Raw genomic sequence first — 57,671 nt, forward strand, 5'->3', positions numbered from 1 at the left:
TACTTAAGCCTTTTTTCTCTATTTCTTCTATGACAGCTCTCTTAAAGCAATCACTGTACCGAACTATCTCTGCTCGCCCTTTTGTCATATTTTTTTCCTATTTTAGTGTAAACCTATTTTAGGATATGACAGCTGAGAGGGCTGGGAGGGCGAGCCGCACCGGCGATTGTGGGACAGGGAGAGAATTTTGAATTGGGAGAACGGGTGCGACAAGTAGGACAGGTAGGACGGGGAGAGAATTTTGAATTGTGAATTGGACACGAGCTACAAGCTTGCGCCAGCGGGGCTAATTACATTATTTTTTGTAGTTTTGCTTTTTATTCGTAATTTTGCCGCATAATTATAAACCCTAAAAAATAACATTATGAAAGTCACTTATCTCGGGCACGCTTGCGTAAATATTGATATTGACGGCACTTTTTTCTTAGTAGACCCCTTTATCAGCCCTAATCCTCTGGCTAAACACATCGACATCAACTCTATTAAAGCTGATTATATACTTATCACTCACGCCCACGCTGACCATATAGCCGATGTAGAGGCTATTGCTAAACGCACTGGCGCTCAGCTGATTACTAACCCCGAAATACTCGCCCACTTTGAGGCACTAGGGCTTAGCGGACATAGTATGAACCTCGGAGGCTCTCACCGCTTTGTAGACGGCAAAGTGAAAATAAAGATGATTAAAGCCGAACACTCTTCTTCGTTCCCTAACGGTTCGTACGGTGGCAATCCGGCTGGCTTCCTCATCGATTATAACGATGAAACTATCTATATATCAGGCGATACCGCCCTTCACTACGATATGAAGATTATCCCCCACCAATACAAGGTCAATTTGGGTATTTTCCCTATCGGCAACAATTATACGATGGGTGTACGCGATGCCCTTACGGCTGCTCGTTTCGTACAAGTAGACAACGTATTAGGGGTGCATTACGACACTTTCCCTGTGATAAAAATTAATAAAGAATCGTCTAAACAAAAATTTAAAGATGACCATCGCCGCCTACACCTCATTGAAATAGGGGCAACCCTCGACCTTAAAGACCTTAATATCAGTACACTATAAAATCACTAATGAAAAAACTCCTTTTACTTGCCTACATTAGCTGCCACTTACTTGCTACCACCTATAGCCGTGCACAAGATTTCCAGCCTATAGTACCCCTAAATACTAAACCTCTATTGGCAGGGAACTTTGCCGAACTGCGCCCTAACCACTTCCACGGAGGCTTAGACCTCAAGACTGAAGGTAGAGAAGGACTACAGGTATTGGCAGCCCAAGACGGCTATGTATCGCGTATAATAGTAAGTCCGTATGGGTATGGCAAGATGCTGTACATCACCCACGCCGATGGCTATGTAACTACCTACGGACACCTACAGAAATACGCGCCTGCTATAGAGGCATATGTAAAGAAAAAACAATACGAAAAACAGACCTACGACATCGATATTACCCCTGCCGAAAACGAATTTGTAGTGAAAAAAGGCGAATGGGTAGGCGTAAGTGGCAATACCGGTGGTAGCCACGGGCCGCATCTGCACTTTGAGGTGCGCGATACGAGCAATAACGGCTGGAATCCGTTGCTTTTTGCTTTCCGAGAGATAGAAGACACTACTCCTCCTGAAATAACAGGGCTTTTTGCCTACGCTTTGGGCAATGATGCACAGGTAGCTCACACCCAGTTATCGCAGCAATTGCAAAAAAAACGATTGCCTGACGGCTCTTTCGTTACTGATACGCTTAGGGCTATCGGCACTATTGGCTTTGGTTTTCAAGCCTTTGACCGCCAAGATGGCACCTTGCACAAAAACGGTATCTACAAGGCTACCCTACTGCTCAATGGTGAGCCCCAGTTGCAATCCGCCTTCGACAAGGTGAATTTTGGCGATACTCGCTGTATCAATATTCTAACCGATTACGAGCGTTATTTGTCTGACAAAAGTTTTGTACAGCTGCTCTACAAGAAACCTGGTAACCGCTTAGAGATATACAAGATACTAAAGGAAAACAACGGCTATCTGACCATAGAAGAAGGGCAAACCTATACGGCTACGGTAGTGGTAGAAGATTTTAAGGGCAATGCTACTTCGGTACATATACCCATAAAAGGCGAGCGATTAGAGCTGAAGACCGAAAGACCTGAAAACAAGGGTAATAAGCAGCTAATAGCCAAGCGCGATAACTATTACGAACTCTCTAAAGGAAGTGTGTTTTTCCCCGAAAATACTTTCTACGAAGACCAGCTTATCAACATCAGCGAAGACAGCGATGGGCTGCTTATCGGCAATCGCCGCACGCCTGTAGATAAGTACTTTACCGTAACTATGAAAAACACTAATTTTGCAGAGGACGAAATCAGCAAGGTATTTATCTCGGCAGCAGGTGGTTTTGCTACTACTGTTTATAAAGATGGCGTATTTACCGCTCGTGCGCGCAATTTGGGCAGATATAGCCTGCGGAAAGACAGCACCCCTCCTACCCTTAAAGCATTGAATTTCAAAGATAAAGGAGTAGTAAAGGGCAACACCCTAAAAGTGACCGTAAGCGATAACCTCAGCGGTTTTGCCTCTTGTAGTGCTACCCTGAATGGGCAGTGGATACTCTTTGAGTACGAGCCTAAAAATCACACCCTTACCTTTAACTTTGACGATGTAGATACTACCGATACTACTAAATACGAATTGAACATTAATGCTTATGACAAGGTGGGCAACGTTGGTACGCTAAAAGCTACTTTCACTCGCCCCAACTCTTAAAAAACGGAAATTAAAAACCAATTTTATATGAAACAAGTCATTTTTACAGACAAAGCACCTGCTCCTATCGGGCCCTACACCCAAGCTATTTTGGCAGGTAACACCCTCTACGTATCAGGACAGATACCCGTAAACCCTGCAACAGGCGAAGTGGTAACAGGCATTGAAGCCGCTACTGAGCAAGTGATGGAAAACCTTAAAGCTATCCTCACAGAGGCAGGCACTACCTTTGAAAAAGTAGTAAAAACTACTATTTTCTTAGCCGATATGGGTCAGTTTGCACAAGTAAACGGTGTATATGCTCGTTATTTCGATGAAAAAACAGCGCCTGCCCGCGAAACCGTACAAGTAGCTAAACTACCTAAGGGGGTAGAGGTTGAAATTTCTTGTATAGCGGTGCTATAAAGCAATGAAAAATGGTTAATTATTAAAGGATTAATGATTAACCATTTTTCCTAATCAATTTAGGTATAAACTATAAGACACAACAAACTAAAGTTAATTATGAAAAATATACTCTTTTTAATCCTTTGCGGTGGAATGGTAGCTTGTGGGGCTCCTACTGAAACTCCTAAAAAAGAAGAAAAACAAGCTGTACCTGTTGAGCCTCCTGCCACCTCTTATACTACCTACGTAAACCCGCTGATGGGTACTGACTCTACATTCGAACTTTCTAACGGCAATACTTACCCTGCTATTGCGGTGCCTTGGGGTATGCACTTCTGGACGCCCCAAACAGGCAAGATGGGCGATGGTTGGGCTTATCAGTACCACGCTCAGAAGATAAGAGGCTTTAAGCAAACCCACCAGCCAAGTCCGTGGATAAACGATTATGGGGCTTTTGCCCTAATGCCTGTAGTAGGCAACTTGAAAATAAAAGAAGACGAGCGCGCCTCGTGGTTCTCGCACAAAACCGAAACAGCACAACCTCACTATTATAAAGTCTATTTAGCTGACTATGATACTACAGTAGAGATTACTCCTACTAACCGCGCGGCTCAGTTTCGCTTTACTTTCCCCGAAACTGACAAAGCCTATTTGTTATTAGATGCTTTTTTCAAAGGTTCGAAGGTACAAGTACTGCCCCAAGAACGCAAGATTATAGGCTATGCCCGCAATAGTAGCGGCGGTGTACCCGAAAACTTCCATAACTACTTCGTGATTACCTTTGATAAAGATTTTGAGAGCGTGCAAACGTGGGGCAATGGCTATAAACTGAGCAACAAACCCGAAAGTGAGGGCGAACACACTGGTGCTGTGATAGGCTTCCGCACCAAAAAAGGCGAACAGATAACTGCCAAAGTAGCTTCTTCTTTTATCTCGCCTGCACAAGCGTTATTGAACTTGCAAACGGAGCTCGGCAACGATACTTTCGAACAAACCCAACAGAAAGCACTTGCCCTTTGGGAGGCTGAACTCGGCAAGATACAAGTAGAAGACGAAAATATAGACCATTTGCGCACTTTCTACTCTTGTTTGTACCGCACGCTACTCTTCCCACGCACTTTCTACGAGTACGACAAAGAGGGAGAAATAGTGCATTACAGTCCGTATAACGGCAAGGTTGAAAAGGGCTATATGTTTACTGACAATGGTTTTTGGGATACTTTTCGCTCGGTATTCCCGCTGTTTAACCTATTGTATCCTGAAATGAACCAACAGATGATGAAAGGATTGGTGAACGCTTATAAAGAGTCTGGTTGGTTACCCGAATGGGCAAGCCCAGGGCATCGCGATTGTATGATAGGGTCTAACTCGGCTTCTATCATTGCTGATGCTTACCTGAAAGGAAATATAGAAGCTGCTGATGCCGAAATACTCTTAGAAGCGATGCTCAAAAACGCTACCCAAAGTGAGGGCAGACCTGTGAAGTCGGTAGGACGCGAGGGGGTAGATTACTACAATAGTTTAGGCTATGTGCCTTATGATGTGAAGATTAACGAGAACGTAGCCCGTACCCTTGAGTATGCCTATGCTGATTATTGCATTGCGCGTATGGCAGAAAAGATGGGTAAGGCAGATATAGCCAAACAGTATTACGAACAATCTAAGCGCTATAAAAATGTATTTGACCCCGAAACCAAATGGATGCGCGGCAAGAATAAGGACGGCAAGTTTCAATCGCCATTCAATCCGCTAAAATGGGGCGATGCGTTTACTGAAGGGAATAGTCTGCACTACACTTGGTCGGTATTTCAAGATTTTGAGGAACTCGTACAGCTGATGGGCGGCAAAGAGGCTTTCGAGAAAAAGATAGACGAAGTGTTTGAGATGCCCCCACTTTTTGACGATAGTTATTACGGATTTACCATACACGAAATACGCGAGATGCAGCTGGTAGGAATGGGCAATTACGCTCACGGCAACCAGCCTATACAGCATCTTATCTATCTCTACAATTACGCAGGCAAGCCCGAAAAAGCCCAAGCTAAACTACGCGAGGTAATGGACAGGCTTTACTCCCCTACCCCCGATGGTTATTGCGGCGATGAGGATAACGGGCAGACCTCTGCTTGGTATGTGTTCTCCGCTTTAGGCTTTTACCCCGTAACCCCTGCTAGCGATAGTTACTTATTGGGCACCCCTTTGTTTAAAACAGTAACTTTGCAATTGCCCGAAGGTAAAAAGTTTTTAATAAAGAATGTAAGTCGCAATCCTAACAGTCCTTTAGTAGAATACGTACAGCTAAACGGAAAGCCAATGGAAGGCTTCGAGATACCTTTTGCCGCATTTAGAGAGAATGGCACTTTGACGTTTTTTAAGTGACAAATTAATTATTTCGGCACACTAATTGTTATGTAGTAATTATAAAATAGATAATTACTATGAAACATTTTTTATCATCTGCTGCACTTTTACTTCCTTTTATCGCACTGTCGCAAAAAACAGCGCTACCCGAGGTGAAAGTAGTAAACCAACGTAATGCCAACCCTATGGAGCTACGAGAGCTCTCGGTAGACATTTTGGTAGTAGGGCAAACCGCCGTTACTACTATGGAAATGACCTTTTACAACCCTAACACCCGCGTAATGGAGGGCGAATTTCAGTTCCCTCTTGCCGATGGTCAGCAAGTATCGCGCTTTGCCCTCGACATCAATGGCAAGATGCGCGAAGGGGTTGTAGTCGATAAGGCTTTAGGGCGCAAAGCCTTTGAAGACATCGTACGGCGTGGCATAGACCCAGGTCTACTCGAAAAGACTGAGGGCAATAACTTCAAAGCCCGCGTATACCCTATGCCTGCACAAGGTTCTCGGCGCGTGCTTATCGCCTTCGAGCAGGAGCTACGTCAGAAAAACGGACAAGATTTCTACTTCTTGCCTATCGCCTCTGCACTCCAGCTACAGAAGTTTAAACTGCGTACCGAAGTAGTATCGCGCCTTGTGAAAGCTGATATTGAAAACAGTCTTGAGCTCGACTTCAAACAGACGCGCAATAGCTATATTAGCGAGCTGAGCAAAGACAATTACTCCCTTAACAAGAACATAGCTCTTACTTTCCCTAAGGTAGAAAAGCCCCAAGTGCTAACGGCTACCAAAGGTAGTAGCAGCTATCTGTACGGTACTATGGCGTTGGGCAATACCCCTCAACAGCCTAAAAACGCCCCTAAAAAATTAGGTATCCTGTGGGACGTGTCGCACTCAGCCGTCCAAGCCGACAAAGAAAAAGCATTTGCTTTCTTAAACGACTATTTCTCTCATATTCAGAACACCGAGGTAACCCTTAGCACCTTCAGCATACGCACTTCCGAAGCCGTTAATTTTGAGGTAAAAAATGGTAATTGGCAACCCCTAAAAGCCTATCTACAAACCTTAAAATACGATGGGGCTACCGATGGTAATGCGATGAGCTTCAGCCCTAAGTGCGATGAATATTTGCTCTTCACCGATGGTATTTTCAACTTTGGCGCTAAGGACTTTTCAGTAACCGAAGCGGTAAAACAGATTAAAACTCCTATAACTGTTATCAATAATAGCACAATAGCCAACACTGCCAAAATGCAGTATTTAGCAGGGGCAACTGGCGGTAACTTTATCGATTTGACCACTCTTAGCACTCCCGAAGCCGTAAAAGCAGCCTGTTATACCCCTTTTCAGCTCTTAGGCTATGAAGTGAAAAAAGGCAAAGTAAAAGACCTTTATCCAGAAAAAGGCACAGCCCTCAGCGGCGAGACTTTTACCTTTGCTGGCAAACTCCTCTCTGACGAAGCGACTATAGTAGTATCAGTGGGCTACCCTAATAAGGTAGTGGCACAACAAGAAATCAGTTTTAGCAAGGATAATGCAACTAGCCAAAGCGAATACGCTCTCTTGCGCCGTGTATGGGCTGAAAAGCAAATCGCTCACTTGCAACGCATTGGGGCTGACCAAAAGCAAATAGACGCTGTAGGGCGCGAGTATGGCATCGTAACCGAGGGCAACTCGCTAATAGTCTTAGAAACTGTAAGCGACTATCTGCGCTATCGTATCACTCCGCCTAAAGAGTTGCTACAAGAGTATCAAAAGTATCTACAACAAGAAGAGAAAGATAAAAAAGAGTCCGTTAAAGAATCCTTAGAAGAGGTCATTGGGCAATCAGCCGACCAGACTAAGTGGTGGCAAACTTCCTACCCTAAGAAAGTTAAAAATACTAAACCGGTTATAGAAGTCGAAGCTGAGGAAACTGAGGCTGTAAGCTTAGCTGAGGCTACCCCTGTGGCACACAAAGAAGAAAGAGTAACAGTTGTAGAAAACCTCTCTGATAAGGACGCCGACCAACTTGAAGAAGTAGTAGTGATGATGGACAATGCCCCACAAAGAAAGACCACTATGGTAGGTGCTATTTCTTCTAATGCAGCAATGAAGAGAAGCGAAAGCTACTCAGAAGACGCTCCTGAAGCCCCTACCGGTAGCATTGCCCTCAATGCCTACAACCCCGATACGCCTTACCTAAAAGTAATGGAGTACGCCGATGAAGCCAAAGCTGTAGAAACTTACTACAAACTCAAAGAAGAGTATGGTAGCACCCCTTCTTTCTATGCCGATGTAGCTGACTATTTCTTCAAAAAAGGCAATAAAGAACAAGCTATTTTAGTAATCTCTAACTTAGCCGAGTTAGGCTTAGACGACCCTCAACTGTTGCGTATGCTAGGTTACAAACTCAGCAGCTACAGAGCTAAAAAAGAAGCCGTACAAGTGTTCCGCAAGGTAGCCGAACTACGCGAAGAAGAACCGCAATCTTTCCGCGATTTAGGCTTAGCCTTAGCCGATGACGCTCAGTACAACGAGGCTGTCAAAACCCTTTATAAAGTAGTAACAGGTGTGTGGAGCAGTCGTTTTGGCGATGTACAACTCGTAACGATGAACGACATCAATAGCCTAATAGCGCGCCATAAAGGCATAAACACCAGCTATATCGATAAACGCTTGCTAAAGAAAGAACCAGTTGATGTACGCGTAGTGCTCAGTTGGGATACCGACAACTGCGATATGGACTTATGGGTAACCGACCCTAAAAACGAGAAGTGCTATTACAGCAATAAGCTTACTTATTTAGGCGGTAAAATCTCTGAAGATGTTACTCAAGGCTATGGTCCTGAAGAGTTTATGCTCAAGAAAGCCGTAAAAGGCAAGTACAAAGTACAAGTAGATTACTTTGGTACCAGTTCGCAAAAGCAACTAATGCCGGTTAGCTTGCGCATTATCTTCTACACCCACTACGGTACCCCTCAACAAAAACAACAAGAGACCACCGTACGGCTAAGCAACGCCAAAGAGGTCATAGAAGTAGGCACTTTCGAGTTTTAATAGTTTAAAAATATGATAAGCAAATAAAAAAAGCGGTTCAGCACGTGCTGAACCGCTTTTTTTATTTGTATTTTTTGTTGTTCGATTTAGGTATATTGTGCCATTATGATGCTCGTGTATGAGCTCCCCCTTTGAAGGGGGCTGGGGGGATGTTTATATATCGAACTAACATTATTTTAATTATTAGGATATACCATATGTCCAAAACGAAGCCCTACGAAGAAGTTAAGCTCGTGAGCACTTTTGGTTATAACATTGCTGATAACAGAACTTGAACCTACAGTAAGAGGCCCTAAACGCAATCCAAAACCTATGTTAGTCTTAGCTATTTCGTTGTATGAAATAGGCAAATAAGCTCCAAAAGCACTAGTATCAAAGCGTGGTGTAAAAGAGAATGTATTAGCGTAATAAGCGTTATACACATCTGTTTTGCTCTTAGAAGTAAGATTCACAAGCCCTGAAGCATTAACGTACAAACCTCCAAATATGCGGTAGTCAGCACTTAGGTTCAGCGTTGTAGGAAGTGATGATTTCACTGTCTTTTGTGCTATTTTTTTAAAGTTCCCTATACCATAAGCTTCTTGTAGTTTCTCTTCACTAATATCATCCATTTGTATAGTTACAGTACCTGTAGACGGCATTCTATAGCGATAAGATTCTGAATTAGTTTTATAGCTTACAGTACCTATATCCATAATCGAGAAGCCTATACGTAGGTCGTGAGGCTTGTTATGGCAGGTCTGACAAGCATCTACACGGTATTCGTAAGTAGCCCCAAGGTCAAAACCTATAGTAGAGGCTTCTTTACCCATTAGCGAATTAGCCGTGAAATTATTGAGAAAATCTGTTCCTCCGTTTATTATATCAAATGTCCCGTTAGTAGAATTAATAGCCAAGGTTGTTTTTCGGCTAACAGGGTCAGTAGTAAGGCTCGCAGTACCGTTGAAGTCGCGGAAGCCTGCATATAAATTACCCGCACCCATTATGTACTTAACGCTTGCCCCTGCTTTGATGGCATTACGCCCATCAAAATACAATTCTCCTGCCCAAGAAAATCCTACTTCAGAAAAACCGTGTACTACCACCTCTTGGTCGTTTAGGTTTAGACTGTAGTTATCACGCAATTCTAACTTATCATAGTCTGAAATGTATGATTGAATCATTTTTGCGTCAAAGTTGTTGATATTGCCTAAAGCACGTACACGCGTAAAAATCCCTACAGCGTGTTTATTATTCAGCTTTACAAATACTGAAGGACCTAATACATCTACATTAAAACGCGCATTGATGTCATTATTCTTCGCCAGCGGATTAGAAGCATCTAAGCGTGCAAACTCATTAATACTCTTGTTGATATCTGTATCGAGCTTGATAGCGTCATTGCTTATGCCCACATTTAGCATAAATAGGTTAGCGTCCCAAGAGCGCTTGCTGCTAATCATATAAGCAGGGTTAGTTGTAGCTTGTAGCACCCCTGTATACGGACTCTCCCTAAAGCCTGAAAACGATTGCTGAGCTTCCATTGCCATCGTGCTCAACACTAATGCTGATAAAAACACTTTTTTCATTGTATAGAACATTAAAATTTAGGGTACAAATGTACAAATAATTTGTCAATTAGCAAATTTGCCAATTTTGAAGAAAAAAATTCCTCCTCACTTTCCCCTTACTTCAGATATACTTACAGCGAACGATGAGCGAAGGATAAGCGAAGGAAAGTCGGCGAGCTGGCGCAGCCGAGTATGTGACGAACGAAAAATCACCCCTCTCTTCGCCTTCAAAAACTTTATGAAAAGATTAACAAATACGTATTTTTTTAGCACAAGTTTTTGCACTACCTTTGCTCCCCCAAATAATGAGAGCATAAATTATTAAAAAAAACTTTTCGTCGATAAAATTAGCCTTTTCGTCGAATTTATTTGCGCAAACCCCACCATCATTTTACCTTTGCATAATAATTCTCATCTATGTAAAGCAATCCCCTAAAACTAATAAGTAACAATAAAGTATTATGAATAAAATCTTTTTAACAGCAACGGCAGCTATTGCTATGGTAGCCTGCAATAACACACAACAACAAGCAGCGCAAAATAATGCGCAGATACCCTCATACCCTGCTATAGTAGTAGGCGAACAAAATACAACCTCTTTCCTTTCTTACCCTGTAAACATCGAAGGGGTCGTAAACAGCCCTGTGCAAGCCAAAGTGTCTGGCTACATCACCAAAGTATTGGTCGATGAGGGACAAGCCGTTACCCAAGGGCAAGCGCTTTTTCAGCTCGAAACACAAACTCTCAACCAATCGGCAGCTTCAGCCAAAGCACAGGTCGAGGTGGCACAGGTCGAAGTGAATAAACTCATTCCTTTGGTAGAGAAAAATATAGTGAGCAAAGTGCAGCTCGAAACGGCTAAAGCCAACCTACAGCGCGCCCAAGCTGCTTATAACGAGGTGGCGAGCAACATCGGCTTTGCAGTCGTAAAAGCCCCTGTTAACGGCATAGTAGGTGCTATCAACTACCGCGAAGGAGCGTTGGTAACCGCTAATAACACCGTTCTAACTACTGTATCCGACGTAAAAGAGGTATATGCCTACTTCTCTATGAACGAAAAAGAATACCTCGACTTCTTGAATAATACTGAGGGCAAAAACCTACCCGAAAAGCTCAAAAACCTACCCGAAGCCTCTTTAGTATTGGCTAACGGAAAAGAATATACCCAAAAGGGTAAAATACAAGCAGTAACAGGGCAGATAGACCCTACTACCGGCAGCATACAGTTCCGCGCTACTTTCCCTAATCCAGAGGGAGTTCTTACCAATGGCAACAGCGGTACTATCCGAGTACCTCAACACTTCAGCAATTCGTTGGTAATACCCGAAGTAGCTACCTTCGAGCAACAAGGCAAAGTATTCGCTTACAAAATAATAGAAAAGGACTCAGTGGTACAAACCGTTATCACTCTTAAGAACCGCGCCGATAATTATGCAGTAGTAGAAAGCGGACTCTCTAAAGGTGATATCATCCTCGTACAAGGGCTTAATGCTGTGCGCAGAGGTATGCACGTAAAACCTGAGCCTATCGTACAAATGGATAGCATTGTAAAAAGAATACAGCCTATTTTTAGTCATTAATCGTTAGTCATACACGAATATCATAATTTAACCCAAATGCATTAGGCTATCCGAAAGGTTTTTCGTGTATGTTGACCGTCACATCTCCCCCTTTGAAGGAAGTCTGCGAGCTGGCGCAGCAGAGTATGTGCATAGGGGGGATGTTAAATAATAGCCCTCTGACTTGTATTCTCACATTATTTTACACCCAAATGAAAAGAATCATATACAAATCTATAGTAGCAGCGAGTATCGCCCTGAGCCTTACCGCTTGTGTAGCACCCAAAAAGCAAGAATATATGCCCGAGGGGGTTAGCGAAAAGCTTTTCCGCACCGACAATATCCCTACCGATAGCCTCAGCAGTGCTACAGTATCGTGGCGCGATATTTTCACCGACCCGCTGCTGCAGCAACACATCAGCAAGGCACTGACTAACAACCTCGATGTGCGTATGGCAGTGCAAAGCGTGCAGTCAGCGCAAGCCTATCTAAAGCAGAGCAAAACCACCTATATCCCTACCCTTTCAGTAGGAGCTGATTATACCCGCAGCACTAACTCTATCAACGCTGCCGGAGGCATAGGCGACCGCACCTATGGCAACCTGTGGGACATTACCGCCAGTGCCAGTTGGGAAGCCGACATTTGGGGCAAAATCTCTGCCCAAAAACGCGCACAAACAGCCTCTTACTTAGCTACAGTCGAGGCTCAAAAAGCCGTACAATCAGAGGTGGTGGCTACGTTGGCAACTGCCTACTACCAATTGCTAATGCTCGACGAACAGAAAAAGGTACTCGAGCAGACTATCGACTTCCGCCAAAAAAGTTTAGAAACCACTAAACTTCTAAAAGAGGCAGGGTCTACTACCGAAGTAGCTACCAAACAGATAGAAGCCCTCGTATACAACGCCCAAGCCCAGCTTATCAGCATCAATAACAGTATATGGGCGTTAGAAAATACTATTTGCGTGCTTATGGGCGAAGAGTTGCACAGCATAGAGCGCAGCAACCTATCAGCCCAACAATTTCCTACCGAGTTCAAACAAGGTTACCCAGTGAAGTTGTTAGAAAACCGCCCCGATGTACTCCGTGCAGTACTCAATTTGCGCAATGCTTTCGAACTTACTAACGCAGCCCGTGCTAACTTCTTCCCTACCCTTACCCTTTCAGCACGAGGGGGCTTGAGTAGCACCGAGTTAGATACTTGGTTTTCAGCTAAATCTATGTTTGCTAACTTCGTAGCAGGGCTGGCACAGCCTATACTCAATAAGCGACAAATACGCACCCAGTATGAGGTACAACGCACTGCCCAAGAAACGGCCTTGCTCAACCTCAAAAAGTCTATCCTTTCAGCAGGCAAAGAGGTAACCGACGCAATGCGCAACTTTACCACTCAAACCGAGCTAATCGAACTAAAAACCAAAGAGATGAAAGCCTACCAAGAGGCTACTGACTTCTCTAAACAGCTGTTCGATAGCGGTATGGTGAACTACTTAGAGGTAATCACTGCCGAAGTAAGCCGCCTCAATGCCGAACTAAGTGTTGCCGAAGCCCAATTTACCCGTATGCAATACGGCATCACCCTCTACAAAGCTCTTGGAGGTGGCTGGAAATAATAAGCAAATTGACAAATTAAGAATTTATGATAAAGAACTTTATAAACAGACCGGTGCTATCAACGGTTATTTCCATCTTGATAGTTATCCTAGGGGTGCTGGGTATTGTCTCGTTACCTGTATCGCAATACCCCGACATTGCGCCTGTTACCGTATCGGTAAGAGCTAACTACGGAGGGGCGAATGCCGAGACCGTACTCAAATCAGTAGTAATTCCTCTTGAAGAGCAAATCAACGGGGTAGAAAATATGGACTATATCGTATCCTCTGCCTCTAACAGCGGGGCTGCCAATATCACTGTATATTTCAAAAACGGTACTGACCCCGACAATGCTGCCGTATTAGTGCAAAACCGCGTATCGTATGCTAACGCTATCCTTCCTGCTGAAGTAAAACAAGCAGGGGTAACGGTAGAAAAGCGCGAAGCGGGTAACCTTATGTTCCTCACTTTCTTCTCAGAAAACCCTGATTTTGACGAAGTATTTTTAGAAAACTACCTTAGTATTAATGTAATTCCTGGTTTAAAACGTATTACAGGGGTGGGTGATGCTGAAGAGTTTGGGGGCAAAAACTATTCTATGCGTATATGGCTCGACCCTCAAAAATTGCAAGCCTATAAGCTCAACCCTACTGAAGTAACCGCTGCTATCTCTTCTCAAAGTTTGGAAGCTGCTGCTGGTACTTTAGGGCAAAATAGTGGTAGTTCTTATGAATATACTATCAAGTACAAAGGAAAATACAACAAAGTATCAGAATACGAAAATATCGTACTCAAAGCCCTCGAAGGGGGACGTATACTCCGCCTAAAAGATGTAGCTAAAGTAGAACTCGATGCGCTTGGCTATACCAGTTTTTCTGAAAGCAAAGGTCGTGCAGCCATTGCAATGGGTATTTCGCAAACCCCTGGAGCTAACGCTCACGCGGTAGTACAAAACATTGATAAGTACCTCAAATCTATTGAGAAAGACCTTCCCGAAGGAGTAACCTACTCTATCAACTTCAATGTAAATACTTTCTTAGATGCAGCTATTTCTAAAGTGGTTTCTACCCTTTTAGAGGCGTTCTTGTTGGTGTTCTTAGTAGTGTATATCTTCTTGCAAGATTTCCGCTCTACCCTTATCCCTGCTATTGCGGTACCGGTTTCTATTGTGGGTACTTTCTTCTTCCTAAACCTATTGGGCTACTCTATCAATATGCTTACCCTCTTTGCTTTGGTGCTTGCCATAGGTATAGTGGTCGATGATGCGATAGTGGTGGTCGAGGCGGTGCACGCTAAAATGGAGCAGACGCACGAGAAAGCTAAGCCTGCTACTATTTCAGCTATGAACGAAATTACAGGAGCGATTATCTCTATCACCCTGGTGATGGCAGCTGTGTTTGTGCCGGTTACCTTTATCGAGGGGACAACTGGGGTATTCTACAAACAGTTTGGGGTTACCCTCATCATCGCAATTGTCATTTCAGCAGTAAACGCCCTTACCCTCAGCCCTGTACTCTGCTCGCTTTTCTTAAAACCTCACGGCGATAAGGAGTACGAAGAGAAATCAGCTATAGGCAAATTCTTCCACAAATTTAACATTGCCTTCAATGCGGCAACATTGAAGTACGGACAGACTTTTACCTTCTTTTTGCGCCACAAATGGGTTACCTTAGTGCTTTTTGCTATTGCAGGGGGTGGTATTTACTTTGCTAATAAAAATATACAAACAGGGTTCGTACCTAACGAAGACCAAGGCTTCATCTTAATGGATCTTTCTATGATACCTGGTGCCTCTATGGAGCGTGTAGCCAACGAGATGCGCGAAGTAAGCAAAGACCTCAATAATATCCCTGGTGTAAAAGACTTTACTTTCGTTACCGGAAATGGTATGTTGTCAGGCTCTGGTAGCAACAATGGTATGGGCTTCTTCACCCTAAAACCTTTCGAAGAACGCTCTAAAGACCCTCGCCAAAGTATAGATGCTATTATAGGGCAGGCTTTTGCAGCTGCTTCTAAGATAAAAGATGCACAAATATTGTTCTTCCAGCCGCCTGCTGTGTCAGGTTTTGGTATGGGGGCAGGGGTATCATTTGCCTTACTGAATAAATCGGGTGCCGATGTTACAGAAATCAATCAAACAGCCCAAGAGTTTATGGCGGCTCTCAATGCTCGCCCCGAAGTGAAGTACGCCCAAACCTCTTTCAATACCAATTACCCTCAATACCAAATGGACATCAATGTAGAGCGCGCTATGCAGTCGGGTATATCAGTAAGCGAAATCCTTTCTGCTCTACAAAACTATATTGGGGGCTACTATGCCACCGACTTTACCCTCTATGGTAAGCAATTCCGTGTAATGGTACAAGCTTTACCTGAAGATCGTAAAGATGTAAATAGCCTCAATGGTATGTTCATACGTACAGGTAGTGGCGAGATGGCACCGCTTTCAGAATATGTTACTATGCAAAGGGTATTTGGTCCTCAGGCGATAAGCCGTTATAACCTCTATACTTCAGTAGATATTTCGGCAGCCAATAATGAGGGGTATAGTACCGGTGATGTAGTAAAAGCTGTTGAAGAAGTAGCGGCTCAAACCCTTAACGCCAACTATGGCATTGATTATACAGGGCTTACCCGCGAAGAGCAAAACGCAGGCTCACAGACTATCATCATCTTTATTCTCAGCTTGGTGTTTACCTACTTTATCCTTTCGGCACAATACGAAAGCTACCTATTGCCGTTATCAGTGCTAATGTCGTTACCATTTGGTATTTTTGGGGCATATCTGGGGCAATGGCTCTTTGGTTTGGAAAACAACATTTACTTCCAAATCTCACTAATTATGCTAATGGGGCTTTTGGCTAAAAATGCTATCCTGATAGTAGAGTTCGCGGTACAACGCCGCCGTATGGGCGAGAGCCTCTCTAAGGCAGCAATCAATGCCGCTATGGCGCGTTTGCGTCCAATCCTGATGACTTCATTTGCCTTTATCGTAGGACTTTTGCCATTAGTATTTGCTACAGGTGTAGGAGCTGCTGGTAACCGTTCAGTAGCTACCGGAGCCGCTGTTGGTCAGCTTATTGGTACTTTCTTCGGATTGGTAGTAATCCCTGTGCTTTTTGTTATCTTCCAAGACTTACAAGAGCGCATAAGTGGTCACCGCCACAAAACCGACGAAATATTCGCTACCCCTACAGAAGAATACTAAAATAAAGACAAAAAATAAAAAACAAAAAAGGTTATTACAGCAAATACTGTAATAACCTTTTTTATTACCAAACTAACGACTAACGACTAAAAACTAACAACTAAAAATTGCTAATTGACAAATTATTCGTACCTTTGCCGTACCGCTAAAAGATATAATACGATGAGCGAATTAAGTGTCAATCACCTTTTAGGTATTAAGTATATCACCGAAAAAGATATACAACTGATTTTCGAAACGGCTGACCACTTCAAAGAGGTTATCAACCGCCCTATTAAGAAAGTGCCTTCATTACGCGATATTACCATCGCCAACCTTTTCTTTGAGAACAGCACTCGCACTCGCCTCTCTTTTGAGCTGGCTGAAAAGCGCCTTTCTGCCGATGTGATTAACTTCTCGGCTTCGCAATCATCGGTTACTAAGGGCGAAACATTAGTCGATACGGTCAATAATATCCTTTCAATGAAAGTAGATATGGTAGTGATGCGCCACCCCAACCCTGGGGCTGGAGTCTTCTTATCGCAGCACGTCAAAGCCTCTATCGTAAATGCCGGCGATGGAGCGCACGAGCACCCTACCCAAGCCCTTTTAGACTCTTATTCTATTCGCGAACGATTAGGCGATGTTGCAGGCAAAAAAGTAGTAATAGTAGGCGACATACTCCACTCTCGAGTAGCCCTTTCTAATATATTTGCCTTACATAAACAAGGAGCTGAAGTAATGGTTTGCGGGCCTAAAACGCTTATCCCTAAATACATACACGAGCTTGGCGTAAAGGTAGAAACTAATTTGCGCAAAGCCTTAAACTGGTGCGATGTAGCCAATATGCTGCGCATACAAAACGAGCGCTTAGACATCAGTTACTTCCCCTCTACACGCGAGTATGTACAGCAATACGGACTTACCAAAGAACTCTTAGCCTCTCTCGATAAAGAAATAGTGATTATGCACCCAGGCCCTATCAACCGAGGGGTAGAAATTACCAGCGAAGTAGCCGATAGCCCTCAGTCTATTATCTTACAACAAGTAGAAAACGGAGTAGCGATACGTATGGCAGTAATATACTTATTAGCATCTGTTAGCAAGTAGCCAAATAGCTAATCTCTTCTAATTCTAATAGTAATAAACGCAAACGCCAAAGTCGTAAAGAAAGAAAACATCGCATACACAAGGGCAGGTTTGGTCATTGGGGCATTGTGCATCAGAGTGCCCGCTACAAATATTGCCAAAACTGTGTTTTGCAACCCTACCTCTATACTAACAGTAGTAGATTGTATACCCGATAGTTTGAAGAGTTTAAGGGCTATAAAATAGCTAAGTATCATCGAACTAAGGTGCATCAGTAAGGTAGTAGGCAATAAGCGTATAATTTCATCTACTGATATGCCGCTCCCCCCAGATTCTTCCCCTGCAAAGAACTTGATAAGGAATACTACCCCCAATAAGAGGGTATTAATTACTTTTAGCGGAAACTTAATCCGATGAGCTACATTAGGAAAATAGCGATTGAAGAGCAAACCTAAAGTAGCTGGGATAATAACTATTTTAGTCACCTCCCACACAGTATTAAGAATAGGCAACGATACTTCAGTATGCCCGCCCATAAAGGCGGCTACTGCCCAATTAGATAACACAGGTATAGAGACCAATATCAGCAGACTATTGATAGAAGTAAGAGCTACTGCCAGAGCGGTATCCGCTTTTATGAGATAGCTTATAAAGTTAGAGGTAGTACCCCCTGGACAAATAGCCACGATAATAAGCCCTACTTTTTCAGCAGGCGAAAGGTCAGCTACCGCAGCAATAATAAAAGCACAAATAGGCAAAAACACCATTTGCAAGAAAAGCCCCAAGTAAAGGGGCTTTGATTTTCTAAATATATTTTCGAAATCAGCAAAGCGCAACGAACTGCCTATCGCAAAGGTGATAAGCATCAGCACTGCTGAGAGTAGGTAATCAATAAAACTCATATTTTATATCTTTTTCATTGTTTAAGTGGCAAAGATACAAAACTATTAATAATTAACAATTAATTATTGACTACCTAACGTATAAAAATCCTTTTTTCTCTTCTAATGTATTATTTTTGTAGTATCGCAGTATATAGAAATAGGTACCTGCCAATGCTTTTTTGCCTATTACGTTTTTCACATTAGCATAACCTCTAAATACTTCAGGATTACCATAATCAGGGTTTTCATACACTTTTAGTCCCATTTCATCAAAAATAATCACATAGATAGGTCTGTTTTCATCTGTATTCTCTACTTTGAAATAGTTATGAGAATTATGAGTTGAAACCCCATTATAAATAATTACCTCCGAAACCTCAGGGTTTGTTTCCGTTGGTGTACTCACCGTTGGTGTACTCACCGTTGGTGTACTTACAGTTGGTGTACTCACTGTTGGTGTACTTACCGTTGGAGTACTTACCGTTGGTGTGCTTACTGTTGGACTACTTACAGTTGGTGTACTTACAGTCGGTGTGCTTACTGTTGGACTACTTACTGTTGGACTACTTACAGTCGGTGTACTCACTGTTGGACTACTTACAGTCGGTGTACTCACAGTTGGACTACTCACAGTCGGTGTACTTACTGTTGGAGTACTTACAGTCGGTGTAGTTACTGTTGGAGTACTCACAGTCGGAGTACTCACAGTCGGAGTAGTTATAGCAGGATTAATAGTAATCACCTGTATATAACGGTTTTCATTATGAGCATTATCCTCTACAAACCATACATAGGTTACCTCTTTCTTTTTACCTTTGTCATCATATTTACTACTTTCACTTGATACTATAGGTAATACACCATCGCAGTTATCAGTAGCAGTAAGGTTTTCTTTGAAAGGCACTTGATCCTCACTCTTCACTATCATACTTTTAGGATAGGATGATAGTTCTGGCTTCTGAGTATCTCTTAGCAAAATTTGCTGAGTGTGCCGAATTGGCAATGCATTATCAGCATATGCTATCCAAGAACGAGTGAGTTTATAAGCTTTTTTATCCCCTTCAGTCATTTCTTCTTCATAGTCTATACGGATATTATCTGCTCCTTCAGCCTTTACCGTTGCTTTTTCGGGTATTTCTCCTTTACATTGTACGTGCATATCTTTAGGCAAGTCTCCTACAAAATGCAAACTATTAATAGGTGCTTCTTTTTCGTAATAGATAAATTGCTGAGCGGTAGCTTTATCACCACAACCATTAGTAGCTACCCATTGGCGTAACAGGTAAGTATCGTGAGGTTCTTCCGATAGAACTATATTGATACGTCCTCTTTTACAATAGCTTTCAGCTGTAACATTCGGAGCTGCAGGTATAGCATTTTTCTTCACTGTTATTGTAGGCTCTGGCAAATTCTTAAAGGTAATATCAGGGCTGTGCATATCTAAAGTGCCTGGGGTATCTCTACTCACAGCATAGGCTATGTGGTTGAGTACTTCTATTTTGAAAAGTCCTTCTACAAAAAGAGCGCTTCCCTTCCAACCTTTGGCTTGCGTTGGGAAAATAACAGTAGCTTTACCATTGTTAGGAATTCCATCAGCTAACACATATTTATAACTCTTTCCATAATCGTCTGAAAAGAGAATACGCACCTTGCTATCTTCACCAAAGATATTTTTATCAACTCCCCAAGTGAGGGTAACATCTTTTCCTCGTTTGTATTTTCCCGCACTACTTTTGCTTACATTAATTATTCTAAAAGGAGTACCTCCTACTATATTCACTTTGGTTTCATACACATCGTAAAGAGGCACGTGGGGTTTTCCATTTTTATAAGCCCCCACTTTCCCATCACATACTCCCAACCAAAAAGTAAACTCTCCTGTTTCTGTGGGTTTTGTAAATTTGAAAGGAACAGCTTCCCATTCATTGCTTCTATTCTTTCTATATGGTTGATAAAACTCTATACGGTTACTCTCTGTAGGTCTGTTAGAAGGAAAACGAGCTTTTCCAAATATCTTAAAGTCAGCTTGGTGTGCCATATAAAGTAGCGGGTCGCCATCAGGGTCGCTGGCTTCTATATCAAACTGAAAGTAAGTATTAGGTGGTAAGGTATAACTCTTTTTCAACTTCGCACGATGTATCACTGGGGCACGATTGTCCGATACCTCTCCGTAGGGTATATTCGCTTGTGGTAGTCCTACCAATTGGGTACGTGCTTTATCGCTATAGTAAGCATCGTGTAGGTTAGTACGATTGCGAATAGTGTAGATAGAAGGCAACGAAAAATAAGTCCCATAAGGGTCATTAATATAACTCATTATCGAGTTTCCCCTATCAGGCTCTGTAAATGACGAAGCCGTTTGTCCTCCGATAGTAAAGGTATGTGCCGAACCCAATAGGTGTCCGAACTCGTGAAGAATGATATAAAACTCGTGGTTAGCAATACAACCTCCTTTTAGTTTCCCTGTGATTTCACCCAGATGCGCCAATCCACGATTGTCTTTATATACCGAAAATACTATACCCGCATCGTAGTTTTCTTCACCTATAAGGGTATTAAAATCGCCTGTAGCTCTCTCAACTACCGTTCTTACTACGGGAAAGTCATACACTTCTTTTTCTTTAGTAGTGATGATAAGGCGTGGGTCGTTTACCAATTCAAATTGACAACCTATCTCCCTGCCACACACTTCATTCAGTCCTGCTTGCACTTCTGTCATAAAGGCTTTTACCTTGTTCATATCACTGCGGCAATGTCCTTTGTAAAAACTGTAATCTATAAGCATTGCCAAGCGGTACGTTCTCATTACATTAGTGTTGTATAGCACTCGTTCGTCTTCTGATGGCAAGGCTACTTCAGCAAGAGCTACACCTCGGGCTGTAGTGCTTGTTTTTGGGGTAGTAGTGGTACCCATATCAGTATTACAATGCCCATCAGCACAAGTACCACAACTAAACTGACTCTTTTCGGTACTAATCTTTAGTATGCCTTTTTCTGTACTCAGAAAGTAAGCCTTCCCTTCGTGCCACACTTCACCCGATATAGTAGAAGGAGCTACAGAAATACTCCCTGCAAAAGCCCCTTGGTCGTAGGCTACAAAGGTGCGAAATCCTTCTTGAGCAAGAGAGTTATGGCGCTCATACCACATAAGGGGTATGCTTTTCCCTTTTACGGGTAACTGCCATTCTACAGCGTTGTTTTGCTGAAATAAGCGTATTACAGCAGCTGCATTTTGTTGTGCGTTTATGGTTCCTATAAATAAAAACCATATTAATAGTCGTAATATTTTCATTTTGCTAAATATTTAATTGTCAATTATTATCTGACATATAAGTATCCTTTTCTGCTTTCTAATTGTCCGTTTTTATAATACGTAATGATATAGAAATACGTCCCTGCCAAGGCTTTTCGCCCGCCTATTATCGTCCCCATATTAGCCATACCTCTAAATACTTCTGTCTTTCCATAGTTATTATTTTCATAGACTTTTAGTCCCATTTCATCAAAAATAACTACTGAAATTGGTTGATCAGTATCTGTATTTTCTATTCTAAAGTAGTTAGCAGGGTCTGTTGTCGAAACTCCGTTATAGATAATAATCCCTTGTGTCGGACTACTAACCGTCGGTGTTGTCACTGTCGGAGTGCTAACCGTTGGTGTTGTCACTGTAGGGGTACTAACCGTTGGTGTTGTGACTGTCGGAGTACTTATTTGTGGTTTAGGGTTTATCAAAATAGTTTGAGTATGCACTATACTATTACCACAGCTATCAGTTGCTTTCCACAAATATACCACCTTATTATTTTCTTTACTTACCAAAGGCGTTACTTGCAAATTCCCAGCACAGTTATCTTTAGCGGTAAGCGTCTTAGCTTCAGGCAGAGTGGCTCCTTCTTCTATAATTACATCTTTAGGCAAAAACCCGACAAAAGCAGGAGCTTTATCATCTTTCACTGTGATGAATTGCTCAAAACTTACTATTGTATTGCACTCATCTCTAAAAGAGTAAGTGCGTTTTAGGATATAGTAGTTATCACATTTCTTATTAGTTTCTTCTTGTGCAATAGCCTGAGTAACTCTACCGCAGCCGCCTTCTGTCTCTATCTTGGCTGCAGTAGGTATTGCATTAGCACAAGCTACTGTAATGTATTGAGCAGGTAGGCTACTTGCTACTAAGGTCAGCGGCGTAGGGGCATTTTTGTTCTTATCAATCATAAAGCCGCCTACGTGATAAGGTTTGGTGCACGAAAGAGCAAAAGCCAAACCATCTATCACTTCTATTTTGATAACACCTTGTCCTCTTTGTTTGCCAAAATGTCCGTGAGTAGTACCTATATTGATATTGGGGAGTATCACATCGCACGTTCCATTATTATCAGCGGTCTCTTTCAATATGTATTTATAAGTCTTCCCCGAGTCGTCCGATAACAATATCCTCACTTTACTATCTTTACCAAAAATATTTTCATCTACTTGCCAATGTAGGGTGAGTAACTGCCCTCCTTTGTAAGTGCGATTTTGTTCCCAACTACCATTGTCAAAGTTTTGTATTTGAAAAGGTTTCCCTTCAGCTATTTTCACTTTTACTTCCTCCACATCATATTTCACCACGTGGTTGCGGTCAGCTCTGTTATGGTCAGCAGCAGCCAACCAAAAAGTAAAAGTACCAGGGGTATAATTTAAAGGAGAAGTAGCAGCTATTGGCATAAAAGTATTGCGTTCTTTCTCAAACCAAGTAGTCTCAAAGCGTATATTACCATTGGTTTTCCCTTTGTAAGTCATAAAGCGGGCGTTTGAATTAGTAGAGTGAAAACGCCTATCTGCTTGGTGCGCTATATAGGTAATGGTATCATTTTCAGCATCCCTTCCTGTTAGGTAAAACTGAAAGTAGGTATCTTTCGGAATTACATATTCTTTCTTTAAGTGCGAACGGTCAAGTACAGGAGGCTGGTTATTACTCTTCACCCCATACACAAGGTTAGAGCCGGTACCTTCCACACGTTTGCCAGCTACTTGAGTACGTGCTTCATCAGCATAATACGCCATCGAGTTACCTAAAAATCTGCGTATAGTTTCCAAACTTATCAATGAAAAGAAATCACGAGGGTACTCGTGTCCATAACTCATAATCGACTGACCTGAGCCTATTTCTGTTTTGCTAGTATAGTTTCCTCCGTTAGAAAAAGTATGGTCTGCCCCAAACATATGTCCTATCTCGTGAGCAATGGTAGATGGTTTTATAGGGCGTGCCGCCGCATTTGCCTTATTATGTTGTTCATAAGCCGAATAAACAGCTGCCATACCATTATATTTCTCCCTATAATCAGTCAGAATAACTGCCAAATCATACTTTTTAGGGTCATAATGTTTGTTAAGGGTAATCGTACCATCATTTACCACATCATTAGCCCGACTGCCTCTGCCAAATAACTGATTTTCTGTAGTAGTGAAGATAAGTGCTTCATCATCTACCAAAGTAAAATCTACCCCTACATCATTGCGGTATAATTCATTTATAAAGGCAATGGTAGCATACCAAAATGCCTTAACCTTATTTACATCCCTATTAAAATATTTCGAATTGTAAATGCTGTAATCTACCGGAAGTGCCAATCGGTAGTGCCTAAATACGCCATCGGTGTGAATAAGAGCATCAGGGTAAAGCGAATTGTATATTTCTGGTTTCTCAATGGGTGGGTCATTCTTATCTTCATTGCCTTCATAGTATTGTCTACGTGTAAGACTTTGTTTTTCAGAAGAATTTTGTACGCCACAAGCTTTTGAAGATTGGTCTTTTTTTATGCTAACTACTCCTTTTTCTGAAGTCTCTAACAGATACGAATTGCCTTGATAAAAGATTTCGCCAGTAGCATACTCCTTACTAAGGGTTATTACTCCTACGAAATGGTCTTGATAATAGCCTACAAAACTACGGAACTCTCGAGGTTGAGAAGTAACTTTTCGCTCTTGCCATTTGATAGGTAACGACGATGCGTTAGGAAGAGATACTGCCCAGCTAATAGGTTGAGGCTGTGAAAAATAATTGAAGAGTTCTTGAGTTTTTTGTTGCGCATTGGCGGCTTGCAAACCTATAACCAATGCGCAACAATAATATAATATTGCTTTCATTACTGATATTAGTTTGACGGTGCAAAGGTACGAACTAAAAATCAATTAGCAAGCTAATTATTATAATTTTTGTTAATAATATTATTTTATTTAATAATTCTCAGGTCTTTAGAGTAAGACTACCTGACGTACAAAAATCCTTTTGCGGACTCTTGTTTGCCATTTTTGTAGTATTTAACTATATAGAAATAGGTACCTGCTAAGGCTTTATTACTACCTATTACGCTTTTTACATTCGGATAGCCTCTAAATACCTCTCCCCTTTCCTGATAATGGTCGCTTTCGTATACTTTAAGTCCCATTTCATCAAAAATAATCACCGAGATGGGACTATTAGGGTCTGTATTCGCTATACGGAAGTAGTTATTAGCATCATCAGTAGATACTCCATTATAAATAACCACTTCAGCAGTATCATTAGATGCAGGAGGTACTACCTTTTTAGGAGTAATTGAAATAGTCTGAGTGTGTACCGCCTCATTACCGCATACATCACGTGCTACCCATTGGTAGATAATTTTAACACGTTTGCCCTCTTCATTAAGTTCTTCTCTCATTGAACGTTTAACCGTTGGCGCTCCAGCGCAAGTATCTTCTGCCGAAATACTTTTTTGTAGAGGAATAGGATCGCCCTCTTCTATAGTAATATCTTGTGGCAGAGTTCCTACAAAAGTAGGCGGTATGTTGTCAGCTACTTTTATGGTTTGAGTATGCGTTAGCGTGGTGCAACCATCAGTTGCGGTAAAGATACGGAATAAGGTAAAACGATTATCGCACAGCACTGCTGTTTTCTTCTCTTCCATACGATAACTCACACTCGCACAGCCCCCTGTTGTGGTAGGCATTACTGCTGTGGGCACTTCCTTAGCACAACTAAGGGTAAGGTCTTGTGGCAAAGTAGTAGCTACAAATGCCAAAGGAGGAGTTGCTGCTTTAGGTGTGAAGACAATGGTCTGAGTATAAACTGCCTGATTGCCACAAGCATCTTTTGCCTTCCATATATACAACAATTTGCTTACTTTACCATTCTGTTTCACCGTCTGCTGTGTGGTACTTACTGAAGCACTTCCACAGTTATCTGCAGCAGTAAGTACTACTTGTGTAGGGGTAACGTTAGCCTCTTCTATAGTAATATCCTGCGGAAGAGTTCCTACAAAAGTAGGCGGTATGTTGTCAGCTACTTTTATCGTTTGAGTATGCGTTAGCGTGGTACAACCATCAGTTGCAGTAAAGATGCGCAATAAGGTAAAACGATTATCGCACAGCACAGCGGTTTTCTTCTCTTCCATACGATAACTTACACTCGCACAGCCCCCCGTAGTGGTAGGCATTACCGCTGTAGGCACTTCCTTAGCACAACTAAGATTAAGGTCTTGTGGCAAAGTAGTAGCTACAAATGCCAAAGGCTCAGGAACAAGATTGTTGTCTTTTTCAATAGTAAAGCCTCCTGTTTTAGGATTATAATCTGTAAGCGCAAACGCCACCCCCTCTATTACCTCTACTTTTAGCACTGCCTTTGAAGTATTGATATTAGGCAAAGTAACCTCTTCAGCACCATCATTAGCCGTTTCAGCCAAAACAATATGCTTAAACGTTTTCCCTAAATCATCTGACAGCAGCACACGCACCTTTGTGCCTGCAAAAATAGCGGCATCAACCTTCCATTGCAGCGATATTTTCTCACCACCTTTGTATTTATTTTTAGGGGTAGTAGTAATTTCAAAAGGCGTTCCTTCTTTTACAGTAACCTTTGTTTCTGCCAAATCATATTGCACTATATAATCGGCAGCCTGCTGAGGTTGAGCATCACTTACCCCCAACCAAAAGGTAAAAGTACCCGTTGTCTGATGAGCTAAACCGCTATTAGCCAATACATTTCCAGAATTTTCGTTATACTCTGTTTTAATAGTAACAGGGTTAGCGGTAGTAGGTTTATAAATAGCGTACTGCGTTACAGGGGTTTCATCTGCATTGCGTACATCGTGCTGATTTACAGCATATAGCAAGACGCTGCTATCAGGGTCAGTAGCGGGAATATAAAACTGAAAGAAAGTACCTTTTGGAATCGTATAATGATTTTTAAGCTTGCTGCGGTCTATATGCGGAGCTTGGGTAGCAAAAGTCTTATCTTGGGCTTTTGCGGGTACTTGTGTCAATCGTTGGCGTATGCGCTCTATGCTCGATAACGAGAAAAAATCACGAGGACTACCATAGCTCATCACCGAAGTACCGCTACCGAGTTCTGTTTTTTCGCTATCGTAGGCAGCCGAGCCTTTATGACTGCCAAAAGTGTGCCTACCGCCAAATAGGTGTCCTATTTCGTGTGCTATGACTTCTTTAGTAAGTACAGCTACAGCATCAGCTTTGGTATTAGGTTGATAAACTCCTTCAAGATAGGCCAATCCTCTGATACCACTTTGCTGAGAAGAAGTATACACAAGAGAGATACCCACATCATAGCTATTCTCTCCTATAAGACTATTGATAACGATTGTAGAATTATCCTTAACGTAACTAGCATTGCGAGTGCTGGCAAAGGTTTCTTTTGTTACATCTTTAATGATAAGGCGTTCGTCATTCACCACCTCAAAGCGTACCCCTAAATCGCGCATATACATTTCGTTAAGAAAAGCTTCAGTGTCCGCCCAAAAAGTTTTTACTTTTTCTATCTTACTATCAAAATAGTATCTACTGAATGTGCTATAAGGGATGTGCATTGCCAATCGGTATACCCTTAGCACTTGGGTATTAGCAATCTTCGGTTGCGCTTCTTCAGCAGCTAAAACCGGTCTTGCGTGAGCGCTATGCCTATGAGGTTCTTTATCCTGATTGCCACAGATACCTTGTTCACTTTTATAAAATACCAATTGTCCTTTACTATCGGAAATTTCGTATGAAGTCCCTTGATAACTAAAACTCCCCGATACAGCCTTCCCTACCGAAAGAGAAGCCACAAAGTCTCCTTTATAGTAACCTACAAAACTCTTTATTCCTTCTTTTGCCAATGAAGTAGGGCGTTCTTGCCACTCAATAGCAATCCCCTGCTGTGCCGACACCGCTTTCAGCCATTTGCTCGCCTCATTCTGTGCTTTCCCTAAAAAAACACACCCTACTAATAATGCTATTGTAATAATATTCCTCATAATTCTTGTTTTATTCTTTTTTTACTTATTCATCACTATAATAAAACTTCTCTTCCCTCCTATTTCCAAAGTATCACCTAAAACAATCTCTTTCCCCGATACCACATCTGTACCCCTCAAAAATCCCGCCAAACTCTCAGCAAAGCGGTTCAGCTGAAGCGTTTGCGGCTTTTCGCTATTGTTAAGCACTACCATTACCGACTCGGTATCATTGTAGCGAAAATAGACATACACTTCATTTTCAGGCAGATATTGCTTAGTCTTACCATAGTGAATCACAGCCTTATCCTTACGCCAGTTAAAAAGCTTAGCGGTGAAATCGTAATACTCATTTTGGATAGCCGTACGCCCAGCAGCAGTGAAAGCATTTTGCGCATCACCTTCCCAACCACCAGGGAAATCCTGCCGTATATGGCCATCACCTTTGCTCTTATCGCCTGCCATACCTATCTCACTGCCGTAGTACAATTGCGGAATACCGCGTGCCGTAGCCAACATACTGATGATAAGCTTGTAATCGGCTATCTTAGGATATACGTGATTAAGGCGTGCCGTATCGTGGTTTTCAGCAAAGATAAGCAAGTTATTAATATCCTTATACAGAAAATCATTCGCCAAATTGTCATACAGCTGTATCATACCCTTATCCCACGACGGAGTAGCGCGAAACGCCTCACCTATCGCATTAAAAAGTGGAAAATCCATCACTGTAGGCAGATAAGTATTATAGCTTTGTATGGCACTTATCGGACTGTCCTTTTGCCAATACGACACCTGAGCGCTTTGGTTGAGCCATACCTCACCCATAATATTAAAGTGCGGATACTCATCCATAATCGCTTTCGTCCATTTAGCGATGCCCTCTTTGTCGTTGTATGAATACGTATCTACGCGTAGCCCATCAAGGTCAGCGTACTCTATCCACCAGATAGCATTCTGCGTCAGGTAGTTTAGCACCAACGGATTAGCTTGGTTTAAGTCAGGCATCGAGCGCGCAAACCACCCCTTCTCACAGTATTTTTTATCCCATTCCGAAGCATTGCTATCCATTTGGGTACTCATCCTAAAAGTACTCTGTCCGTACCCAGGGAACTGATGCAGCCAATCATAGCAAGGCAAGTCTTTCACTAGCCAATGCTGACTCCCCCAGTGGTTAGTCACATAGTCTTTGATGAGCTTCATACCTCGCTTGTGCAAAGCCTTAGACAGCTGTATATATTCCTCATTCGTACCATAGCGAGGGTCTATTTTATAGACGTCAGTTTGGGCATAAGTATGATACGAATGTTGCGGTTCATTATCCTCACATAAAGGCGTATGCCATATAGCGGTAGCTCCTACAGATTGTATATAGTCCAGATGGTTTATAATCCCCTGAATATCACCTCCGTGCCTACCGTCAGAAGCTTTTCTATTGAGCTTGTCAGTAAGAGCCGAATGCGAATCGTTGTTGGGATTACCATTAGCAAAACGGTCAGGCATCAGCAAGTAAATCATATCCGAGCTATCAAAGCCTTTTCTAAGAGCGGAGCCCTCGCGCCTATGCTTTAGCTCGTAAGCCACATTAGCTACTTTTTTGTTCTTTTGTAGGAGAGAAAGCGAGTAGTTACCCGCTTTTTTACCTTTAGTATCTATGGTAACGAATAGATAGTTAGGGTTTTCTGTTTTCAGCACATTAGTGATAGGCAAGTCGCTTTCCACGCGATATTGCGCTATATTTTTGCCGTAAAGCAATATTTGCACCTCAGCATAGTGCATACCTTCCCACCAAAACGGCGGTTCTACACGCTCAATTTGAGCGTGTGTATTAAAAAAGCTAAATAGTCCCATAAGGGTAATGATATATTTCATAATATTAATTTATCAATGTGTCATAATTGGTGGAATCAATCACTTGATTTTTATCCTGATGTATTTGCGTTCTTCTTTGAACTTTTCTAAGTGGTCTTCATAAGTAGAGATAGCATCCATTGAGGCATACAGATTCCCATCTTCACTAAAAAATATAGGATTTTTGCTATCGCCTTCATAAGCTACCCAATAGCGAATCCACGCGGTTGCTACTGACTCTATATGCAAGGGGTCTTTACTTAGCACCTTATACAATGTAATCGCAGTAGGGCCTTCGTTTTCTAAAATACCAAGAGTGAGAATATACTCTCCATTGGGCGAAAGGTAGGGCAGATTCTCTACTTCTGTTTTTCTTCCTGTTCTCTTATCTATTAAAAACTTGTACACAAGATCGTAGTAAAGTCCTACTACAAGGTACTGGTTTATAGACGGCAGTTCGCCCAGATATTTATAACTTCCCATTCTTGGCTCTGAAGTCAGTTCTATGTCTTTGAGTTCTACAAGAGTATCTCTACAAGGAAGTCTTAGTATCCCTTTACTTTTTTTGATAGGAGGATTGTTTTCTATTAAAGAAATGTATCTACTGCGAAGCGCTTGTTGATATTCTTCGTAAGAGATTAAGTCAATTGTAAAGTATTCGGAAAGAGTAGCATTCGATTTTTCATTTAAAAAAGTACGTTCCTCTCGTTTAGTACCTATGACGTGCACAGTTTCTAAAGCTTCCTTTGTAAATTGGATATCCTCATAACTTCCCATATCCTCTTTGCGAAGATACATATCTGATACGTTTTTTATTTTGTAGAAATGCTCTGACTCTGCTTCTATCTCAAAAAGGGCTCCAAAGGAGTTTAGTTCCTTTTTAGCTTGAGCCAGAATATTAGGTTTTGCATATTCCATAGCTGTATGAGTAATCACATACAGTTCCTTCTCTACCGGCACAAATACTTCCTCTTGTTTTGCTTCAGTAGCCACACGCTCCCCTGCTTGCTGTTGCTCCTGAAAAAGCTGACAGCCAGTACATAATAACGTTAAAAAGAATAATAAAAAGTATTTCATCACAATCGAGCCGCAGCTTGCTACACTGCAAAAATAATAGTAAGTTTTGTGGCAAAGATAGCCATTTCTTTTTAAACAGCCAAGACAGAAAAATTTTCTCTTTATACTTACCCCTTACATTCGATATAGGAACGATATAGGAAGAGCGAAGGATAAGCGAATAAATATCGAAGTATAAATAACTAATAAGAGTCCAAATATAAGGTATATTATACTACTATGCTGCTCGTGTATGCTGACCATTACATCTCCCCCTTTGAAGGAAGTCCGCGAGCTGGCGCAGCGGAGTATGTGCAAAGGGGGGATGTTATATACGAACGATACAGGAATACCGAAAAAACATAGAAGTATAAATAACTAATAAGAGTCCAATATAAGGTATATTATAGTATTATGAGGCTCGTGTATGCTGACCTTCACATCTCCCCCTTTGAAGGAAGTCCGCGAGCTGGCGCAGCGGAGTATGTGCAAAGGGGGAAGGATGTTCCCTCAAAACAAAAAATATTCCTCTTAATAATTGCTAATTGATATTTATTTTGTATTTTTGCACTCAGAAATAACGACGTAGCACAATGAAATATCAACAAAAGAAAAAAGCGGTGTTGCTATTGGCTGATGGTACTGCCTTCTATGGCAAAAGCGTAGGCTATGAAGGCACTGCTTTTGGCGAGGTTTGCTTTAATACCGGTATGACTGGTTATCAGGAAATTTTTACTGACCCTTCTTACTTCGGACAGATAATGGTGACGGCTAATGCGCATATAGGCAACTACGGCATCACTGAAGACGACTATGAGTCTAACGGACTCAAAATCGCTGGCTTAGTATGTAGAAATTTTAGTTACGACTATTCTCGCCCCAAAGCACAGCAGGGGCTTCAGAGCTTTTTAGACGACCACCATTTGGTAGCCATTTGCGAAGTCGATACGCGTGCTTTGGTAAGCTACATACGCGATAATGGCTCTATGAATGCTGTTATTTCAACAGAAACTGACGACTTAGAGGTGCTTAAAGCACGTTTGAACGAAATTCCTAATATGAAAGGTTTAGAATTGGCATCAAAAGTGTCTACAGCTAAACCTTATTTTTTTGGTAATCCTGAAGCTAAGTACAAAGTAGCAGCGTTAGACTTTGGCATCAAGCGCAACATTTTGCGCCACTTAGCCAGCCGCGATATATATGTAAAGGTATTCCCGTACAACACACCTTTAGCAGAACTCAAAGCATGGAATCCCGATGGCTACTTCCTCTCTAACGGTCCTGGCGACCCCGAGCCGCTAACAGAAGTTATCGCTCAAGTAAAACAGATGATTGCTGAAGATTTACCTATCTTTGGCATCTGCTTAGGGCACCAAATCATCGCTTTGGCAAATGGCATTCCTACCTACAAAATGCACAACGGGCACCGTGGTATCAACCACCCTGTCAAAAACCTATTAACAGGCAAAGACGAGATTACCTCACAAAACCACGGTTTCGCAGTCAGCAGAGCAGAAGCCGAAGCAAACCCTAATATAGAAATCACACACACACACCTAAACGACGATACTGTAATGGGCTTACGTATCAAAGGCAAAAAATGCTTCAGTGTGCAGTACCACCCCGAAGCCGCTCCAGGCCCTAATGATGCCACCTATCTGTTCGACCAATTTGTAAAGATTCTTAGTCATTAGTGATTAGTAATTAGTCGCTAGAAAGCGACAATAACACTAACGACTAACATTCTAACGACTAAAGACTAACGTACTAACGACTAAATAAAATAATGAAAGAATTACTTACCCCCGAAGCACTGCTCACTAACTTAAAAGATGTACGTGCCCTCACCCGCAAGGTGATTGAGGCTTTCCCTGAGAAAGACCTTTTTGAGTTCAATATAGCCAACTTGCGTCCCTTTTCAGCAATGGTAGAAGAGTTTTTAAGAGTTATGGACTATCTTTTTAAAGAAAGATTTCAGGAGCAACACACACTTTTCTTAGAAGGTACTTTCCCTACTACCAAAACGGAAGTATTGGCTTTATGGGATAGAGCTACTGAAATCCTCGACCGCGAATGGACAAAAGTAGGCGATTATACCCAACCGCTGACTATTTATCAAATGACTTTTAGCTTTGCCCAATGGATACTATACTTCATTGAAAACGAGAGTCACCACCGCGGACAAGGTTATACTTATCTCCGTGCTTTAGGTATCGAACCACCATTCTTTTGGGCAAGAGAAAGTTTTAATTAGATAATTTTGCCGATTTCTCATATGTGCATAGTATTAGTCACTAAATAGCGACACATTCTAACGACTAACGACTAATAACTAACGACTAAAACATAGTAAATTAATTAAATAAAATAAAAAAATATGAGTAGAATTGTAAGCGTGCACGCACGCCAAATCTTGGATTCAAGAGGAAATCCGACTGTAGAAGTAGATGTATTGACCGAAAACGGTTTTCTTGGTAGAGCAGCTGTGCCTTCAGGAGCCTCAACAGGGGAATACGAAGCCGTTGAATTACGCGACGGTGGTAAAGATTATATGGGTAAAGGCGTTTTAAAAGCCGTTGCTAATGTTAATGAAATCATTGCTGAAGAGATAGTAGGTATCGACGTATTCGAACAAAACCTTATCGACCAAGCTATGATTGCTCTCGATGGCACTCCTAACAAATCTAAATTAGGGGCTAATGCTATCCTTGGGGTTTCATTGGCGGTTGCAAGAGCTGCTGCTGAAGAACTTGGCTTACCTCTATACCGCTACGTAGGAGGGGTTAGTGCTCACACTTTGCCTGTTCCTATGATGAACATCATCAACGCTGGTGCTCACTCTGATGCTCCTATCGCTTTCCAAGAATTTATGATTATGCCTGTGAATGCTAAAGACTTTTCACAAGCTATCCAAATGGGTGCTGAAGTATTCCACAACCTTAAAAAAGTATTACACGACAAAGGTTTAGGTACTGCTGTAGGCGACGAAGGTGGTTTCGCTCCTGCATTCAAAGACATCGAAGATGCTCTCGACTCTATCAAAGAAGCGGTAAACAAAGCTGGTTACAAATGGGGTGAAGACATTAAGATTGCCTTAGACTGTGCTTCTTCTGAGTTCTACAAAGATGGTAAATATGATTACACTATCTTCGAAGGTGCTAAAGGTAAAGTACGTACTTCTGCTGAACAAGCTGAATACTTAGCTGAATTAGTAGCTAAATATCCTATCATCTCTATCGAAGACGGTATGGATCAAAACGACTGGGACGGCTGGAAATTGCTTACCGAAAAAATTGGAGGCCGCGTACAATTAGTAGGTGACGACTTATTCGTTACCAACGTATCTATCCTTGAAAGAGGTATCGCTAAAGGTATCGCTAACTCTATCCTTATCAAAGTAAACCAAATTGGTACACTTTCTGAAACAATAGCAGCTGTCGAAATGGCTAACCGTGCTGGTTACACCGCTGTGATGTCTCACCGTTCAGGAGAAACTGAAGATAACACTATCGCTGACCTTGCAGTAGCGCTTAACACCGGACAAATCAAAACCGGTTCAGCTTCTCGCTCTGACCGTATGGCAAAATACAACCAATTGCTTCGTATCGAAGAACAATTAGGCTCTGTAGCATACTATCCAAAAGAAAAAGCTTTCAACGTAAAGAACTAATCTATTAGGTTAGTAAATAGTCTTTTTAACTCAAAGAAGGATGTCCGAGCTGAAAAAAAGTTCGGACACCCTCTTTTTACCTTAAAAAAAGAAATGTGATGATGAAGAAGTTATTATGGTTTTGCGTACTACTGTTCAGCAGCTACACTATCGCACAAGAAACTGAGCTGCACGGGCATATATACAGTGTACAGACCGAAAAACCGATGCCCAACGTACATATTCTAAACCTCAACAAAGTAAAAGGTACCACCTCCGATCACAAAGGCGATTTCACCATAAGTGCAGCCGCCAATGACACCTTGTACATTTCTTTTTTAGGCTATAAATCTACTAAGATAAGGGTAACCAATGATATGATTAAGTTTCAAGGACTAAAAATCGGAATGACCGAATTAGCTTATGCCCTCGAAGAAGTAGTCGTTACCCCCTATAAATTAACAGGTTATTTAGATATTGACGCCAAAAATGCACCCGTAAACAGCAATAGCAATACGCGTTATAGCATCTCAGGTTTAGAGATAGGCTACGAAAGCAGAGCAAGCGCAAGTGCTGTAGGGCGAGTGTTAAGCAGTGTTATGAACCCTGCCGACCTGCTGTATAGATCATTTAGCAGAAAGGGCAAAGAACTGCGCAAACTACGCGATATAAAGAAAGACAATAAGCTAAGCGATGCCCTGTCTACTCGTTACGACCGCGAAACGCTGTTAGAACTATTGCAAGTAGACCGCAGCGAATTAGAAGAAATCATACGTTCTTGCAATTATTCTAATGATTTTATAATGACAGCCAACGACTTGCAAGTATTAGAGGCTATCAGTCAATGCTATGAAGAATACAGAGTACTACACAAGAAAAAAGACAAATGATAAATAACAAACGATATTTTTTTTGAGAAAAAAAATACAAAATACTTGTTATTCCAAAAAAAATACGTACTTTTGCAACCGCTATTGATAAATAGAGAAAGATTAGTCATTTTAATAAGATTTTAAAAGATTTACAAGCAATGAAAAGAACATTTCAACCCTCTAAGAGAAAAAGAAGAAATAAGCACGGATTCAGAGAGCGTATGGCAACTGCCAACGGTAGAAAAGTTTTGGCGCGCCGCCGTGCTAAAGGACGTAAGAAACTAACTGTATCATCTGAACCACGTCATAAAAAATAAACCTTTTTAAAAGAAGGTAACAGCTAATAGGTAGCAGGTAACGAAGCATTTCTTATCTGTTACCTATTACCTATTGTATTATATTACTATGAAAATAACTTTTCTCGGTACAGGCACCTCACAAGGTGTACCTGTAATAGGCAGCGACCACCCCGTAGGAAAAAGTACAGACCCAAGAGATAAACGTTTGCGCACTTCAGCCCTCATATCTTGGGGCAATACCAATATCAATATCGACTGCTCGCCCGACTTCCGCCAGCAGATGCTACAGCACAACGTACAGCACTTAGAAGCTATCCTATTCACCCACGAGCACGCCGACCATACTGCGGGCTTAGACGATATACGCCCATTTGTAAAGATGCAAGGCGATATGCCTATCTATGGGCTACCTCGTGTTATTAATGAATTGCGCACACGGTTTGCATACATCTTTGCTACCGAAAACCGTTATGAGGGGGCTCCCTCGGTATTAGCGCACCTTATAGACGGACAACCTTTTGAGCTATACGGCAAAGAGGTACACCCCATAAAGGTAATGCACGGACAGCTACCCATATTGGGCTATCGTATCGAAAATTTGGGCTACATCACCGATGCTAAATACATTACTTCAGAAGAACTAAACCGACTACACGGCTTAGAGGTATTAGTGCTTAACTGCCTCCGCGACCTCGCTCACCCTACCCACCTCAACCTGACAGAAGCTTTAGAAATCATCAATATACTAAAGCCCAAACGCACCTATTTAACCCACATCAGTCAAACTTTTGGTTTTCATAAAGAGGTGCAAGCACGTCTTCCAGAAGGGGTCTGGTTAGCTTATGACAACTTAGTTGTAGAATGTTAATGTTTAGTTAATTGTTATGGCAGTTCTAATAAAAAGGACTATTTTTGCCCCGAATTAAATTAGAATTACTATGAGAAAAATTGCACTTCTATTTGTAATGGCAATTAGTTTAGTAGCCTGCAAAACCAGCAATTCAGGCACTATGACTTCAAAGCCAAAAGAAACCAACATTGCCAACAAGGCAATCAAAGGTGAATGGACACTACAATCAATCACCTACAGCCAGTCAGGTAAATTTAATGTTACCTTGCTAAACGATACTTCAAAAGAGTGTTTTGAAGGTAGTACTTGGAAGTTTGTGCCTAATAACAATCGTGGGCATTACACTATCAACGCGTCAGATTGCTCTACTGGGCAAAGAAACTTTATCTTTATCGTACAAGAAATCGATAAATCAACTGGGTATTACGACTTCCTTTTGAAGCCTACTAATGAAAAATATGTATCAGAGAGCAACCAAGGTATACGTTTGCACTTAGCTAACCTATCAGACGACTCAATGGTATGGGAACAAACCCTAAGAGTAGACGGCAAACCTTTTGTAATCTCAATGAATTTTGTAAAATAACCTTTTGAATAATTAAGTAATAATGAAGAAAATTGCAGTTTTAACATTGTCAGCAGCTATTTTATTAGTAAGCTGCGACGCTTATAACAACTCTAACAAAACACAACGCGGAGCTGTGATAGGAGCTGCCGGTGGGGCTCTATTAGGGGCTATCTTGGGCAACAACGTAGGTAACGGTGGCAATAGCGAACTTGGGGCAGTACTTGGTACTGTAGTAGGGGGAGCTGCTGGTGCTGTAATCGGCAACCAAATGGATAAACAAGCTAAGAAGATAGAAGAAGAAATCCCAGGAGCTGAAGTAAAACGTGTTGATGATGGTATCGTAGTTACTTTTGACGAAAACAGTGGTGTATACTTTGAAACAGCTAAGCATAACATCAACGAAAAATCAAAAGAGACGCTTAATAAGCTAATTGCAGTACTTAAAGAATATCCTGAAACTAATGTAGTAGTAGCAGGTTATACTGATAGCGTTGGTAAAGATGAGTATAATATGGGCTTATCAAAACGCCGTGCTCAATCAGTAACTAACTACTTCACTTCTAACGGATTGGCAGCAAGCAGATTTACTACCAAATGGTTTGGTGAGCAAAACCCAGTAGCCGATAATGGTACTCCTGAAGGTCGTGCTAAAAACCGCCGTGTAAATGTAGTAATCGTTCCTAACGAAAAGATGAAAGCAGATGCTGAAAAATCAGCAAATCAAAACTAATTAGCAGATTTGCTAATTTGCCAATTAGTGATTAATAATAATATAAAAAAGGCTGTTTCTTATGGAAACAGCCTTTTTTATATTAACTAATTTGCTAATTGGCAAATTATTTACTCCAGTTTTTAATGATTTCAGCAGGTACACCTCCTTTGTGAAGCATAATAGCAGTAGTTTTAAACTCTACAAATGCTTTGCTTACATATAGATAACCTTGATAGTCATTGCGTACGCCCCAAGAGTTTTTCACCATATAGTATTCACGTCCGTTTTGGTCTTTAGCAAGCCCTACGATGTGCATAGCATGGTCATCAGTCGTTTGATAGTTATCAAAATCTTTTTGACGCATTTCAGGGGTAATACGTCTCTCAGCAGTAGGAGGAATATTGAAAAGGTCGCGTGCTTCTTCGTAAGACATTTCAGTTACTTCTTTTTCAGGCACAAAAGCTACTCCGTTTTTCCAGCTAAAATAGCGCTCACTTACATCGGCTGCCCAAGCTACAGTATAGCCTTTCTTTAGGGCATTATCGATAGTTTTAGTAAGGTCGGTCATCGCTACGTTGTAAGCGTGGTCATAGCTCCAGTTATCAGGCACAGCCATAAAAGTATTCTTATAAAGCGGTTGGTCATTATACGATACCATCTCGATATAATCATCAGGATTGATACCTACGCGCTCTTTAGCAAAACTCTGAGGGGTATACTTTTTCCCATCATACATAAAGCTTTCAGGCACAGCACCCAAATAAGAGTCAATAGTAGCTGTAAAAGCAGATACCCAGTTAGGTGTTAGCGCTTTTTTACCTTGATTACCTTTTACCATTCCTTCTAAGAATCCTTTGAGGATAGCGTGCAATTCACCGAAATCATTGCGTGTGCTACCATACTGCAAGCCTGTATATACGTACTGAGGCACAGCACCATACTTAGCATACATATTGATAACATCGTGCAATTCACCTCCTTGTCCGTAATCGAGGTAGCCGTGCATACGCACATATTGTTTTGCCTTCTCGATATAGCAATTGCGCGCAGTGTAGATTTCAGCAAGGTCAATAGGCTTTTTGCCCATACGGCTCATTTCGCTTTCTAAGAAAGAAGCCCCTGCATAACTCCAGCAAGTACCGCTACTCCCTTGGTCTTTCACGTCAGTACGTTCGAGATTGATAACAGTTGTGAATTTAAAACCGGCATTGTTAGAATGGTTACCAGCCACCGATTTAATCAGGTCGTCTTGAGCTGTCGCAAAGAAGAATGACGACAAAGCTACAAATAATGTAATGTTTTTCATAAATAAAATAATATATTATTAGGGCAAAGATACAAAATAATCTGTATACAACAACATTTTGGCACAATTATAGCTATAAAATAATTAGCAAAATTAGAAAAGATGAAAACATTATTACTCTCTATATTTTTGTTGATAGGTGCTTGGGCAGTGAAAGCGCAACCTTTAGAGACACAAAAGCGGCAAGTGCCAGTGGTAGTGCCTTTAGAAAAAGCCCCCGAGTTGCCTGCCCCTACTAAGAGCAATACACAACCTTTCTCTGTAGGAGCTAAGTTGCCGCCTTACCAGCCTTCTTTTGCTAATCCGTCAGAAAAAAGCATTGACTTTACAGGCAAAAGCAACTTAGTACACCGCAAGATTGAGCTTAACCCAAGGACTAATAACTTTGGCAACCAAAAAGAAGATTACAAAGCAGTAAAAGGCGACCAATTTTTTGGAGATTTTACTAATAATGGAGATTTTGTGAATGTATATTGTCGCGATTTTGCAGCTATCGATGGTGATAGGGTTAGTATTTTTGTAAATGGAGTAGAAGAAGTACGCGATGTTTTTTTAGTAGGAGAGTTTACCGGCTTTCGGATTACACTAAAGCCTGGTTTTAACAGTATAGAGTTTTTGGCTTTAAACCAAGGAGAATCAGGTCCTAATACAGCCGAGTTTCAGGTATTAGACGATAAAGGAAAGGTGATTGAAAGAAATCGCTGGGACTTAGCCACAGGTTCTAAAGCTCGGATAGTGATAGTGAAAGACCATTAGAAAGTTATTTTTATTTGTTACTTTTTTTAGCTCATATTTTTATAAGATTATTCTTATAAAGATATGAGCTTTTTTGATGCATCAACTTATCAATTTGCTAATTGACTAATAGACAAGCGAGGTTGGGCAGTAACCCCTTGCTGGGTAAAGTCGTTTTGTAAAAACTTATAGTAGCCTACAATACCTATCATAGCAGCATTATCAGTACAATACTGAAATTTAGGTACAAAAGTTTTCCAACCGTGCTTTTCGCCCATACTTTGTAGGGCAGTGCGAATGCCGCTATTAGCTGATACCCCTCCACCAATGGCTACCTGCCGAATACCAGTCTGCTGTACTGCTTTTTTAAGCTTCTTCATCAGTATTTCTACAATAGTATGTTGTACTGAAGCGCAAATATCAGCTAAATGCTCCGTTATAAAGTTAGGATTATCAGCCGTGTGTTTCTGTATAAAATAAAGAATACCCGTTTTAAGTCCGGAGAAGCTAAAATTGAGGGCTGCAATATTAGGCTGAGAAAACTGAAAGGCTTTAGGATTACCTTCTTGGGCGTATTTATCAATAAGAGGGCCTCCTGGGTAAGGAAGTCCTAATATTTTAGCGGTTTTATCAAATGCTTCGCCTACAGCATCATCGAGTGTTTCGCCTAATACTTCCATATCAAAAAAGCTATTCACCTTTACAATCTGTGTATGTCCGCCACTGATGGTCATCGCCAAAAATGGAAATTGGGGTTTAGTTTGCCCTTCATCTATAAAATGAGCCAAAATATGTGCCTGCATATGATTCACCTCTATAAGCGGAATGCGAAAGCCCATAGACAATGACTTGGCAAAAGAAGTACCTACAAGTAGCGACCCCATTAAGCCTGGCCCCCGTGTGAAAGCTATAGCAGACAGCTCTTCCTTGCTTACCCCTGCTTTTTTGAGGGCTTGGGCTACTACGGGCACGATATTCTGTAAGTGGGCGCGCGAAGCCAGTTCGGGTACTACCCCACCGTATTGCTTGTGCACCTCTTGATTAGCAACCTCATTAGAGAGTACTTTGTCATTGCAAAGCACCGCTGCAGAGGTGTCATCGCAAGAAGATTCTATGGCTAAAATATATGTTTTTTGCATCGTTTATTCGTTTAATAATTAGCAAATCCTTACCGCATTCTTTTGAATCGGTTGTGAGTCCAGAGGTAGTACTCTGGTTTATCGTATATCTGTCGGGTTACGTGCTCGAAGAAAGCATCAGTAATCTGAAAATCTACATAATCATTAGGGTTTTCGGCTAATAATTCGAAGGTAGTTTGGTAGTAACCACGCTTTAGCTTTTCAATCTTAGCAAAAACAATCACAGTATTGAGAGCCTTGCCCAAACGTTCTGCCCCTGTAAATACGGGTACATTGAGTCCTAAAAACGGACGGCGATAGTTCTTCTTGTTATTGGGTATTTGGTCGGCAGCAAAACCATAGCAATACACTCCGCGTTCGTCCTTGTGTTTTTTCATTTCGCGGTGAGCTGTGTAGCGTGGCAATAGGTAGCTGTGGTGCTTCATACGTATCTTCTGAATAAGACGATCGAAATAGGGGTTACTAAGCGGTGTATATAGTGCGTACGACTTGTGTTGCAGGTAGTACGCCAATGACAGTAACCACTCATAACTAGCATAATGACTGCACATTATGATAATATTTCGCTCCTGGTTCTCGTATTTCTTCAACACTTCTATATTCTTAAATACCATACGTTTCTTCATCTCCTGCTCGCTCATACCATACGATTTTACCATCTCTAAGAAAGTATCGCAAAAGTGATGATAAAAGCGCCGCTCGATAGTATTCAGTTCTTCCTCTGACTTAAAAGGAAAGGCTGTATGCAGGTTTTTCCGCACTACTTTCACTCTAAATTTCAACAGCTTGTATATGATAAGATAAAAGAAATCTGACACAATGTAGAGCAGCCTAAAAGGCATACGCGACACCAACCAGACAATAGGATAAGCAATTATATAGATAAAAAGGTTCATTCGGTTTTTCAGTATTAGACGGCAAAGATACTAAAATATTCGCCACTGCACAAATACTAACAAAAAAAGCAATGTACCTTTTAGGGTACATTGCTTTTTGTAATATTATTGTGCGTTAGGCAGCAATCTGCTAGTTTGTCTCGCACAGATATTTTTTAGATTGACGACAGAATGAGATGTGAAAGTTTTACTGTCTTATAAAGGTATTAATACCTGTTTTTCCTATTAATTCTTTATCAAAAGGATCATTCTTGTCAATGATTTCATCAAAACTAAAAGACATTAAAAGTTTATTACCTATTACTTTTACGAAAAAAGGAAAGGGAAATTCTTTTTCATTTAAAAAGAGTTTCAATCTATTATTTGAAAGGCTATAATAAGTTTCGCCTATTTCTTCTTTACAGTTGTTGACATAAACATACATTATCATCTTACTTTCTGTAAAAATGATTTTTGTTTTTTTATTGCAATTATTCATTGATGGTAACCATTCAGATATTTTTTTTCCTTTAAATATAAACTTTCTTGAATCTTTTCCATCAATTGTAGAACTTTCTAATACCCAAGTGCCAATTAAGTCTTTGTTGCTTACGCTTCCTTCATTGTCTCCTTTACCACAGCTGATAAAAGTTACTAAAATTACTGCCAAAATAGCGATTACCTGTGTAGCGGTGCGAAGTGTTGCCCTTACTACGTTGTTGTTTTTGTTGTTCATTACGTTGTTAAATAAAATTAAATTTGTACCTACTCTGTTCACGCTTTTCGGTTGCCGCCTTTATCGGTGTAGGTTTCACTATAGTAAGGCAATAAAAAAACGTGGAAACATTCCTTATTGCTCAATTTCTGAAGCCCGACCAAAGGCTATGTTACAAAGCAAAAGGAATGCCCACGTAACCGCAGGCATTTCCACTTTCACTTTCCTTGTAACATTGAAAAATTGGTCGTATTTCAGAAATTAGGAAACTGTAAAGCGAAACGCTATATCTTGTTATTTTTTAATATTATTTAAATACTTTAATTTTAAAGATGTATAATCTCTTCTTCTAATAAAAAACTATCCTCTGTAATATCATTATATTCAGATGAATATCTTTCTTTAGATGAAATAATCTCTTCCTTTCTTCTATTATGAATCCAAGAAGTAAGGCTGTGCTCTGTTTCTTGAGCGAGAACTTCATCTAATTCTTTTTCTAAAGCTTTTAAGTCTAACATAATTGTTTTGTCGGCAAATGTATAAAAAAATATCTTCTCTACAAAGAAAAAGAGGGATTTTAACAAAAAAAGCAATGTACCTTTTAGGGTACATTGCTTTTATTAATTAATATCTTGTAAGAGAACCTCCCCCTGCCCCCTCCAAAGGGGAATGGGTACCCCTCCAAAGGGGGAATGGGTAATTCGAAATCACATTAATTATTTGTATAACTCACGGAGTTCTTTGGCGGTATCAACCATTGCGTGTAGGGCTGCTTTGGTCTCTGGCCAGTGGCGCGTTTTAAGTCCGCAGTCTGGGTTTACCCATAGCTGCTCTTTAGGCACTACACTGATGGCTTTCTTCATCAAATCAGTCATTTCTTGTTGCGATGGTACACGTGGCGAGTGAATGTCGTACACCCCTGGTCCTATTTCGTTAGGATATTTGAAATCGCCAAATACATCAAGAAGCTCCATTTGTGAGCGTGAACACTCTATGGTAATTACATCGGCATCCATATCGGCAATAGCTTCAATCATATCATTGAACTCTGAATAGCACATATGGGTGTGAATTTGTGTCTCGTCTTTCACCCCTGAAGCTGAAATACGGAACGCTTTGATAGCCCAATCGAAGTAGGCTTTCCACTCGCTCTTGCGCAATGGCAATCCCTCGCGAATAGCTGGCTCGTCTATCTGAATAACTTTAATACCTGCTTTTTCGAGGTCTACCACTTCGTCGCGGATAGCTAACGCTATTTGCAAACAAGTTTCTGAACGAGGTTGGTCATCGCGTACAAATGACCATTGTAGGATAGTTACAGGGCCTGTAAGCATACCTTTTACTGGCAATTTAGTAAGCGATTGTGCGTATTTGCTCCAACGTACAGTCATTGGCTCTGGGCGCGAAATATCACCAAAGATAATCGGTGGTTTTACGCAACGTGAACCGTAGCTTTGTACCCAACCGAATTTGGTAAAGGTATATCCTTTAAGCAATTCGCCAAAGTATTCCACCATATCGTTACGCTCAAACTCTCCGTGTACGAGTACATCGATATTGGTTTCTTCTTGGAAACGGATAGACTCTTCAATTTCTTTTTCTAATAACTTATCGTATTCAGCTTGAGTAAGTTCGCCTTTTTTGAAGCGAGCACGCCAGCTGCGCACCTCGTCTGTTTGAGGGAATGACCCAATAGTAGTGGTAGGGAACGCTGGCAATTTTAACGCCTCGTGTTGTGCTACCTTACGCTGACTGAATGGACTGTGGCGTACATCATCTTTATCGGTAATGTTGCGCACGCGCTCTTTTACCTTATTATCGTGGATAAGCGGAGAGGTTTTGCGGGTTTCAGCTGCTTTTTTGTTCTCTTCAAAAATAGCTTTTACCTCAGGAGTTAGCTGTCCGTTAGCAATAGCTTGCAGGGTGGTAACCTCTTTTACTTTTTGTTTAGCAAAGGCTAACCACTGTTTGATTTCAGGGGTAAGCACTTTCTCGTTGTTTTCGAGCTCAAGGTTGCAAGGTGAGTGCAATAGCGAGCAAGAAGTAGCTATAAGCAGACGCTCAGCCCCGATAGCTTCTTTAGCTTTTTCAATCAATGCTAATGAGTGCTCGAAGTTATTTTTCCAGATATTACGCCCATCTACTACCCCAAGCGATAGTTTTTTATCGGCAGGAAGCGCTTTAAGCACTTTGTCGAGTTGAGCTGCTGCACGTACTAAATCGATGTGAAGAACATTGAAAGGCAATGATACTGCTAACTCGGTATTATTATCGAGCGCACCGAAGTAAGTAGTAAGAATAAACTCGGTAGTAGGGAACTTGCTTCTTAGTTCGGCATAAACTTTTTTGTACACCTCTGCCGCTCCCTCAGGAAGGTCGAGTACAAGGTAAGGCTCATCGATTTGGATAGTTTTAGCCCCTGCATTTACCAAACTTTCTACCAACTGTACGTATACAGGCAATAGGCGGTCAGCTAAATCTAAACGGTTAAAGCCTTGTTCTTTTTCTTTACCTAACAACAAGTAAGTAACTAAACCGATAAGAACAGGCTTGGTGTCGAAACCGTGCTTTTTAGCCAAGTTATACTCTTGCAAAGGTTTGTTTACTAATATGCGGAATTCTTGATTTTTAGTAAATTCGGGTACTATATAATGGTAGTTAGTATCGAACCACTTGGTCATTTCCATAGCGGTGATATCGATACCATCTTTCTGATAACCACGAGCTAAGGCGTAGTAGCGCTCCAAATCTCTCAACTTGTGAATAGGGGCGAAACGCTCAGGGATAGCGTTTACAGTAAAGGAAAAGTCAAGCATTTGGTCGTAGAAAGAAAAGTCGTTAGAGGGGATAAGCTCTACTCCTGCTTCTCTTTGCAATGTCCAGTTATGTACGCGGATATTTTCAGCCACCGCTAAGAGCTCTTCTTCTGATATTTTACCAGCCCAGAAAGACTCATTGGCTTTTTTAAGTTCTCGTTTCTCACCGATACGAGGATAGCCTAATACGTTCGATTTCATATAGTATTTGTTATTTGACGGCAAAACTACAATATTTTTTTTACCTACCAAAATAATATATAGAAAAATTTATGGCAGCGCAAGAATATAGTATTTTTTTCTGTTTTTGCCTCTATTATTAGTTGTTTATTACTTTTTAATATTTAGTATCCTACGGCTGTATCATCGCCACGAGGATCGGCACCGCCCTCTAAAGTGCCATCGGGTTGTACTAAGATAGCATCTACCTTGCCAATGATTACAAAATTTTCTTCGCGCGGCTTATAGCCTTTGGCTTTGAGATGGGCTATCACCTCTGGGGCAAAGCCTTTGGGCTCGTACATCACATCATCGGGCAACCATTGGTGGTGAAAGCGCGGCTTGCTAACCGACTGTTGCATCGTCATACCATACTCCGCCACATTGAGGAAACACTGCAACACCGATGTAATGATAGTTGAGCCCCCTGGGGTGCCTATCACCATAAACAGCTTGCCTTCTTTTTCTATAATAGTAGGACTCATTGAGCTTAACATACGTTTGTTAGGGGCAATGGCATTTTTTTCAGAGCCTACCAATCCGTAGGTATTGGGCTCGCCCGGTTTGATGCTAAAATCGTCCATCTGATTATTGAGGAAAAAGCCCCCGCCTTTGACATAGACCTTACTACCATAGTTAGTATTGAGGGTAGTGGTTACAGCAACGGCATTGCCAAAACGATCGACTATAGAGTAATGGGTGGTTTCATCGCTTTCGTAGCCGACTATTTTGCCGTGAGCTATCTCAGTTGATTTGCTAGCTTTATCCCACGAAAAACTACTCATACGCTCTTTGAGGTAATCGGGCGATAGAAGCTGTTGGGTAGGCACTTTCACGAAATCGGCATCGCCCATATAATAGGCTCTGTCGGCATAAGCACGGCGTTCGGCTTCTACCAATAATTGAATATACTGCTCGCCGTTATGAGGATACTGACCTATATTATAAGGTTCTACACTCTTGAGTATCTGCGCTAAACAGATGCCTCCGCTTGAGGGCAACGGCATAGAACTAATGGTATAATCTTTATAGGTGAAGGTAATGGGCTTGCGCCATTGGGCACGGTAGTTTTTCAGGTCGTCTAAAGAGAGGATACCGCCGAGTTCTTGCACGTAAGACACTATGCGTTTGGCTGTTTCGCCATTATAAAACTCATAGCTACCATTATCGCGTATGCGCTCTAAGGTCTGAGCAAGTTCTTCGTACTTGAAGCGTTCGCCTGCTTTCCAGCCGTTTTCAAAAGGAGTAACATAATTATTAGCCTGCTTGATGAGTTCTACATTCTTATTCATATAAGAATTGGCTTGCAACTCGGTGATAAGCACCCCATTGCGCGCCAAATCGATAGCAGGCTGTATAAGTTCGCCAATAGGTAGCGACCCAAACTTTTTGTACACCTCGAAAATTCCGGCAATAGTACCCGGTACGCCTACTGCCAGCGCGCCCAGCGTACTCTTATCGGCAATGACCTTGCCGTTTTTGTCTAAATACATATCGCGGTGGGCTTTGGCAGGTGCTTTTTCGCGATAGTCTAAAGCGCCTCGCTCGCCACTGCCTAAGCGGTATACCATAAAGCCTCCGCCGCCTATATTACCGGCATTGGGGTAGGCTACTGCTAAAGCCAATTCGGTAGCTATCATAGCATCGAAGGCATTACCGCCTTTTTTGAGAATAGCAAGACCTATCTGCGAGGCTTCTTCTTTAGCACTCACCACCATAGCGTGAGGTGCTAATACCCCTTTTTGGGGGTCGGGTTGTTTTTTGGCAGGAGAATTTTGGCAACTAGCCAACAAAACTACTGCTGTTAATACTGAAAAGATTTTTTTAATCATTTTAATTTAGTTACTTTTTTATTTAATTTTTGAGTGTTTTTGTTTTATAGCTTATAAGTAAACAAATAACAGTGAGTCGCTAGTGATTAGTATGCTCTTTGATACTAATCACTAACGACTAAAATTTATTGTGTATTAATTATTGACTAACGACTGCCTTTACTTTATCGGCTGCTTCTTGGAATAAAATAGCTGAATGAACGGCTAAGCCTGAATTGTCTAATATCTCTTTGGCAAGCTCGGCATTAGTGCCTTGCAAACGTACAATAATAGGCACTTTGATAGCATCGCCCATATTTTGATAAGCATCAACTACCCCTTGTGCTACTCGGTCGCAGCGCACAATACCACCAAATATATTGATAAGAATTGCCTTTACATTAGGGTCTTTGAGAATTATGCGGAAAGCTGCTTCTACACGTTTGGCATCGGCAGTACCTCCTACATCGAGGAAGTTAGCGGGTGAACCCCCTGCTTGCTTAATCAAATCCATAGTAGCCATTGCTAAGCCAGCCCCGTTTACCATACAGCCTACGTTGCCATCGAGGGCTACATAATTGAGCCCTACGGCTTTGGCTTCTACCTCTACAGGGTTTTCTTCGCGTATATCGCGATAAGCCGCGTACTCAGGGTGACGGAAAAGCGCATTGTCATCGAGTACTACTTTGGCATCTACTGCTAATATCTTATTGTCTGAAGTTTTTAACACGGGGTTAATTTCAAACAGATTGGCATCAGATGATACATAGGCATTGTAGAGGGCTGTAACAAACTTCACCATATCTTTTTGCGCCTCGCCACTAAGTCCTAAATTAAACGCTATTTGGCGTGCTTGGAAGGGTTGTAAGCCTACAGCAGGGTCTATCTCTTCAGTGAAAATAAGGTGAGGCGTTTGGGCAGCTACGGTTTCGATATCCATACCTCCTTCAGTAGAATACATTATCATATTCTTACCTTTGGCGCGGTTTAGCAATACCGACATATAGAACTCTGCCGGCTCGCTTTCGCCAGGGTAATACACGTCTTCGGCTATAAGAACCTGATGCACTTCTTTGCCCGTAGGAGGGGTTTGAGGGGTAATAAGGTGCATACCAATGATTTGTGAAGCAAGCGGCTCTACGTCTTGCAATCCTTTAGCCAACTTTACACCGCCGCCTTTACCGCGTCCGCCGGCGTGTATTTGTGCTTTTACCACATACCATTTGGTACCGGTCGTCTCAGTTAATTCTTTAGCCGCTGCCACTGCTTCAGCGGGAGTTTGTGCTACGATACCACGCTGCACACGTACTCCGAAACTCGATAGGATTTCCTTTCCTTGATATTCGTGTAAATTCATACGTTGATTAATTTGATAACTTTTCGACAAAGATAGAAACTTTTTTTTGAATATAAAAAGTTTTTACAAGATTTTTTTCTGACGAAAGGTTTATTGGTTATTTGTACTTCGCTATTTCTTCGCTAATCCTTCGCTAATCCTTCGCTCTTCCTATATTGTTCCTATATCGAATGTAAGGGGTAAGTATAAAGAGAAAATTTTTCTACTAATAGGCAAATTTGCTAATTGATAAATTATTCGTATCTTTGTGCTTAAGAGTGATTTACTAAAAACTTTTTGTACAGCTCTTTTATTATAAAAAAAATAAAACAGATAATATAATGGACTATAAAAATAAAGTATTTGTTAATGGGAAGTTACAACAGATAAATGATTTTGAAAAGATTAGTACATACCACTGGCAATGGGTAGTAATAAATCCTAATTAGTTAAATTAGATAGTAAAACTCCCATTACTACTAATAACCTATTTAAAGAAATTTCAAAACTATAGTTATATGCAAAGAATAATATTTTTATTATGTTTAGTTTTAGTAGCCTGTAAGCCTAAAAACGAAGAGGTAGCTGTTATAACTCCTCAAAGGGAACTCTCTGAAATAGAAAAAAGAATTTTAGAGGATAGGAGGCTTCCCGTATACAATCACACTGTAGAACAGATTGACTGGGAGGTTCTCCTGCTATTTGTAAATGACCATATTAAGGAATATAAGAAGAAAAATGGCGATAGAATCACCTCAATGAGGTATTATTCTATAGGAGCGAGCTCAGTTGAAGTTTCAAATCAAGAACCTTATGTAGAAATTTTTAAAAATTATCATCCTAATGGTCAGATAAATAGCATTGTAAAGATAGCTAAGGGCTTTAGAAATAGAGCAATAGGTAAATCAATATACTATGATGAATACGGGAACAAAACTATTATAGATAATGATACTCTCTATGGAGCGTTAAAATACAATGATATCGTTAGGCTACTTATTAATGAAAGACTAATTGATGACCCAACCAAAGAAATAGGAAGACATAGACTTGAAGAGAGTGAATTTGGGGTTAAATATATAAAGGAAGTGAACTTTTGGTATGCTGTAATCTCAATCAGACCAATGAAAAAATGGATAGGAAAATTGAAAGAATGGAAAGCCCTAAAAGAAGCAATGGAAGTCCAAAAAGATTTGGATAAACAATACAAAGAAAAACCTTGTGCAGAAACTCATATATATGCTGAACTTTATATAGATGGAGATACAGGGAAAATTTATCTTAAGAATGAATATGATAAAGGTTATTATGTAGATTATACAAAGGAATAATTTTTTATTCTAAAGTAAAAACCGATGGTGTTTGCTAAAAAATAGAAAAACTTTATAAAATTACTGTAATCCCTGAAAATAATGAAAACCACACTAATACAGAAATAGTAGAAACTCGTGTTACGGATTTAGGTAAAAAAATAGACGTAATTAAAATTATAAAAGATTATGACCCAGAAGATATTTCTATATAGCTTACTAATAGGTGTATCCTTTTTAAGCTGTTTCAATACACCTAAAAAAACCATTTCCTTTTTATTAAAAATAGAAACCAAAAAGGATACTATTTTAAGTAGAGAAGTTTTTTATAAGAAAGTAGAAAATCTTATCAATCAAACTATTGAAAATAGAGAAAATAATAAAAATTACTTTAAAACCAATGATAGTTTAAATTATTATTTTTCAAAATTTTCACCAGAAGAATTGTTTGAAGATAACCATTTTAAGGCTATAACAGGGCGATTGTTGGAATATGAATACTTGAAAGTCAGAAATAGTGGAGAATATGACCCAGAGTCTTTTTCTGTATATAATTTGACGATTCTTTTATTAGCTTCAAAAAATAACAGAAGTGAATTTTTCATTCTAAAAGTTATAAACAAAGGAATTTCGGACTTTGTTTGTATAGATTCTATTGTGTTAGCATTGGATAAGATCCCACAAATGCAAAATGATTCCATTCATAAAATTTGTATTGATCTGGTAAAACGCAACAAAACAGGCCGTTGCAAATGGTGAATATTATGCGGGTTAAACCTGTCTATGAGAAAATATTGATTGAGGTGTCAAAATAATTTCATATATTTGCATTCTGAAAATTAATGTATTATGGAATTATTTAAGGGACAAAGCCTCTTAGAGTTTACTGAACGCTTTAAAACTGACTTAGATTGCGAAGAATACTTAGCTTCCATAAAATGGGAAAAAGGGTATTGTTGCCGTAAATGTGGACATACAAAATACCAAGTTCGCAAAGATTTTTCACGCACTTGCAATATCTGTTCAGATACAGAAAGTCCTACAGCTGGAACACTATTTCATAGACTAAAATTTGGGTTACGTAAAGCATTTTTTATATGTTTTGAAATGACAACTACAACTAAAGGGTTATCAGCCTCACAAGTTGCTCGTCGTTATGAAATTAGTCGTCAGACTGCACATTATTTTATGCAAAAAGTCCGTGAAGCTATGAAATCCAGTGAGTCACACAAAATGAATGATAGAGTGCAAGTTTGATGAATTTACCATAGGAGGAAAAGAGGAAGGAAAACAAGGTTGAAGCTATGAGGTATATATTCTTGGGTATCAGAATTTAACATAGACCGATATTTAGCGGAATACAGTTTTAGAATTAATCGCTCACAAAATAAAGATACTATATTTAACAAATTAATGAAAAGAATTGTAGAACGTTCTCCCGTTTCCCAAAGTCAATTAGTATGTAGCTAAATAGACACCTCAAAAATTAAATTTAAAGATAGCGCAGAGCCTTATAATAACGAGGGATATTTAACTGAAAAAGCTATTGCTGCTAAAGCCCTATTTAACAGAATAGGACACCCTAAGGACTTTTTGCAAGGAATTGCGCATAATTAGTCGTTAATTACTAATCAAAAGAATTGAAAAACTGCAAGGATACTAAGTTACCTTGCAGTTTTTTAGGCTATTTATCATTTGTCTTTTGCCATTTGCCATTTTTTTATTATCTTTGCGCGCTAAATTATCTTTTCTACTGAAATGAAATACCTTATATATATACTTTTAGCCTTAGGGTTTACTGGCTGTGGTATCTACAATTTCACCGGAGGAAGCACCGGAAGTGCTAAGACTTTTCAGGTTAATTTCTTCCGAAATGACGCTCCGTTAGTAGAACCTGGTCTTGACCGCGACTTTACCCTCGCCCTGCAAGACCTTATCAATAACCAAACAAACCTAAGCCTTACCGACCGCAATGGCGACTTAGTATATGAGGGCGAAATAGTAGAATTTAGCATCACCCCGATGACGGCTACTGCGGGACAAACCGCTGCCCAAAACCGCGTGACTATAGGCGTAAACGTGCGTTTTACCAATCATACCGAAGAGAAAAAAGACTTTGAAAAACGTTTTTCTTTCTACTATGATTATCCGGCTGCCGCTCAGTTTAACTCGGTGAAAGGGCAGGCTATACCGCAGATATTTGAACGCATCACTCAAGATATTTTTAACGCATCATTAGCAGATTGGTAGATTTGCTGATTTGCCGATTTGTCGATTTGCCAATGAGAAAGATTGACAAATTAGCAAATTAGCAAATTAGCAAATTGACAAATTGACAAATTGACAGTAAAGGAGTTCATAGAGATTATTAGGCAGCCCTACACTATCAGCAGTGCACAAGTGCGCGAGTTAGACGAGATAGTGAAGGAGTTCCCTTATTTTCAGGCGGTAAGGGTATTGCAACTCAAACTGCTGCACTCTGAGGGTAACTATCGCTATAGCAAAGCTCTGAAACTGGCAGCCGTACACGTGACTGACCGCACGGTGCTTTTTAACTTTATCAATTCAAAAGATATTATTCCTGATTTCTCTACGATTAGGTCTGACTTTGAGCGTATTAGTAAAGCACACGAGCGCAAAGAGGCGGTAGAAGACAATGCGCCACCGAAAGTGAGCTATATAGATAATAGTCCGCGTAATTTTCGTCCTACCCTACCCGACCCAATCTTTGAGGAAAAGATTATCCCTGATGAGCTTATCAATCATCAGGAGCTGACAGACCTATTCGTACCTAAGACAGCGCAACCCACGCCTAAGCCTGAAATGCCCGCTTGGTCGCCCCCACCACCGGCTGACGACCCTACGCCTGCGCATTATCAGAGTGACACTGTGGCAGAGAAATTTAAGCTCATAGATAAATTCTTAGAGAACAACCCGAAAATAGAAGCGTCTAAAGAATACGTGTCGAACGTGAATTTGGCAGATGAAGTGAAGGGTGATGAGAGACAATTAATGACTGAAACATTAGCGCAAGTGTATGTAAATCAGCGTAAATACAAACAAGCTATACAAGCTTATCAAATATTAATTTTGAAAAATCCAAAAAAAAGTGCTTACTTTGCAGCCCAAATAGAAAATATCAAAAAATTACAGCAAAATAATTTATAACAAATGACAGCATTCAACATCTTTTTAGTTTTATGTGTAGTGGTATGCTTACTACTCGCTTTAGTTATTATGGTTCAAAACCCTAAAGGGGGCGGACTTTCTTCTACCTTTGGAGGTAATACCCAAGTAGTGGGTGGAGTGAAGAAAACTGGTGACTTTCTTGAGCGCAGTACTTGGACTTTTGCCGGTGCGTTAGCAGTGCTTATCTTAGTAGCTAACACTTTGTTGCTTAGCAATACCGGTGTTAACGCTGACTCTAAATTATTAGACGGCAGTACTCCTGTAGCTCCTCTACAACAAGCACCCGCTAACAACGCTACTGAGGCTCCTGCAACTCCTGCAACCTCTACTAACACCGGCAACTAAGAAAAAAAGGTCTCCTTGAGACATTTATACGATTTCTATTCTAAGGGCGAATTGCAATTCGCCCTACTCTGTTACTGCTAATCTTTAGCGAGCTTTTTTTGATTAGCTATAATAAATTAGCAATATCATACTGACAAAATGTCAGTTTTTAGAGATTGGCACGGTTTTAGGGAATAGGAGATTAGCAAATTTGAAAATCAGCAAATTTGTAAGTAAATGAGTTAATAACTAAAAACTAAACAAATAATGGCAAAATTGAATATCAAACCTTTAGCTGATAGAGTGGTGATTGAACCAGCCGTAGCTGAAACAACCACTGCATCGGGTATCATTATCCCTGATACAGCAAAAGAAAAACCTCAAAAAGGTACTGTAGTAGCAGTAGGTGCTGGTACTAAAGATAATCCTGTAACCCTAAAAGTAGGCGATACCGTACTATACGGCAAATACGCAGGTACAGAACTGAAATTAGAAGGTAAAGATTACCTTATTATGCGTGAAAATGACGTGTTGGCAGTAATCTAAATCATAATTCAACAACTTATTAATTAAAGAAAAATGGCAAAAGATATTAAATTTGACATAGAAGCTCGCGAAGGCTTAAAACGCGGTATTGACGCGTTGGCTAACGCTGTAAAAGTAACTCTTGGTCCTAAAGGACGCAACGTTATTATTAGCAAATCATTTGGTTCGCCTCAAGTAACTAAAGACGGGGTGAGCGTGGCTAAAGAAATAGAACTAGAAGACGCTCTTGAGAATATGGGCGCTCAAATGGTGAAAGAAGTAGCTTCAAAAACTAATGACCTTGCTGGTGACGGTACTACTACCGCTACTGTATTGGCACAAGCTATCGTAAAAGAAGGTCTTAAAAACGTAGCTTCTGGAGCTAACCCTATGGACTTGAAACGCGGTATAGATAAAGCCGTAGTTAAGATTGTAGAGCACCTTGCTAAACAAGCTAAAGAAGTAGGTTCTTCATCAGAAAAAATAAAACAAGTAGCTTCAATCTCAGCTAACAACGATGAAACTATTGGGGAACTTATCGCTCAAGCCTTTGAAAAAGTAGGAAAAGAAGGGGTTATCACTGTTGAAGAAGCTAAAGGTACTGACACTTACGTGGATGTAGTAGAAGGTATGCAGTTTGACCGCGGTTACCTATCTCCTTACTTCGTAACTGACTCTGAGAAAATGGTAGCAGAGCTTGATCGTCCTTACATCTTATTGTACGACAAGAAAATCTCTACTATGAAAGACTTGCTACCTGTATTAGAGCCTGTAGCTCAGTCTGGAAAACCTCTATTGATTATCGCTGAAGATATCGATGGTGAAGCTTTAGCTACCCTTGTAGTAAATAAACTACGCGGTACTCTACGTATTGCTGCTGTGAAAGCTCCTGGTTTTGGAGACCGCCGCAAAGCAATGCTTGAAGATATCGCTATCCTTACCGGAGGTACTGTAATAGCTGAAGAAAGAGGCTTTACCCTTGAAAATGCTACTATTGATATGCTTGGTACTGCTGAAAGAGTATCTATCGACAAAGATAATACTACTATCGTAAATGGTGCTGGCAAGTCAGAAGATATTAAAGCTCGTGCTGCACAAATAAAAGCACAAATAGAAAACACTACTTCAGACTATGACCGCGAAAAGCTACAAGAACGTTTGGCTAAACTATCAGGCGGGGTAGCAGTACTCTATATCGGAGCTGCTTCAGAAGTAGAGATGAAAGAGAAAAAAGACCGCGTAGATGATGCTCTACACGCTACTCGTGCAGCGGTTGAAGAAGGTATCGTAGCTGGCGGTGGTATCGCTCTGCTACGCGCTAAGAATGCTTTGGCTAAAATAAAACCTGTAAACGCTGATGAGGAAACTGGTATAAAAATCATACTTAAAGCCCTTGAAGCACCGCTACGTACTATCGTAGAAAACGCAGGAGTAGAAGGTTCTGTAATCGTATCAAAAGTACTTGAGTCTTCACGCGAAGCCTTTGGATACAACGCCAAGAGCGGACAGTATACCGATATGTTTAGAGCAGGTATCATAGACCCTAAAAAGGTAACCCGTGTTGCCCTTGAAAACGCTGCTTCAGTAGCTGGAATGATACTTACTACTGAATGTGCTTTGGTAGACATTAAAGACGATAAAGCTGCTGCTATGCCACCAATGGGCGGCGGTATGCCAGGAATGATGTAATAAGTTTTTCACACCATTATTCATATTTATAAATAAAAAGACGCTGTTAGTATTTAACAGCGTCTTTTTATTTATAAATCTTAAATTACAAACTCTTTAGGGCTTGCTTTATAATATCTTCTACTGATAGCGCCTCTGAGGCTTGTACTATCTTATCGACCACCTTTTCAGCCTGTTTACGCACAAAGCCTAATACTTCTAGGGCGGCAAGAGCTTCTTCTTTATGGGTACTCACTGCACTAATAGGGGCATCGGCAAAGTCTTGCAGTTTAAGCATCTTATCTTTCAGGTCGAGCACTACCCGCTGCGCAGTCTTAGCTCCTATACCTTTCACTGACTGAATAGTAGCTACCTCACCATTGACGATAGCATTGCGCACTTGTGCTGCTGTTAGGGAGGAGAGCATCGTCCGTGCTGTACCTGCTCCTACCCCCGAAACTGAAATAAGCAGTACAAACACTTCGCGCTCTGCTTTAGTCAGAAAGCCATAAAGCGTATGAGCGTCTTCTTTAATTTGCAAATAAGTATATAATTTAATAGCCTCACCCTCTGGCAAAGCAGCATAAGTATTGAGACTAATATTAACAAAGTACCCTACTCCGTTGCAGTCTATCACTACATTAGTAGGGTTCTTCTCTACGAGTTTCCCTTGTAATTGTGTAATCATTTTTTAATTATTAATAATAATATTACTTCATTGGCAAATCGTCAAATCGACAAATCAACTCATTGGCAAATCACCTTTATCGTCTTTTCATCGCCTTTTTCATTGATTATTTTAAGCAAATGCTCTCCTTTAGCAGCAAAGATATTCATCTCGTGGAAAGTATCGGTGGTACCCAAATAAACATCATCTATATACCAAAATAGCTTACCAGAGCGATTGGCTGCTTTAGCCACAAAAGGCTGTTGTTCCCCTCCAAAACTCTTAGTAGTATAGATAACACTCAAGTGCTTAGGATACACAAAATCTAACGCTTTTTGGGCTACCCCTTCAGTACAATCAGAGCGGAAAGGCGGCAATGATTGATAGTGTACGTGTTGCTGCTTATAGTACCATTCCATCACAGGGGGCAACACAAACCACGCCTTGGTATATATCTGGTCTACTGGCTGACAAGAAGCATTCACCTGATACTGTGCATCAGGAGTAAGATGCACTAACTTATGATAAGGGCACTGTCCTATCTCTTTAGGGGCAAGTGTGGTACGCAAGAGCTTCTGAGGGCATTCAGGTTTAGCTAAGTAGCCCGACTGCTCGCATATCGTCACCTCGCGCATATCGTCTAAAGGCTGTTGAAACCACGTAGTGTGCGGTAGGGCGTTAAAGATACTAAACATCACAGGAGCCGCATACGATACCCCCGTAAGGGTAGGTCTCCCCTCCCCTGTAGCATTGCCCACCCATACAGCTACCACATATTCGGGGGTAGCCCCTATAGCCCACGCATCTTTATTACCAAAGCTAGTACCTGTTTTCCAAGCTATTTTCCTAGCGGACTCATAATACCGCCACGCTACATCATCAATAGGGCGGTTTACTTCTTTCATAGCCGAAAACATACTATACAGAGCCCCTGCCCTAATAGTCGGAAGGGCTGTAGTAGCCTTGCCAAAATCAGGAGGACTTCCTGCCGTATAGCTAAGGGACTGAAACTCGGCAGTACGATACTGCTGAGTAGCAGCAAAAACATTTACTTCAGAAGCCAAATTAGTATAAGCTTGCGCCAAATCCCATAGGTTACTCTCAGCGCCGCCCAAGATGATAGACAGACCATAGTGGTCAGGGTGGCGCGAAATATTCTTCAGTCGCAACTTCTGTAGCACCTCATAAAAATGATAGGTAGTAAACTGTCGCAAAAGCCATACGAAAGGTACATTCAGCGATTTTGCTAACGCCATATCAGCCGGCACCGCTCCCTCAAAACTATTGCTAAAATTCTGTGGCGAATAACCTGCTATCTGCGTTGGTACATCTGGGATTAAGGTAGTGGGCAGCAGTTCGCCCTCGTGTAGCATAGCCGCATATAAAAAGGGTTTTAATACGCTGCCAGTACTGCGCGGTGCGTGAATGATATCCACATCTTTCTGATGGTTCTCATCAGTGGGGGTATTACCCACATAAGCCAAAACCTTACGCGTTTTAACCTCTACCACCAGCGC

General features: G+C 40.9%; 42 protein-coding genes and 1 pseudogene (1 of these 43 running past the window's edge). 26 read left to right on the forward strand and 17 right to left on the reverse strand.

Going from position 1 to position 57,671, the window contains the following annotated elements:
• The first annotated feature begins 364 nt into the window (after nucleotides 1–364).
• From C8P65_RS04020 to C8P65_RS04040, 5 genes are all read left to right on the forward strand, one after another.
• Nucleotides 365–1,072: a metal-dependent hydrolase gene (locus C8P65_RS04020; protein WP_107781542.1), complete on the forward strand. Its 708-nt coding sequence runs from the start codon at nucleotides 365–367 to the stop codon at nucleotides 1,070–1,072.
• An 8-nt stretch (nucleotides 1,073–1,080) separates the two neighbouring features.
• Complete coding sequence (locus C8P65_RS04025) at nucleotides 1,081–2,766, forward strand: M23 family metallopeptidase (protein ID WP_107781544.1); 1,686 nt, start codon at nucleotides 1,081–1,083, stop codon at nucleotides 2,764–2,766.
• A 27-nt stretch (nucleotides 2,767–2,793) separates the two neighbouring features.
• Entirely contained in the window at nucleotides 2,794–3,171 is a 378-nt protein-coding gene (locus tag C8P65_RS04030; RefSeq protein ID WP_107781546.1) for a RidA family protein, read from the forward strand.
• A gap of 99 nt (nucleotides 3,172–3,270) precedes the next feature.
• A complete protein-coding gene (locus C8P65_RS04035; RefSeq protein WP_107781548.1) occupies nucleotides 3,271–5,532 on the forward strand; it encodes a GH92 family glycosyl hydrolase in 2,262 nt (753 codons plus the stop codon).
• Nucleotides 5,533–5,591: 59 nt separating this feature from the next.
• Nucleotides 5,592–8,549: a VIT domain-containing protein gene (locus C8P65_RS04040; protein WP_245887317.1), complete on the forward strand. Its 2,958-nt coding sequence runs from the start codon at nucleotides 5,592–5,594 to the stop codon at nucleotides 8,547–8,549.
• Nucleotides 8,550–8,725: 176 nt separating this feature from the next.
• On the opposite strand, the gene C8P65_RS04045 is transcribed toward C8P65_RS04040, so the two are convergent.
• Nucleotides 8,726–10,117, reverse strand: coding sequence for a DUF5723 family protein (locus C8P65_RS04045; RefSeq protein WP_107781552.1), 1,392 nt, complete (start codon nucleotides 10,115–10,117; stop codon nucleotides 8,726–8,728).
• A 443-nt stretch (nucleotides 10,118–10,560) separates the two neighbouring features.
• On the opposite strand from C8P65_RS04045, the gene C8P65_RS04055 reads away from it, so the two are divergent.
• The 4 genes from C8P65_RS04055 (at nucleotide 10,561) to C8P65_RS04070 (ending at nucleotide 17,548) form a co-directional block, all read left to right on the forward strand.
• The gene (locus C8P65_RS04055) at nucleotides 10,561–11,679 is read left to right on the forward strand and encodes an efflux RND transporter periplasmic adaptor subunit (protein ID WP_107781556.1); all 1,119 of its coding nucleotides are present in this window, start codon (nucleotides 10,561–10,563) and stop codon (nucleotides 11,677–11,679) included.
• Between the two features lie 191 nt (nucleotides 11,680–11,870).
• On the forward strand, nucleotides 11,871–13,271 hold the full coding sequence (locus C8P65_RS04060; RefSeq protein ID WP_107781558.1) for an efflux transporter outer membrane subunit: 1,401 nt from the start codon (nucleotides 11,871–11,873) through the stop codon (nucleotides 13,269–13,271).
• Between the two features lie 26 nt (nucleotides 13,272–13,297).
• Nucleotides 13,298–16,459: an efflux RND transporter permease subunit gene (locus C8P65_RS04065; protein WP_107781560.1), complete on the forward strand. Its 3,162-nt coding sequence runs from the start codon at nucleotides 13,298–13,300 to the stop codon at nucleotides 16,457–16,459.
• 162 nt (nucleotides 16,460–16,621) lie between these two features.
• Nucleotides 16,622–17,548 carry an aspartate carbamoyltransferase catalytic subunit gene (locus C8P65_RS04070; RefSeq protein WP_107781561.1) on the forward strand — a complete coding sequence of 309 codons (927 nt, stop codon included), beginning with the start codon at nucleotides 16,622–16,624 and terminating at the stop codon, nucleotides 17,546–17,548.
• Between the two features lie 8 nt (nucleotides 17,549–17,556).
• Here the strand turns inward: C8P65_RS04070 and C8P65_RS04075 are convergent, their stop codons facing one another.
• The 6 genes from C8P65_RS04075 to C8P65_RS04100 all read right to left on the reverse strand — a co-directional run bounded on the left by C8P65_RS04075 (nucleotide 17,557) and on the right by C8P65_RS04100 (nucleotide 30,590).
• Nucleotides 17,557–18,429 carry a bile acid:sodium symporter family protein gene (locus C8P65_RS04075; protein ID WP_107781563.1) on the reverse strand — a complete coding sequence of 291 codons (873 nt, stop codon included), beginning with the start codon at nucleotides 18,427–18,429 and terminating at the stop codon, nucleotides 17,557–17,559.
• Nucleotides 18,430–18,499: 70 nt separating this feature from the next.
• Nucleotides 18,500–21,703, reverse strand: a complete 3,204-nt coding sequence (locus tag C8P65_RS04080; RefSeq protein WP_107781565.1) for a M12 family metallo-peptidase — start codon at nucleotides 21,701–21,703, stop codon at nucleotides 18,500–18,502.
• A 26-nt stretch (nucleotides 21,704–21,729) separates the two neighbouring features.
• Nucleotides 21,730–24,540, reverse strand: a complete 2,811-nt coding sequence (locus C8P65_RS04085) for a M12 family metallo-peptidase (RefSeq protein WP_107781567.1) — start codon at nucleotides 24,538–24,540, stop codon at nucleotides 21,730–21,732.
• A gap of 119 nt (nucleotides 24,541–24,659) precedes the next feature.
• Nucleotides 24,660–27,683 carry a T9SS type B sorting domain-containing protein gene (locus C8P65_RS04090; RefSeq protein WP_107781569.1) on the reverse strand — a complete coding sequence of 1,008 codons (3,024 nt, stop codon included), beginning with the start codon at nucleotides 27,681–27,683 and terminating at the stop codon, nucleotides 24,660–24,662.
• 21 nt (nucleotides 27,684–27,704) lie between these two features.
• Entirely contained in the window at nucleotides 27,705–29,534 is a 1,830-nt protein-coding gene (locus C8P65_RS04095) for a glycoside hydrolase family 13 protein (RefSeq protein WP_107781571.1), read from the reverse strand.
• Nucleotides 29,535–29,573: 39 nt separating this feature from the next.
• Nucleotides 29,574–30,590 (reverse strand): hypothetical protein, encoded by a 1,017-nt coding sequence (locus C8P65_RS04100; protein WP_107781573.1) that lies wholly within the window; start codon nucleotides 30,588–30,590, stop codon nucleotides 29,574–29,576.
• A gap of 572 nt (nucleotides 30,591–31,162) precedes the next feature.
• On the opposite strand from C8P65_RS04100, the gene carA reads away from it, so the two are divergent.
• The 8 genes from carA (at nucleotide 31,163) to C8P65_RS04140 (ending at nucleotide 37,537) form a co-directional block, all read left to right on the forward strand.
• Nucleotides 31,163–32,263 carry a glutamine-hydrolyzing carbamoyl-phosphate synthase small subunit gene (gene carA, locus C8P65_RS04105; RefSeq protein WP_107781575.1) on the forward strand — a complete coding sequence of 367 codons (1,101 nt, stop codon included), beginning with the start codon at nucleotides 31,163–31,165 and terminating at the stop codon, nucleotides 32,261–32,263.
• Between the two features lie 92 nt (nucleotides 32,264–32,355).
• Complete coding sequence (locus C8P65_RS04110) at nucleotides 32,356–32,823, forward strand: DinB family protein (protein ID WP_107781577.1); 468 nt, start codon at nucleotides 32,356–32,358, stop codon at nucleotides 32,821–32,823.
• A 123-nt stretch (nucleotides 32,824–32,946) separates the two neighbouring features.
• Nucleotides 32,947–34,239, forward strand: coding sequence for a phosphopyruvate hydratase (gene eno, locus C8P65_RS04115; RefSeq protein ID WP_009389406.1), 1,293 nt, complete (start codon nucleotides 32,947–32,949; stop codon nucleotides 34,237–34,239).
• A 98-nt stretch (nucleotides 34,240–34,337) separates the two neighbouring features.
• Complete coding sequence (locus C8P65_RS04120; protein WP_107781579.1) at nucleotides 34,338–35,108, forward strand: carboxypeptidase-like regulatory domain-containing protein; 771 nt, start codon at nucleotides 34,338–34,340, stop codon at nucleotides 35,106–35,108.
• Nucleotides 35,109–35,248: 140 nt separating this feature from the next.
• Nucleotides 35,249–35,407, forward strand: coding sequence for a 50S ribosomal protein L34 (gene rpmH, locus C8P65_RS04125; RefSeq protein ID WP_002669412.1), 159 nt, complete (start codon nucleotides 35,249–35,251; stop codon nucleotides 35,405–35,407).
• A gap of 88 nt (nucleotides 35,408–35,495) precedes the next feature.
• Entirely contained in the window at nucleotides 35,496–36,257 is a 762-nt protein-coding gene (locus C8P65_RS04130) for an MBL fold metallo-hydrolase (protein ID WP_107781581.1), read from the forward strand.
• Between the two features lie 70 nt (nucleotides 36,258–36,327).
• Nucleotides 36,328–36,825: a lipocalin family protein gene (locus tag C8P65_RS04135; RefSeq protein WP_009389392.1), complete on the forward strand. Its 498-nt coding sequence runs from the start codon at nucleotides 36,328–36,330 to the stop codon at nucleotides 36,823–36,825.
• 22 nt (nucleotides 36,826–36,847) lie between these two features.
• A complete protein-coding gene (locus tag C8P65_RS04140) occupies nucleotides 36,848–37,537 on the forward strand; it encodes a YiaD family glycine zipper/OmpA-like lipoprotein (RefSeq protein ID WP_107781583.1) in 690 nt (229 codons plus the stop codon).
• A 106-nt stretch (nucleotides 37,538–37,643) separates the two neighbouring features.
• Here C8P65_RS04140 and C8P65_RS04145 read toward each other — a convergent pair whose 3' ends face one another.
• Entirely contained in the window at nucleotides 37,644–38,825 is a 1,182-nt protein-coding gene (locus C8P65_RS04145; protein ID WP_107781585.1) for a C1 family peptidase, read from the reverse strand.
• A 102-nt stretch (nucleotides 38,826–38,927) separates the two neighbouring features.
• Between C8P65_RS04145 and C8P65_RS04150 the strand changes: the two genes are divergently transcribed.
• Nucleotides 38,928–39,581: a hypothetical protein gene (locus C8P65_RS04150; protein ID WP_107781587.1), complete on the forward strand. Its 654-nt coding sequence runs from the start codon at nucleotides 38,928–38,930 to the stop codon at nucleotides 39,579–39,581.
• Between the two features lie 89 nt (nucleotides 39,582–39,670).
• Here the strand turns inward: C8P65_RS04150 and tsaD are convergent, their stop codons facing one another.
• The 7 genes from tsaD to sucC all read right to left on the reverse strand — a co-directional run bounded on the left by tsaD (nucleotide 39,671) and on the right by sucC (nucleotide 48,492).
• Entirely contained in the window at nucleotides 39,671–40,699 is a 1,029-nt protein-coding gene (tsaD, locus tag C8P65_RS04155) for a tRNA (adenosine(37)-N6)-threonylcarbamoyltransferase complex transferase subunit TsaD (protein ID WP_107781589.1), read from the reverse strand.
• 29 nt (nucleotides 40,700–40,728) lie between these two features.
• Nucleotides 40,729–41,595: a lysophospholipid acyltransferase family protein gene (locus C8P65_RS04160; protein ID WP_107781591.1), complete on the reverse strand. Its 867-nt coding sequence runs from the start codon at nucleotides 41,593–41,595 to the stop codon at nucleotides 40,729–40,731.
• A 187-nt stretch (nucleotides 41,596–41,782) separates the two neighbouring features.
• A complete protein-coding gene (locus tag C8P65_RS04165) occupies nucleotides 41,783–42,310 on the reverse strand; it encodes a lipocalin family protein (RefSeq protein ID WP_107781593.1) in 528 nt (175 codons plus the stop codon).
• A gap of 305 nt (nucleotides 42,311–42,615) precedes the next feature.
• Nucleotides 42,616–42,807 carry a hypothetical protein gene (locus tag C8P65_RS04170; RefSeq protein ID WP_107781595.1) on the reverse strand — a complete coding sequence of 64 codons (192 nt, stop codon included), beginning with the start codon at nucleotides 42,805–42,807 and terminating at the stop codon, nucleotides 42,616–42,618.
• Between the two features lie 198 nt (nucleotides 42,808–43,005).
• Nucleotides 43,006–45,306: a 5-methyltetrahydropteroyltriglutamate--homocysteine S-methyltransferase gene (gene metE, locus C8P65_RS04175; protein WP_107781597.1), complete on the reverse strand. Its 2,301-nt coding sequence runs from the start codon at nucleotides 45,304–45,306 to the stop codon at nucleotides 43,006–43,008.
• 143 nt (nucleotides 45,307–45,449) lie between these two features.
• On the reverse strand, nucleotides 45,450–47,156 hold the full coding sequence (gene ggt, locus C8P65_RS04180; protein ID WP_107781599.1) for a gamma-glutamyltransferase: 1,707 nt from the start codon (nucleotides 47,154–47,156) through the stop codon (nucleotides 45,450–45,452).
• 139 nt (nucleotides 47,157–47,295) lie between these two features.
• Nucleotides 47,296–48,492, reverse strand: coding sequence for an ADP-forming succinate--CoA ligase subunit beta (gene sucC, locus C8P65_RS04185; RefSeq protein WP_009389375.1), 1,197 nt, complete (start codon nucleotides 48,490–48,492; stop codon nucleotides 47,296–47,298).
• A gap of 497 nt (nucleotides 48,493–48,989) precedes the next feature.
• Between sucC and C8P65_RS04190 the strand changes: the two genes are divergently transcribed.
• The 8 genes and pseudogenes from C8P65_RS04190 to groL all read left to right on the forward strand — a co-directional run bounded on the left by C8P65_RS04190 (nucleotide 48,990) and on the right by groL (nucleotide 55,508).
• Nucleotides 48,990–49,802: a hypothetical protein gene (locus tag C8P65_RS04190; RefSeq protein ID WP_107781600.1), complete on the forward strand. Its 813-nt coding sequence runs from the start codon at nucleotides 48,990–48,992 to the stop codon at nucleotides 49,800–49,802.
• 168 nt (nucleotides 49,803–49,970) lie between these two features.
• Complete coding sequence (locus C8P65_RS04195; protein ID WP_107781601.1) at nucleotides 49,971–50,540, forward strand: hypothetical protein; 570 nt, start codon at nucleotides 49,971–49,973, stop codon at nucleotides 50,538–50,540.
• Nucleotides 50,541–50,630: 90 nt separating this feature from the next.
• Nucleotides 50,631–51,251, forward strand: a pseudogene (locus tag C8P65_RS04200) (hypothetical protein).
• A 288-nt stretch (nucleotides 51,252–51,539) separates the two neighbouring features.
• Nucleotides 51,540–52,031 carry an LptE family protein gene (locus C8P65_RS04205; protein WP_009389365.1) on the forward strand — a complete coding sequence of 164 codons (492 nt, stop codon included), beginning with the start codon at nucleotides 51,540–51,542 and terminating at the stop codon, nucleotides 52,029–52,031.
• 90 nt (nucleotides 52,032–52,121) lie between these two features.
• On the forward strand, nucleotides 52,122–52,949 hold the full coding sequence (locus tag C8P65_RS04210) for a hypothetical protein (protein WP_107781602.1): 828 nt from the start codon (nucleotides 52,122–52,124) through the stop codon (nucleotides 52,947–52,949).
• A gap of 3 nt (nucleotides 52,950–52,952) precedes the next feature.
• Nucleotides 52,953–53,315 (forward strand): preprotein translocase subunit SecG, encoded by a 363-nt coding sequence (secG, locus tag C8P65_RS04215; protein ID WP_107781603.1) that lies wholly within the window; start codon nucleotides 52,953–52,955, stop codon nucleotides 53,313–53,315.
• Between the two features lie 246 nt (nucleotides 53,316–53,561).
• Entirely contained in the window at nucleotides 53,562–53,840 is a 279-nt protein-coding gene (locus tag C8P65_RS04220) for a co-chaperone GroES (RefSeq protein ID WP_002673428.1), read from the forward strand.
• Nucleotides 53,841–53,873: 33 nt separating this feature from the next.
• Entirely contained in the window at nucleotides 53,874–55,508 is a 1,635-nt protein-coding gene (groL, locus tag C8P65_RS04225) for a chaperonin GroEL (RefSeq protein ID WP_095914360.1), read from the forward strand.
• 85 nt (nucleotides 55,509–55,593) lie between these two features.
• Here groL and ruvA read toward each other — a convergent pair whose 3' ends face one another.
• Complete coding sequence (gene ruvA, locus C8P65_RS04230) at nucleotides 55,594–56,175, reverse strand: Holliday junction branch migration protein RuvA (RefSeq protein WP_107781604.1); 582 nt, start codon at nucleotides 56,173–56,175, stop codon at nucleotides 55,594–55,596.
• 59 nt (nucleotides 56,176–56,234) lie between these two features.
• Nucleotides 56,235–57,671, reverse strand: partial view of a penicillin-binding protein 1C gene (gene pbpC, locus C8P65_RS04235; RefSeq protein ID WP_245887319.1) — the 3' portion only. The gene runs 927 nt beyond the window's last position; only the last 1,437 of its 2,364 coding nucleotides appear in the window; the start codon falls outside the window, past its right edge; its stop codon occupies nucleotides 56,235–56,237.

The sequence above is a fragment of the Capnocytophaga leadbetteri genome (genome assembly GCF_003054025.1).
Taxonomy (GTDB): domain Bacteria; phylum Bacteroidota; class Bacteroidia; order Flavobacteriales; family Flavobacteriaceae; genus Capnocytophaga; species Capnocytophaga leadbetteri.

Bases quoted from the DNA above. Each gene is read 5' to 3' on its own strand.
- C8P65_RS04145 (WP_107781585.1), bottom strand. From the start codon at position 38,825: ATGAAAAACATTACATTATTTGTAGCTTTGTCGTCATTCTTCTTTGCG.
- C8P65_RS04090 (WP_107781569.1), bottom strand. From the start codon at position 27,683: ATGAGGAATATTATTACAATAGCATTATTAGTAGGGTGTGTTTTTTTA.
- tsaD (WP_107781589.1), bottom strand. From the start codon at position 40,699: ATGCAAAAAACATATATTTTAGCCATAGAATCTTCTTGCGATGACACC.
- C8P65_RS04220 (WP_002673428.1), top strand. From the start codon at position 53,562: ATGGCAAAATTGAATATCAAACCTTTAGCTGATAGAGTGGTGATTGAA.
- C8P65_RS04030 (WP_107781546.1), top strand. From the start codon at position 2,794: ATGAAACAAGTCATTTTTACAGACAAAGCACCTGCTCCTATCGGGCCC.
- C8P65_RS04195 (WP_107781601.1), top strand. From the start codon at position 49,971: ATGACCCAGAAGATATTTCTATATAGCTTACTAATAGGTGTATCCTTT.
- C8P65_RS04120 (WP_107781579.1), top strand. From the start codon at position 34,338: ATGATGAAGAAGTTATTATGGTTTTGCGTACTACTGTTCAGCAGCTAC.
- C8P65_RS04140 (WP_107781583.1), top strand. From the start codon at position 36,848: ATGAAGAAAATTGCAGTTTTAACATTGTCAGCAGCTATTTTATTAGTA.
- rpmH (WP_002669412.1), top strand. From the start codon at position 35,249: ATGAAAAGAACATTTCAACCCTCTAAGAGAAAAAGAAGAAATAAGCAC.
- C8P65_RS04055 (WP_107781556.1), top strand. From the start codon at position 10,561: ATGAATAAAATCTTTTTAACAGCAACGGCAGCTATTGCTATGGTAGCC.
- C8P65_RS04110 (WP_107781577.1), top strand. From the start codon at position 32,356: ATGAAAGAATTACTTACCCCCGAAGCACTGCTCACTAACTTAAAAGAT.
- sucC (WP_009389375.1), bottom strand. From the start codon at position 48,492: ATGAATTTACACGAATATCAAGGAAAGGAAATCCTATCGAGTTTCGGA.
- C8P65_RS04075 (WP_107781563.1), bottom strand. From the start codon at position 18,429: ATGAGTTTTATTGATTACCTACTCTCAGCAGTGCTGATGCTTATCACC.
- C8P65_RS04165 (WP_107781593.1), bottom strand. From the start codon at position 42,310: ATGAACAACAAAAACAACAACGTAGTAAGGGCAACACTTCGCACCGCT.
- C8P65_RS04150 (WP_107781587.1), top strand. From the start codon at position 38,928: ATGAAAACATTATTACTCTCTATATTTTTGTTGATAGGTGCTTGGGCA.
- carA (WP_107781575.1), top strand. From the start codon at position 31,163: ATGAAATATCAACAAAAGAAAAAAGCGGTGTTGCTATTGGCTGATGGT.
- C8P65_RS04085 (WP_107781567.1), bottom strand. From the start codon at position 24,540: ATGAAAGCAATATTATATTATTGTTGCGCATTGGTTATAGGTTTGCAA.
- C8P65_RS04130 (WP_107781581.1), top strand. From the start codon at position 35,496: ATGAAAATAACTTTTCTCGGTACAGGCACCTCACAAGGTGTACCTGTA.
- C8P65_RS04160 (WP_107781591.1), bottom strand. From the start codon at position 41,595: ATGAACCTTTTTATCTATATAATTGCTTATCCTATTGTCTGGTTGGTG.
- C8P65_RS04020 (WP_107781542.1), top strand. From the start codon at position 365: ATGAAAGTCACTTATCTCGGGCACGCTTGCGTAAATATTGATATTGAC.
- ruvA (WP_107781604.1), bottom strand. From the start codon at position 56,175: ATGATTACACAATTACAAGGGAAACTCGTAGAGAAGAACCCTACTAAT.
- C8P65_RS04100 (WP_107781573.1), bottom strand. From the start codon at position 30,590: ATGAAATACTTTTTATTATTCTTTTTAACGTTATTATGTACTGGCTGT.
- ggt (WP_107781599.1), bottom strand. From the start codon at position 47,156: ATGATTAAAAAAATCTTTTCAGTATTAACAGCAGTAGTTTTGTTGGCT.
- C8P65_RS04070 (WP_107781561.1), top strand. From the start codon at position 16,622: ATGAGCGAATTAAGTGTCAATCACCTTTTAGGTATTAAGTATATCACC.
- C8P65_RS04040 (WP_245887317.1), top strand. From the start codon at position 5,592: ATGAAACATTTTTTATCATCTGCTGCACTTTTACTTCCTTTTATCGCA.
- C8P65_RS04035 (WP_107781548.1), top strand. From the start codon at position 3,271: ATGAAAAATATACTCTTTTTAATCCTTTGCGGTGGAATGGTAGCTTGT.
- C8P65_RS04025 (WP_107781544.1), top strand. From the start codon at position 1,081: ATGAAAAAACTCCTTTTACTTGCCTACATTAGCTGCCACTTACTTGCT.
- C8P65_RS04205 (WP_009389365.1), top strand. From the start codon at position 51,540: ATGAAATACCTTATATATATACTTTTAGCCTTAGGGTTTACTGGCTGT.
- C8P65_RS04095 (WP_107781571.1), bottom strand. From the start codon at position 29,534: ATGAAATATATCATTACCCTTATGGGACTATTTAGCTTTTTTAATACA.
- C8P65_RS04065 (WP_107781560.1), top strand. From the start codon at position 13,298: ATGATAAAGAACTTTATAAACAGACCGGTGCTATCAACGGTTATTTCC.
- C8P65_RS04045 (WP_107781552.1), bottom strand. From the start codon at position 10,117: ATGAAAAAAGTGTTTTTATCAGCATTAGTGTTGAGCACGATGGCAATG.
- secG (WP_107781603.1), top strand. From the start codon at position 52,953: ATGACAGCATTCAACATCTTTTTAGTTTTATGTGTAGTGGTATGCTTA.
- groL (WP_095914360.1), top strand. From the start codon at position 53,874: ATGGCAAAAGATATTAAATTTGACATAGAAGCTCGCGAAGGCTTAAAA.
- C8P65_RS04190 (WP_107781600.1), top strand. From the start codon at position 48,990: ATGCAAAGAATAATATTTTTATTATGTTTAGTTTTAGTAGCCTGTAAG.
- C8P65_RS04170 (WP_107781595.1), bottom strand. From the start codon at position 42,807: ATGTTAGACTTAAAAGCTTTAGAAAAAGAATTAGATGAAGTTCTCGCT.
- C8P65_RS04060 (WP_107781558.1), top strand. From the start codon at position 11,871: ATGAAAAGAATCATATACAAATCTATAGTAGCAGCGAGTATCGCCCTG.
- metE (WP_107781597.1), bottom strand. From the start codon at position 45,306: ATGAAATCGAACGTATTAGGCTATCCTCGTATCGGTGAGAAACGAGAA.
- C8P65_RS04080 (WP_107781565.1), bottom strand. From the start codon at position 21,703: ATGAAAATATTACGACTATTAATATGGTTTTTATTTATAGGAACCATA.
- C8P65_RS04135 (WP_009389392.1), top strand. From the start codon at position 36,328: ATGAGAAAAATTGCACTTCTATTTGTAATGGCAATTAGTTTAGTAGCC.
- eno (WP_009389406.1), top strand. From the start codon at position 32,947: ATGAGTAGAATTGTAAGCGTGCACGCACGCCAAATCTTGGATTCAAGA.